The organism is Pseudomonas sp. S3_B08 (assembly GCF_054667725.1).
On sequence record NZ_CP162750.1, the window covers coordinates 4,257,844 to 4,315,514 of the forward strand.

Sequence of the window (57,671 nt, forward strand, 5' to 3'; positions counted from 1 at the left end):
CCTGCATGTAGCGGGCGAGGATCACCAGTTCGGCACCGGCATCTTCGATCACCTGCCAGACCTGACGCTCCTGCGCCGGCTTGTCGTTGGGGTCGAGAGGGAAATGGTAGTAGGGAATCTGGTGCCAGTCGGCCAACGGCTTGAGATCCGGATGGTTGGACACCACCGCCGCCACGTCCATCGACAACTGGCCGATGCGCTGGCGATAGAGCAAGTCGTTGAGGCAGTGATCGGCCTTGGAGACCATGATCACCACTTTCGGCCGGTAGTTCGGTGCGGTCAGCTCGAAGATCATGCCGAAGGCCTGACCGCGTTCGGCTAAGCCTGCGCGGAAGGATTGTTCGTCGAAGCCGTCGGGCTGACGGAATTCCACGCGAATGAAGAAACGCCCGGAGAGGCGGTCATCGAACGAATGGTGCTCGGTGACGTAGCAGCCCTGCTCGAACAGAAAACGCGTGACCGCGTCCACCGTGCCGAGGACGCTGGGGCAGTCGGCGGTCAGAATCCATGTGTCTGGGGCGCGGCTCATGGTGCGGTGACTCCTGTTCGTTGTGCGGGGTGTCAGGTTTTCCCTCACCCTAGCCCTCTCCCAGAGGGAGAGGGGACTGACCGAGGTGTTCTTTCGAGCTACGCCGACCTGAAATAGCGCGTCGAACTCAGGCTCGAAAAACACACAAATCTGCTCCCTTTCCCCCTCTCCCCCTCAGGGGGGAGAGGGCTGGGGTGAGGGGGTGGCTTTTGATCTTCAGGCCTGAACGCTCAGCCCGTACTCGGCCGAAGCATCCTGCAACCACAACCACCAGTAATCCGAGAAGCTGCGACGGATCAGCAATTCCCAGGTGTCTTCCGCCGTATGACGGATCATCAACTGCGACTTGGCGAACACCGTGCCCACCGCTTTGCCGACCGGGAAGCTGTTCGGGTGCACGTCGTAGCTGGTCGACTTCATCAGCACCTGACGCACGTTCGGGCCGCTTAATTCGAGAATCTGCTGGCCGCCGCTGACGTTCACGATAGCAATGTGCAGATCGCCCAGCGCTTCGCGCAGTTTCTGCTCGGCGGCGAACTCTTCACCGCTCGGCACGATCAGCAGCCATTCGTCCGGGCCCATCCATTGCAGGCTGGTTTCACCTTTGACGATCACGCTCAGGGCGCCGGGCAATTCAATGCCAAGCGCCTTGTGCACACCGGCAGCGAACGCGGCATCGTGACCATCACCACGAATAGTCAGGTGGCCGAGGAGTTTCTTTTCCCGCACGATCACGCCGGCGTTCTTGCGGCCCTTGCCGACCAGGCTGGCGAGGTCGGCATGGTGCAGCGACGACTCGGCCTTGGCGCCAGTGGTCGGGCGTTGTTGGTAAACATTGGCTGTGGTCATAAAGCACCTTCTGAATTCTGTTGGTTCCTGTGGTTGCTGTGCCGCCGCCTTCGCGAGCAGGCTCGCTCCCACAGGGGAACGCGATCGAATGTGGGAGCGAGCCTGCTCGCGAATAGCCGCCCGCCCACCGCTCCCGAGGTTGTCAGATGTTCTGGCGATCACCCTTCGGATCGAAGAACACCGAAGAAACGATTTCCGCCTCGATCACGCTGCCATCGGCCAGGGGTGCGAACACCCGCTCGCCCATGCGCTTGAGACCGCCCTTGACCACACCCATGGCAAACGAATAACCGAGGGAGTTGTGCGCGTAACTCGAGGTCACGTGGCCGACCATGGTCATCGGGATCGCCTGTTTGGTGTTGAACACCAGTTGTGCACCTTCCGGCAGCCATTTGGTCGGATCGATCGGCTTCAGGCCCACCAGTTGTTTGCGCTGATCCTTGACGCAATCTTCCCGGCTCATGCCGCGTTGGCCGATCCACGAGAACGGTTTGGTGCGACCGACACACCAGCCCATGTTGAGATCGTCCGGGGTCATCGAGCCGTCGGTGTCCTGGCCGACGATGATGAAACCCTTCTCGGCCCGCAGCACGTGCATGGTTTCCGTGCCGTACGGCGTCAGGTTGTACTGCTTGCCGGCCTCGACGATTTTCTCCAGCACGCCCATCGCATAGTCGGCCTGCACGTTGACTTCGTACGACAGCTCACCAGTGAACGAGATACGGAACACCCGCGCCGGCACATCGCCGACCAGACCTTCTTTCCAGGTCATGAACGGGAACGCTTCGTTGCTCAGATCAATGTCGGTCACGGCGCTGAGCAGCTTGCGGCTGTTCGGCCCGGACAGGGTCATGGTCGCCCAGTGATCGGTAACGGAGGTGAAGTACACCTTCATATCCGGCCATTCGGTCTGGTGGTACAGCTCCAGCCATTGCAGCACGCGAGCCGCGCCGCCAGTGGTGGTGGTCATGACGAAATGGTTGTCGGCCAGGCAAGCCGTCACACCGTCGTCGAAGACCATGCCGTCTTCTTTGCACATCAAACCATAGCGAGCCTTGCCCACGTCGAGCTTGGTCCAGGCGTTGGTGTACACGCGGTTGAGAAACTCGCGGGCATCCGGGCCTTGAATGTCGATCTTGCCGAGGGTCGAAGCATCGAGCAGGCCAACGCTGTCGCGCACGGCTTTGCATTCGCGCTTGACCGCCGCGTGCAGGTCTTCACCGTTTTTCGGGAAGTACCAGGGACGCTTCCACTGACCGACGTCTTCAAACTCAGCGCCGTTCTTCACATGCCAGGCATGCAGCGCGGTGTAGCGCACCGGTTCGAAGATGTGCCCGCAATGTCGACCGGCCACGGCGCCGAAGGTCACCGGCGTGTAGTTCGGACGGAACATGGTGGTGCCCATCTGCGGGATGGTCACGTTCAGCGAACGGGCGGCAATGGCCAGACCGTTGACGTTGCCGAGCTTGCCCTGATCGGTGCCGAAGCCCAGCGCGGTGTAGCGTTTGACGTGCTCGACCGACTCGAAACCTTCACGGGTCGCCAATTCGATACCACCGGCGGTGACGTCGTTCTGAAAGTCGACGAATTGCTTCGGTGCACGCGCCGAGTTCTTCTCGTGCGGCACCTGGAACAGCGCCAGGGTCGGCTCTTCGAGACGGCTCAGGGCTTTCGGCAACACGCCTTCGACGGTCTGGAAACCGGCTTCGGCAGCAGCGCGCACGCCACCTTCAAAACCGTCGGCCAGCGAATCGCCGAGCGCGTAGACGCCATTGATGCCACCGACGCACACGCGCTTCTGCGGTGCTTCGCCCGGTACGAAACCGAGAATGTCTTCGCGCCAGACCGGTTTGCCACCGAGGTGCGAAGCCAGGTGAACCACCGGGCTGTAACCACCGGAGCTGGCGACCAGATCGCAATCGAGCCATTCGCCCGGACTGGTCACGGCGTGGGCCTTTACGTCAATCGCGGCGACGCGGGCAGCGGTCACACGCTTGCTGCCACGCACTTCGATGACGGCGCTGCCGGTGAGGATGCGAATGCCTTTGGCGCGTGCTTCTTCGACCAATGCACCGCGCGGATTGCTGCGTGCATCAGCGATCGCCACCACTTGCAGACTGGCATCGAGCCAATCGAGAGCGACGCGATAGGCGTGATCGTTGTTGGTCGACAGCACCAGTTTTTTGCCCGGCGCTACGCCATAACGACGCACGTAAGTCGACACCGCGCCGGCAAGCATGTTGCCCGGCACGTCGTTGTTGCCGTACACCAGCGGACGCTCGTGGGCGCCAGTCGCCAGCACCACGCGCTTGGCGCGGACACGGTGGATGCGCTGACGCACCTGTCCGATCGGCGCGCGGTCACCGAGGTGATCGGTGAGGCGTTCGTGAATGGTCAGAAAGTTGTGGTCGTGGTAACCGTTGACCGTGGCGCGCGGCAACAACAGCACGTCCGGGGTGTTCTTCAATTCAGCGATGACACTGGCGACCCATTCAATCGCCGGTTTGCCGTCGAGGCTTTCGCGCGAGTCGAGCAGGCTGCCGCCGAACTCTTCCTGCTCATCGGCCAGAATCACGCGGGCACCGCTGCGCGCAGCGGCCAGGGCAGCGGCGAGACCGGCCGGGCCAGCGCCGACGATCAGCACGTCGCAGTGCTGGTTCATGTAGTCGTAGGTGTCCGGATCGTTCTCGGTCGGCGAACGGCCGAGGCCGGCAGCCTTGCGAATGTACTTCTCGTAAGTCATCCAGAACGATTGCGGGTACATGAAGGTTTTGTAGTAGAAACCCGGCGGCATCAGCTTGCCGCCGACCTTGCCGAGAATGCCCATCATGTCGTTGTTGACGCTCGGCCAGCCGTTGGTGCTGGTGGCGACCAGACCCTGATACAACGCCTGTTGCGTGGCGCGCACGTTGGGAATCTGCGTGGCTTCGGTAGCACCGATCTGCAGCACCGCGTTCGGCTCTTCGGAACCAGCCGCGAAGATGCCGCGAGGGCGCGAATACTTGAAGCTGCGGCCGATGATGTCGACGCCGTTGGCGATCAGGGCAGCGGCCAGCGAGTCGCCTTCATAGCCTTTGTAGGTCTGGCCGTTGAAGGTGAAGCTCAGCACTTTGTTGCGGTCGATCCGTCCACCGTTGGACAGGCGATTGGTCTGGCTCATACCTTCTCTCCCAGCGCCGTCGTGGCTGTTTTCGCAGTGCCAGCCTTGTCGGTGAATTGCGGCTTCTCGCCGATCTTGTAGCTCTCGAGAATCTCGTAGGTCACGGTATCGCGAGTGACGTTGAAGTACTGGCGGCAACCGGCAACGTGGTCCCACAACTCGTGGTGCAGACCGCGCGGGTTATCGCGGAAGAACATGTAGTCACCCCACTCCTCATCGGTGCAGGCGTTCGGATCCAGCGGACGCGGGATATGCGCCTGACCGGATGCGTGGAATTCCTCTTCAGAGCGCAGTTCGCCGCAGTGAGGACAGAAGATATGCAACATGGGGATTTCTCCTGTTAGTGGGCAACCGCAGCAGCGCCGTGTTCATCGATCAACGCACCGTTGTGGAAACGGTCGATGGAGAAAGGTGCAGCCAATGGGTGCATTTCACCCTTGGCCAGACTCGCGGCAAACACGTTGCCCGAGCCAGGTGTGGCTTTGAAACCGCCGGTGCCCCAACCGCAGTTGAAGAACATGTTCGGTACCGGCGTCTTGGAAATGATCGGGCAAGCGTCCGGAGTGGTGTCGACGATGCCGCCCCACTGGCGGTTCATCCGTACCCGCGAGAGCACCGGAAACATCTCGACGATGGCCTGAATGGTGTGTTCGATCACCGGGTACGAACCACGCTGGCCGTAGCCGTTGTAGCCGTCGATACCGGCGCCGATCACCAGGTCGCCCTTGTCGGACTGGCTGATGTAACCGTGTACGGCGTTGGACATGATCACGCTGTCGATAATCGGCTTGATCGGCTCGGACACCAGCGCTTGCAGCGGGTGGGATTCGATCGGCAGGCGGAAACCGGCAAGCTTGGCCATGTGCCCGGAGTTACCGGCCGTCACCACGCCGACGCGCTTGGCGCCGATGAAACCCTTGTTGGTTTCGACGCCGATGCACACGCCGTTTTCCTTGCGGAAGCCGGTCACTTCGGTCTGCTGGATCAGGTCCACGCCCAAGGCATCGGCGGCACGCGCGAAGCCCCAGGCCACGGCATCGTGTCGGGCGACGCCGCCGCGACGCTGCACGGTTGCGCCCATGATCGGGTAGCGGGTGTTTTTCGAGCAGTCCAGGTACGGAATCTCGTCCGCAACCTGCTTGGCGTCAAGCAATTCGCCGTCGACGCCGTTGAGGCGGTTGGCGCTGACCCGACGCTCGGAATCACGGATGTCCTGCAGGGTGTGGCACAGGTTGTAGACGCCGCGCTGGGAGAACATCACGTTGTAGTTGAGATCCTGCGACAGGCCTTCCCACAATTTCATCGCGTGTTCGTAGAGGTGCGCCGACTCGTCCCACAGGTAGTTGGAGCGCACGATGGTGGTGTTGCGCGCGGTGTTACCGCCGCCCAGCCAACCCTTCTCGACCACGGCGACATTGGTGATGCCGTGCTCCTTGGCCAGATAGTAGGCAGTCGCCAGGCCGTGCCCGCCGCCGCCGACGATGACCACGTCGTAGACTTTTTCGGGGTGGGCGTGCGCCACATGCGCTGCCAGTTTTCGTGGTGGCTGAGCGAGTGTTTGAACAGGCCGAAGCCGGAATAGCGTTGCATAGTCATTACTCCAAAACCGACTCAGCGATAAACCGGGAAGTCTGCGCACAGGGCCGAGACCTGCTGGGCGACATTGGCCTCGACATCGGCGTCGCCGAGGTTGTCGAGGATGTCGCAGATCCAGCCGGCGAGGGTTTCGCACTGGCTGACCTTGAAGCCGCGCGTGGTCACCGCCGGGGTGCCGATGCGCAGGCCCGAGGTCACGAACGGCGACTGCGGGTCGTTCGGCACGGCGTTCTTGTTCACGGTGATGTGGGCACGGCCCAGCGCGGCGTCGGCGTCCTTGCCGGTCAGGCCCTGACGGATCAGGCTGACCAGGAACAAATGGTTGTCGGTACCGCCGGAGACCACATCGTAGCCACGCTTGATGAACACGCTGGCCATCGCCTGGGCGTTGTCGATCACTTGTTGCTGATAAGCCTTGAAGCCAGGCTCCAGCGCTTCCTTGAAGCACACTGCTTTACCGGCAATGACGTGCATCAGCGGACCGCCCTGGGCGCCGGGGAAAACGGCCGCGTTGAGCTTCTTCTCGATCTCTTCGTTGGACTTGGCCAGGATCAGCCCGCCACGCGGACCGCGCAGGGTCTTGTGCGTGGTGGTGGTGACCACATCGGCGTACGGCAGCGGGTTCGGATACAGGCCAGCAGCGACCAGACCGGCGACGTGGGCCATGTCGACGAACAGCAGTGCACCAACCTTGTCGGCGATCTGACGGAAGCGCGGGAAGTCCAGAGTCTTCGAGTAAGCGGAGAAACCGGCAACGATCATTTTCGGTTTGCACTCGACCGCCAGACGCTCGACTTCGTCGTAGTCGATCAGTCCGGTGTCGGTGTTGATGCCGTACTGCACGGCGTTGTAGAGCTTGCCCGAGGACGACACTTTCGCGCCGTGGGTCAGGTGACCGCCGTGGGCCAGGCTCATGCCGAGGATAGTGTCACCCGGTTGGATCAGCGCCAGATACACGGCGCTGTTGGCCGAAGAACCGGAGTGCGGCTGGACGTTGGCGTAGTCGGCACCGAACAGTTGCTTGGCGCGTTCGATGGCCAGTGCTTCGACTTTGTCCACATGCTCGCAGCCACCGTAGTAGCGCTTGCCCGGATAGCCCTCGGCGTATTTGTTGGTGAGCCCGCTGCCTTGCGCCTGCATGACGCGCTTGCTGGTGTAGTTCTCCGACGCGATCAGCTCGATGTGATCTTCCTGACGTTGCTCCTCGGCATTCATCGCCGCCAGCAGTGCATCGTCGTAACCCTGGATCTGGTCTTGCTTGCTGAACATCGCGTCTCTCCCAGCGGCATCTGTGCGCCATTCGTCTCGGTAAGGCACTGGCAATGATGGCAGTGCCCTTTGATGCGATGGTATGACCGGCACAGACAGCTCAAATGCCTGCGCGCGCCACGCAAAGGTGCGTTTACGACATGGCTGGAAATGCTCTCTTCGAAACGCCGGAGATCCACTGTGGGAGCGAGCCTGCTCGCGAAGAGGCCGGCACATCCGACATAGAAGTTGACTGGCAGACCGCTTTCGCGAGCAGGCTCGCTCCCACAGGGATCAGGCGATGATTTGGCGGATGGCAAGCAGCAGGAGGAAATGCGCGGGATACAGCGCATAGGCCCAGCGCCGCATCGGTGGTGGCTGCAGATGTCGCCCATGTCGCAAAAAGAACATTCCCAGCATCGGCGCAAACAGACATGTCGCCAGGCCGAGAATCGCCACGCTGTTGCCGAAGCGCGCCGATTCGAGCAGCACCTGCCATTGGTTCGCCGCCAGACACACCAGCCCCGGCAACAGGCTGAACCAGGGTCGGCGGAACACCAGCAGCATCGCCAATGGCAACAATACGCCGAAGAAACCGAACATCAGTCGTTCTGAAAAAACCGCCGCAACCACCAGCGCGGCCAGTGCGAGCAATCGCGCCACCGAGGCTGAATCCTGCCAGCCACGCGCCACCAGCAGGCCCAGCGCCAGCGTCGGCATCACGTTGAACGTGTCAGGGTCGGGGATATAAAAGCGATAAGGGATTTCGCTGATGGCGCTGAACAGCACCAGCCAGCCCAGATAGCGCCATTCCATCTTGCGCGAACCGTCCCGGGCCAGATTCGCCGCCATCGCCAGGCAAAACCACGGAAATGCCAGGCGACCGGGCACATAAAGCCAGTCGGCGGAGAAGCCGACATATCGCAGGTGATCGAGCAACATGCTCAACAGCGCCAGCCACTTGAGCAGATCCAGGGCACCGTCGCGTTGGCTCAGGTGCATAATCGGCCCATAAACTGGTAATTTTCCCCACCCGACATCGCATGTGCTCCCCGGAAGATCTTCGGTAAAGTGCGCATCCTCATTGACCACGAGCCTTCACAAGAGTCTCGATTACGGAAGCCGGCCATGACCGACAAGAGCCAACAATTCGCCAGCGACAACTATTCCGGGATCTGCCCGGAAGCCTGGGCCGCCATGGAACAGGCCAACCACGGCCACCAGCGCGCCTACGGCGACGATGAATGGACCGCCCGCGCGGCCGATCATTTCCGCAAACTGTTCGAAACCGACTGCGAAGTGTTCTTCGCCTTCAACGGCACCGCCGCCAACTCGCTGGCCCTGTCGTCGCTGTGCCAGAGTTACCACAGCGTGATCTGCTCGGAAACCGCCCACGTCGAAACCGACGAATGCGGCGCTCCGGAATTCTTCTCCAACGGCTCGAAGCTGCTGATCGCCGGCACCGAAAACGGCAAGATCACCCCGCAATCGATCCGCGAAGTCGCACTCAAGCGCCAGGACATCCACTACCCGAAACCGCGCGTGGTGACCCTGACCCAGGCCACCGAAGTCGGCAGTGTCTACACCCCGGAAGAAGTCCGCGCCATCAGCGCAACCTGCAAAGAACTGGGCCTGCACCTGCACATGGACGGCGCGCGGTTCTCCAACGCCTGCGCATTCCTCGGCTGCTCGCCCGCCGACCTGACCTGGAAAGCCGGCGTCGACGTGCTGTGTTTCGGCGGCACCAAGAACGGCATGGCGGTGGGTGAAGCGATCCTGTTCTTCAACCACAAACTGGCCGAAGACTTCGACTACCGCTGCAAGCAGGCCGGGCAACTGGCGTCGAAGATGCGCTTTTTGTCGGCACCGTGGGTCGGCATTCTGGAAAACGACGCCTGGCTCAAATACGCACGCCACGCCAACCACTGCGCGCAACTGCTGGCAGAACTGGTCAGCGACATTCCCGGGGTCGAACTGATGTTCCCGGTGCAGGCCAACGGCGTGTTCCTGCAACTGTCCGAGCCGGCCATCGCTGCGTTGACTGCAAAGAACTGGCGCTTCTACACCTTCATCGGCAAGGGCGGCGCACGCTTCATGTGCTCCTGGGACACCGAAGAAGAACGCGTGCGCGAACTGGCGCGCGATATTCGCGAGGTCATGTCGGCCTGATTCCCCTCCCAAGTTGCATTCCCATGCTCAGCACGGGAATGCAACCCAGAGGCTGCGCGTCGCGGACCTGCATTTTCAGAATCGGCCTACACCAAGGCCTACAGAAAGCACAAAAATCCCGCCATAGACTGCTTGCTCCCGATTCAAGGAGCGCACGCGATGGCAATTCCCGGCTACATGACGATCACGGGCAAGACCCAAGGGCTGATTTCGGCAGGCTGCTCAACGCCTGATTCGGTGGGCAACAGATATCAGGCGGCACACACCGATGAAATCATGGTGCTGTCGTACAGCCACAACCTCGCCAACCTCGACAACTCTCACCGAGCCACCCACGCGCCGGTCATTGTCACCAAAGTCGTCGACAAATCTTCACCGCTGCTGGCCCAGGCACTGGCCAACCGTGAAGAGATCGACTGCAAGATCAACTTCTACCGAACTTCCCCTCAGGGTCAGCAGGAAAAATACTTTTCTGTCTCGATCGACGGTGCGGTGCTCACCGAACTGAACCTGGATATGCCCCACGTCATTCTGCACAACGACGCGGAACCTCAGGAGCAGGTCGCCATTCGTTATCGTGGCATCAGCTGGGTGCATCACCTCGCCGGGACCAGCGGCCATGCCTCGTGGGGCGAAGAAGGTTGAGCGATCGGCGCCATGGTCTCAGCGACGTTCGACACGTTGCCGGCAAGCTGCTCGCACAGGCACAGACAGTCGGCTCACGTCATCTGGCATTCGGCAATGCGCGCGTGCAGTTCAATCAGGAGGTCGCGCGCTTCGCCAAGGGCATTGTCGATGATGTCGCCAGCGGCCGCCTTTCAGCGGACATGGGCCTTGACGCCTTTGCACAGGAACAGCGTCATCTTCTGAACCAATCCAGAGTTCTGGTACGCGGCACCAAAGGTGCCGTTCCTGAAGCGGTGAAAAAACGCCCGTTATCGATGCTCAGGCAGCCTGCCTCGCGCTCCGATCCAGACAGGTTGCTGCGCGCGATTCATCAGCAGAACCTCAGGGTGGCGCGCGTTAATAACAGCAGCACCGCGCGCAGCCCTCACCCCGTCAACGACTTGAAGTTCTTCCCCAGCGAGCACTGGCCGCAAGATCGCCCGGCCCCATCGGAGCCGGGGTTTTACATCGTGCCGAAAAGCATTGTCGCCGAGAAGCTTGAGGCACAACTGCTCCCCTCCGCCAACCCGAATGTCATCGCCAGATTCAGAAGTTTGAATCCGACCCCGGACATGATTAAAGCCGGTTCGATGATCGTGCTGAGCGACCCTGACAATCAGCAATGCACATACGAGGAAGCATTGCTGATGCAGACCGCGCGTTTCGTCAGTGCGACGCTGGAACCGCTGACCGTGGAAGAAGCGGATTTCATGGCGCAGCACTATGGCGTAATCCAGACCGCACTCGCCTATGAATCAAAAGTGATCGGGGTCGTCACGGCCATGGCAGCCAATCATCTGGATGGCATAAAAAATGTTCTCGCAGATCTTGAGAAGTTGCATGTTCAAACGCTGGACGTAAAAGGCAGTCTGAACTCGAAGCCGTTCAAAAAACAACGTGCGCAGTTGCTGGAAAAACTGGACGTCCATCTCAACCGGTTCACGCGGCAAAGCATTGGTCTCCCGGATCACCCGAGCCTCAAGACCGCTCTCGGCATCGATCATCCTCACCTTGTGCACCGCTGGAGAAAGGCTGGCGGCATCGGCCAGAACCCAGGTTATGCCACACATATTCGGGCTATCAGCCAAGCGTCACAGTACGTCAAATATGGCGGCTGGATCGGCACAGCAGTAGGCGGTGGCGCCTCGGCCTTGAAGGTGCAGGATGTGTGCCTGCATGGGAATACCGAGGCGTGTGAAAAGGTGAAATTCACGGAAACCGGAAGCTTTATGGGTGGCATGGTTGGAGGAGCAATCAGCAGTCGCCTCTTGACTGCGCCACTAGCAGCGAAAATTTGTCTGGGAATAGGCGTTCCGACAGGAGGAGTTGGCACCTTGGTCTGCGGTGCAGTAGCGGTGGGCGTCGGATCTCTTGCAGCGGTAATAATAGGTGAAACATTGGGCGAAGATGCTGCTGAGATAATTTACCAAGATTCTCGATAAGTCGCCTGACCAAACATTTCCCGATATAAAACCAGCGAACACTCCAAGCAGAACCAAATAGCGTCTTTCTTTATGAAACCACGAACAAAAATATGCAAAACATGCAGTGCCAAAAATAAAAAGACGCTTTTCAAATGTCATGTTTGTGGCAGCAGGTTTGAAAAACGCCTGCCGCAGCCAAAAAAATGGTTTGCCCTTACACCGAGAAGGCGTGGACTTCTAATATGCGACCTGGCGACCCTATGCTTGTTTATCGTTGCTGCTCGCGCAATTTACAAACAGAGCATTCAGTTACCTTACAGAATTCAGAGAAAAACCCAGTGGTACGAATTCAACGGAATGGAAATAGCAGCCCCCTTGTCAGCAATGTTTATGCTTGCGGTTTTGATGACGACTTTTTCAATCATCATTGGAGACCAAGGCAAACATTTCAATTCAAAGCCATTTGATCGGATCTTAATTTTCAGCTTCATCTCAACTCCACTGCTTTATTTCAGCGCATCGTTTTTTGGACATCCCGTCCGGTAGATCTGGCACGCAGGACTAGGAAATTACACCGGCGGGACTTTGGGCGAGAAAGGCGGCGAACGGATCGCACAGAAAGTATACGAGGCTGTTAAATGACTCTTCGTACTTCAGAGAAAATATTCTTGTTGATTGGTATTGTAGACTTCGTCGGCATATTTACTTTGATAGGAGTGATGTTGTATGTCGCGAAAACAAAGACCGAAATCATATTGGACCATCTAACAAACAGTTCTATTTCGAGCAGACTGATAATGCTTTGGCACGGAGGTCCTTGGGGCAAAATCTACATGATGGGAGAAGTGTTCGACATCATGCGAAACCCTGAATTTTACATTCACACAGGAAAGCTTTGCGCGAAAGACTTCGAAAACTTCCCCAAAAAACTGAAAAAGAACCTGATTATTTTATACAAACTGGTTTTCATATTTTTTGCAATTATGATGTGCCTGGGAATAAGCTCATCCGTAGATCAAATTAACAATATCGTAAAAGATCCAATTGTGATCATGACACTGGTGAGTTTCACAGGTCTTTTAGTGGTAAATGGAATTTTACTTTATACCGCCAAGAGAAGACTGGAAACGATCCTAAATAGCCTGAAACGCAGTTCAATCACATCGTCTTTGCTCATGTTATGGCAAGCGGGCCTGGGGGGACGTAATTATATGTTGGGTGAAATTTTCGGCATCCTCAAAAAACCCGCACGGTACATTTCCCAAGGCAAAGTCAGCGCAAGAGACGTTAAGAATTTCCCGCCAAAACTCAAACGCGACCTGCTCAAACTGAATAAATACCAGCAAATATTTGGCTTTGCCTTTGTGGGCTTCGGCCTGCTCGCTTTGTTCGGGCTGATTTGAAATTGCACTTTCCCGGTCGATCTCCTCATTTAGGAGATCGACCCAAGTTCATGCCTATTTAAAACTCAATCCGCACATCCCCCTTCGGCACGCTGCAGCACGACAGGATAAACCCTTCCGCCTCGTCGTCCTCGGTAATCCCGCCGTTGTGCTCCATCTCCACTTCGCCGCCCAGTTTCATCACCTTGCACGTTCCGCAAATGCCCATGCCGCAGGCTTTCGGGATCATCAGGCCGAGTTTGGCGGCGGCTGCGTGGACGGTTTCGCCCGGGCCAACGCGAATGCTTTTGCCGGAGGCGGTGAATTCCACCTGATGCAGATCCGCGGCGTCGATTTCCGGCGCATCGGCGGCTTGTTCGGCCTGTTCCACCGCGTCGGCGCGGGCCTCGGGTGGCGTGGCGCCGAAGGATTCTTCGTGGTAGCGCGACATGTCGTAGCCGGCCGCTTCCAGCAAGCGTTTGACCGCAGTCATGTACGGCGTCGGGCCGCAGCAGAACACTTCGCGTTCGAGGAAGTCCGGAACCATCAGTTCGAGCATCTTGTGGTTCAGGTAACCGCGATAACCGGCCCATGGCTCACCGAGGCCGTGTTTTTCGCAGATCAGGTGCAGGCTGAAGTTGTCGATCCGCGACGCCATGTGCTCAAGCTCGCGGTGGTAAATGATGTCTTTCGGCGACCGCGCGCTGTGCACGAACGTCATGTCGACATTGGCGTTGGTGTCGTAGAACCAGCGCGCCATCGACATGCACGGGGTGATGCCGACGCCACCGCTCAGATACAGGACCTTCGGGCTTGGGAAGTCGATGGCGTTGAACAGCCCGACCGGGCCGTGCACCGCAAGCTCCTGACCTTCATGCAGGGTGTCGTGCAACCAGTTCGAGACCTTGCCACCTGGCACGCGCTTGATCGTCACCGAGAAGCTGTACGGCACCGACGGCGAGCTGGAGATGGTGTAGGAGCGCATGATCGGCTGGCCTTCGATTTCCAGCTCCAGGGTGACGAACTGCCCCGGCTTGAAGAAGAACAGGATCGGCTGGTCGGCCATAAAGCAGAAGGTGCGCACATCCCAGGTTTCCTGGATGACTTTGACGCAACGGACAATGTGTCGGCCATTGGCCCAGGTCTGGGTGGTGACCGGATTCAGGAAGCTGTTGGACATGCTGTTCTCCACGGCCGACTGCCGGCCTCTTGTCGGCGATTCTGCGTATAGCGCAGACCGTGCGTTTACCTATCCGCGACATTGACATACTTATCGCGACCAGCCCTTGAACACCGGGGCTTGCGCGTCGGGAACAGATTGCGCCATGTCGCGCATGGATAAGGTTCCCCCCAGCGCCGGCCCCACACTCGCCCCAACACAAGACGACTTCTTTACACCTTGCGTAGCAACCGTTTTGCAGCACACCTGATCAGCCACTTTCGCCGGCCACGCAGAGGGCCATGAGGATTACATCGATGGACGTCACCGCAAAAATCAGCCTGGGCGATCCGCTGGAACCCGCACGCAAGGCCACCGCGCAAATGCTTCAGGAGCGCGAGCGCACTTTTTCGCTGCCACAGCCGTTCTACAGCGACGAGCGCCTGTTCGATATCGATATGCAGGAGATCTTCCAGAAGGAATGGTTGATCGCTGGCATGACCTGCGAGATCCCGGCCAAGGGTAACTACCTGACCCTGCAGGTCGGCAAGAACCCGATCATCGTCATTCGCGGCGCCGAGGGCGTGGTGCACGCGTTCCACAACGTCTGCCGCCACCGTGGCTCGCGCCTGTGCACCAGTGAAAAAGGCAAGGTCGCCAAACTGGTCTGCCATTACCACCAGTGGACCTACGAACTGGACGGTCGCCTGCTGTTTGCCGGCACCGAGATGGGCGCCGACTTCGACATGAAGCAGTACGGCCTGAAACCGGTGAACGTGAAAACCGCTGGCGGCTACATTTTCATCAGCCTGGCGGAGAACCCGCCGGCCATCGATGACTTCCTGTCGACGCTCAACCATTACATGGAACCGTACGACATGGAGAACACCAAGGTGGCGATCACCACCACCTTGATGGAAAAGGCCAACTGGAAACTGGTGCTGGAAAACAACCGCGAGTGCTACCACTGCAACGCATCGCACCCGGAACTGTTGAAAACCCTGCTGGAATGGGACGACGTCACCGACCCGCGCGCCGATCAGGCGTTCAAGGATCACGTCGCCGCTTCCGCCGCTGCCTGGGAAGCGGAAAAGATCCCTTACGCTCACGCCAGTTTCGGCTTGCGCAACCGTATCGTGCGCATGCCGCTGCTCAAGGGCACCGTGTCGATGACCCTCGACGGCAAGCAGGGCTGCGCGAAACTGATGGGCCGCATCAAGAACCCGGACCTGGGCTCGATGCGCATCCTGCATCTGCCGCACTCGTGGAACCACTGCATGGGCGATCACATTATCGTCTTCACCGTGTGGCCGATCAGCGCCCAGGAAACCATGGTCACCACCAAGTGGCTGGTGCACAAGGACGCCGTGGAAGGTGTCGATTACGACGTCGAGCGCATGCGCCAGGTGTGGGATGCGACCAACGATCAGGACCGCCGTCTGGCTGAGGAAAACCAGCGCGGGATCAACTCCACCGCTTACCAGCCGGGGCCTTACTCCAAAACCTATGAATTCGGCGTGGTCAACTTCGTCGACTGGTACAGCGAGAGGATGTTGAACAACCTCGGGGCTGAGCCAGCGCCTTACCTCAAAGGCGTACCGGTTCAGGGCTGATCAAGAGCAAAAGATCGCAGCCTGCGGCAGCTCCTACAGGTGGAATGCATTCCCCTGTGGGAGCGAGCCTGCTCGCGAAGACGCCCTGACCCACGCTACATCTTCCAGCTGATCAATTTCCGATCAACCACCCCCGTCCCCATACCCACCAAGCCCTCCAGCCTTCCGCAAACAAGTTATCCACATACCCGCCCACAGCAAATGGGGGTAACTGTGGATGACTCAAAAAATATCCTGCTGATTTGCAAAGAAAAATCGTGACTTATGCTGAATCGCGGTTTCCCAAAACAATTGATCGTTTTTTGATCATGCCCGTACACAGCACGGGTTCAAAGGCCTGTAGCGGGTAGCGAACACGTTATCCACAGAAGCGCCAACAGAGATCGGGGACAACTTTCAATCTCCTGTGGAAAAACACCCATGACTGGGGAAAACCCCTTCGTCTTAACAGCTCTCGGCGCCCGGGGATCACATTTGATCAATAATTGATCAAGCCCATGAAAGCCAAGGTCCATATGGCCTACAGCTGGTAGCGAACATCTTATCCACAGAAGCGCCAACAGAGATTGGGGGCAACTTCTCGATTTATACCGAGGGAAAAGCCCGTTAAATCCGAGAGTTACGCTGATCGTTTTTTGATCTTATGGCTGGAAGGCTTGAATGGCGTGGGATGCGCGGAAGGGCGAACACGTTATCCACAGCTTCGCCAACAGGGATTGTGGGTAAACAGTAAAGATTGGCTGTGAATGAATACCAATGTGGGAGCGAGCCTGCTCGCGAATGCGTCGGGTCAGTCGATGCATGTGTCGGCTGACAGTGCGCTTTCGCGAGCAGGCTCGCTCCCACAGGAGTTATTCCATGCCTGGAAGAGGGTGACTAGCGGACAACGCCCTCTTCAATCAGCAGCTTCAGAATCGCCTCCGCCCCAGCCTGCGCGGTAACGCCCTTGAGCACCTGCCCACCGCCACCACTGGCTTTGGCCGTAGCGGCCTTCATCCGGTCGGCGCCGCTCTTGGCCTTGATCACCTTCAAGCGCTTGGGCCGTGGCTTGGCCGGTTGCAGCGTGGCAACGGCCAACAACTCATCTTCCACCGTTTCAACGTCGTCGGCGGCCAATTCGCCCCGTCGCGCCGGGCCGTACGCGCTCTGCCGAGGCTTCGGGGCGGCGTTATCCACAGTCGCCAGAAACGGCAGTTTCACCTTCAAGCGGCGTCGCTGCCCGCGCGGCAACGCTTGCAGAACCAGCGCCGAACCGTCATTGATTGATTCGACCTGCGCCAGGCCCACCACCAGCGGCCAGCCCAGGCCTTCGGCCAGGAGGAACGGCAACATCCCCGAACCTTCCCCGGTTTCCGCCTGGCTGCCGGTCAGCACCACTTGCGCCCCGGCGTCGCGCAGGTACGCGGTCAGCGCCGGCAAGGCATCGGCGCCGGCGGGTTGTTCCAGCACATGCAGTTGTTCCAGGCCCATGCCCAGATAGGCACGCAGGGCCGGTTCGGCAACATCACCGGCATGCAGCACTTGCAGGTTATCCCCAGCCAATTGCAGGCCCAGTTCCACCGCGCGCGCATCCTGATCGGCGCGCCGTGGCCGACCTGAGGTCGGGTGAGCGCCGATTGAAACCAGACTGATAACGTTCGTGTTCATAGGGTTTCCTTACGCCGCATCGCGCTTGGCTTCGTTGCGGTAAGCCGCGACCGCTTCGATCAACGCTTGCAGAATCTCTGCGCTTTCGCCGATCACCGAGAGGTCGGCACGCTTGATCATGTCGCAACCCGGATCAAGGTTGATTGCCACCACCTTGTCGCAGGCGCCAATGCCTTGCAGGTGCTGGATTGCGCCAGATATACCCACAGCCACATAGACCCGCGCAGTGACCCAGGTGCCGGACGCGCCGACCTGACGATCGCGCGCCATGAAGCCGTCGTCTACCGCAACCCGCGAAGCGCCTTCGGTGGCGCCGAGGGCCGCCGCTGTTTCGTGAAACAGCTGCCAATCCTTGACGCCGTTGCCGCCGGAGAAAATGAACTCCGCTTCGGCCATCGGAATCGCTGCCGGATCCACCGCCACGGCACCAAGATCTTCGATTCGCGACAAGCTGCGCGCGACGCTTGTGGATAACTCCACTGGCAACGCTTCGTGACGAGTTTCGCTGACCGGTTCTGCGCATTCGGCAGCGGCGAGAATCAACCGCGCCACCGGACGCGCCAGATCTTGCAATCCGGCCCCGGCGCGGCCGATGCACTCCTGATCCTTGACCTGCCAGACCCGCGTGGCCGGACGCTCGCCCAGTGCAGCAGCAAAGCGCCGGCCGAGTTCGCCGCCACCGCTGCGGCTGTCCGGCAGCAACCAGTGACGCGGGTTGAATTGGTTGTCCACAGCGCGCAACCCCTGCACCCGTTGTTCCGGTGCATAACCGCTGAATTCCTCGCCTTCGAGCAGCAGCAGGCGATCAACGCCCGCGGTTTCGAAAGCGCTTTCCTTGTGCTCGCCGAACACCACGGCGAGCACCGCACCATCGGTGCCGGCCAGTTGGTGAGCAAGGCCGAGCAGATCGCGGTCGTGGCTGCTCAGGCGACCACCGACCATATCCGGCACCACACTGATGTAGAACGCCGGGGCCGGTACCTGACGCAGCGGCAACTGCACTTCAACAGCAGCCGAGCGTTTGACCGCCCCACCCTGCTGCGCGCCGCTGCGGTCAATGCGTTTGATGCCGTTGGGGCCGATAAAACCCATGCCGTGCAGATTCTTGCGGATGACGCCATTGGGACCCATCCAGCTGTGTTGCGCCGGTTGCATCGCCGCGTGCAGCGGATGCAGGCGGTTGCGCGCAATCCATTCGGCGCGCGGGTCGCGGCGGATAATGTCGCTCATCAGTGCACCTCCGCAGGTTCACGTTTGGCCGGCGTGGCAGGCTTGCTTGGCGCGGCGTCTTCGAGCAGCGCGTCGGCCACCAGTTCGGCGATGTCCTTGATCAGCGGACGCGGTTCGACCACGCCTTCGAGCATCGCCGTGCACTGTGGACAACCCACCGCCACCAGTTCGGCGCCGGTTTCGCGGATGTCTTCCATGCGCATGTCGGGGATGCGCTGCTTGCCCGGAATGTCGGTGATCGGCGCGCCGCCACCGCCGCCGCAGCAGCGCGAGCGGAAACCTGACCGTTGCATCTCTTTGACTTCGATGCCGAGCGCGCGCAGCACTTCGCGCGGCGCTTCGTACTCGCCGTTGTAGCGGCCCAGGTAGCATGGATCGTGATAGGTCACGCTATTGCCTTTGTGCTGCCCGAGGTTGAGCGCGCCGGCCTGAATGATCTCGGCCATGTAGGTGCTGTGGTGCTGCACCAGATAGTTGCCGTCGAAGGCGCCGTACTCGTTTTTCAGCACATGGAAACTGTGCGGATCGCAGGTGACGATGCGGTTGAAACTGTATTTGGCCAATGTCTGGATATTGCGTTTGGCGAGCTGCTGGAACGTTGCTTCGTCGCCGAGACGCCGCGCCACATCTCCGCTGTCGCGCTCCTCAAGACCGAGTACAGCGAAGTCGACTTTCGCTGCCTTCAGCACTTTGACGAAGGCACGCAGGGTGCGCTGGTTGCGCATGTCGAAGGCGCCGTCGCCGACCCAGAACAGCACGTCGGTGGATTTCTTTTCGCTGAGCAGAGTGAGGTTCAGGTCCGCTGCCCAGTTCATCCGCCCGCCCGGGGCGAAACCGCCGGGGTTGTCGGTTGCAATAAGGTTCTCGAGAACTTCGGCACCCTTGTTCGGCGTCGCGCCTTTTTCCAGGGTCAGATGCCGGCGCATGTCGACGATCGCGTCGACGTGCTCGATCATCATCGGGCATTCCTCGACGCAGGCACGGCAGGTGGTGCACGACCACAGGGTTTCGGCATCGACCAGACCATTGACGATCGGTTGGTGCGGATTGCCGCCATGCTCGCCGATTGGTTTGCCCGGATACGGGCTGCCGGCGAACTTCGCGTCAGTGCCGCCGGCGAGGCCGACGACCATGTCCTGAATCAGTTTTTTCGGGTTCAGCGGCTGGCCGGCGGCGAAGGCCGGGCAAGCCGCTTCGCACTTGCCGCACTGCACGCAGGCGTCGAAACCGAGCAACTGGTTCCAAGTGAAATCCTTGGGTTTTTCCACGCCCAGCGGCGCATCGGAATTGTTTAGGTCCAGCGGTTTCAAACCGGTCGAGCGCCCGCCGCCAAACCGTTCCGGGCGACGGTGCCAGGCCAGGTGCAGAGCACCGGCAAAGGCGTGTTTCATCGGCCCGCCCCAGGTCATGCCGAAGAACAACTCCGACACGCCCCACAGCACGCCAACACCGAGGATGACTGCGAGCAGCCAGCCGCCGAAGTTTTCCGGCAGGATCCCGGCGACCGGCAGGGTCACCAGGAAAAACGACGCGGAGAAGGCCAGCAGGCTTTTCGGCAGGCGCATCCACGGGCCTTTCGACAGACGCGCAGGCGGATTGACCCGGCGCAGGTACATGAAGATCGCGCCGACGAACATCACCGCCGACATCAGCAGCAAGGCGTAGCCGAGGATGCGGTTATGCAGGCCAAAACCGTGCACCAGAATGGCCAGCACGATCGACGCCACCGCACCGCCCGCCGTGGCGACGTGGGTGTTGGCAATGTATTTGTCCCGCGCCACAACGTGGTGCAGGTCGACCATGTAGCGCTTGGGCATGGCCAGCAGACCGCCGAGCAGATCGACCTTCGCCGCCCGCCCCCGGCGCCACATGTTCATCCGCCGCAACGCGCCGAGGACAGCAAGGCCCAGGGCTGCGAACAACAGGATTGGAAGAAGGGTGTTCAACATAGGTGAAGCTCCCACCAGTGCAACCTGGAGAAACACGATCCGCTTTACTGTGGGAGCGAGCCTGCTCGCGAAAGCGGTGAGTCAGTCGACATCATCGTCAACTGACAGATTGCATTCGCGAGCAGGCTCGCTCCCACAGGGTTTGGTGCAAGCCGTCAGAAATCCTTGCACAACCGCAGTGCGTCGTAGATCGCGGCGTGTGTGTTGCGCTGCGCCACGCAGTCGCCGATGCGGAACAGCAAGTAGCCGTCGCCCGCTTCGCTCAGCGAAGGTTGCGGCTGGATCGCGAACAGCGCTTCGACGTCGATCTGGCCCTTGTTGCGCGAGCCGTCCTTGAGCGCGTAGTAGATTTCCTCGTCCGGGCGCACGCCGTTTTCGACGACCACCTGATCGACCACCCGCTCCTCTTTCGCGCCGGTGTATTCGTTCTCCAGCACCGCGATCAGCTTGTCGCCTTCGCGGTAGACCTTCTCCAGCATCATGTCGCCGGTCATGATCACTTCTTTCGGGTACATGCTGCGGTAGTAGGTCGGGAACGACGTGCCGCCGATGGCCACGCCCGGTTTGATGTCGTCGGTGACGATCTCGACCTGGCTGCCCTTGTCGGCGAGGAAGTCGGCCACCGACATGCCGGTGAACTCGCAGATGGTGTCGTAGACCAGCACGTTCTTGCCCGGCGCAACCTTGCCGTCGAGCACGTCCCAGCTGCTGACCACCAGCCCTTCGGCCGCGCCCCAGTGCTCGTTCTGCTCAAGGTACGGATGACCGCCAACCGCCAGCACCACCACGTCCGGACGCAGGTCCATGATGGTGTCGGCATCCGCCGCCGTGCCCAGGCGCAGATCGACTTTCAGCCGCGCCAGTTCCAGCTGGAACCAGCGAGTGATGCCGGCGATCTGGTCACGCTGCGGTGCTTTCGATGCGGTGGTGATCTGCCCGCCGATGAAGTCTTTTTTCTCGAACAGCGTGACGTCGTGGCCCCGCTCGGCAGCCACGCGTGCTGCTTCCATCCCGGCCGGGCCGGCACCGACGATCACCACTTTGCGTTTCGGCCCGGTGGATTTCTCGATGATGTGCGGCACGCCCATGTATTCACGGGAGGTCGCGGCGTTCTGGATGCACAGCACGTCCAGGCCCTGATACTGGCGGTCGATGCAATAGTTGGCGCCGACGCACTGCTTGATCTGGTCGATCTGGCCCATCTTGATCTTGGCGATCAGGTGCGGGTCGGCGATGTGCGCGCGGGTCATGCCGACCATGTCGACGTAACCGCCTTCAAGGATGCGCGTGGCCTGGTTCGGGTCCTTGATGTTCTGCGCGTGCAACACCGGCACCTTGACCACTTCCTTGATCCCGGCGGCCAGATGCAGGAACGGCTCCGGTGGATAACTCATGTTCGGAATCACGTTGGCCAGGGTGTTGTGCGTATCGCAACCCGAGCCGACCACGCCGATGAAATCGAGCATGCCGGTGTCGTCGTAATACTTGGCGATCTGCTTCATGTCCTCGTGGGACAAGCCGTCCGGGTGGAACTCGTCACCGCAGATGCGCATGCCCACGCAGAAGTCGTCACCGACCTCGGCGCGCACGGCTTTGAGCACTTCCAGGCCGAACTTCATCCGCCCTTCGAAGCTGCCGCCCCATTCATCGGTGCGCTTGTTGACGCGCGGGCTCCAGAACTGGTCGATCATGTGCTGGTGCACGGCCGACAGTTCGACGCCATCGAGGCCACCGGCCTTGGCCCGGCGCGCGGCCTGGGCGTAGTTGCCGATCACCCGCCAGATCTCTTCCGGCTCGATGGTTTTGCAAGTGGCGCGGTGCACCGGTTCACGGATGCCCGACGGCGACATCAGGGTCGGCCAGTTGAAGCCGTCCCAGCGCGAGCGCCGGCCCATGTGGGTAATCTGGATCATGATCTTGGCGCCATGCTTGTGCATGGCGTCGGCCAGATTCTGGAAGTGCGGAATGATCCGGTCGGTGGACAGATTGACCGAACTCCACCATTCCTGCGGGCTGTCGATCGCCACCACGGACGAACCGCCACAGATGGCCAGGCCGATGCCGCCCTTGGCTTTCTCTTCGTAATACTTGACGTAGCGGTCGGTGGTCATGCCACCGTCAGTCGCATAGACCTCGGCGTGCGCGGTGCTGAGCACGCGGTTGCGGATGGTCAGTTTGCCGATCTGGATCGGCTGGAACATTGCTTCGAAAGCCATGGCACGGTCCTCGGCTTACAACGGCTTGACGATAAACAAGCCGTCATCGTGGCCCTCTTCGGAGCCTCCGTAGACTTGTTCGGCCACAGTACGGATCTTGCTGCCACGGGCTTCGAGGATCTGATCCATGGCGCCGGCGAACCAGCCGGTGAACATGTAGTCGACCTTGCGCCCGACCTTGCCGTAGACATAGACAAACGCCGAGTGCTCGAGCTTGACGCTGGCGGTGCCTTTGTCGAGGTCGATGTCCTGGATCTTGAACAGACCCCAGCCGCGCTGCGACAGGCGTTTCATGTAGTGCTCGAACACCGCGACGCCTTCCAGGCCGTGGCATTCGGCTTCCTTTTCACACCAGTGCCAGGCGGATTTGTAGCCGGCCTTGTAGAGGATCTCGGCGTAGGCTTCAGCGCCGAGCACTTCCTCGATGCCCATGTGGTTGTTGACGAAAAAGTGACGCGGCACATAGAGCATTGGCAGGGCGTCGGAGGTCCAGACACCGGTCTCGCTGTCGACTTCGATAGGCAATTGCGGGGCGATCTTGGCCATGGAAACTTAACTCCAGAAAAATGATGGTTCAGTGTTGGCCGCGGCCCTCACCCCAGCCCTCTCCCGCAGGAGAGGGGGCAGATCGGCGGCGGTCTTGAGAAAGCGTTACTCGCCCCAGACGTCTTTGAGGACGTTGACCCAGTTCTCGCCCATGATCTTGCGCACCACGCGCTCGGAATGGCCGCGCTTGAGCAGGGTTTCGGTGAGGTTGGGGAATTCGCCGACGGTACGGATGCCCAGCGGGTTGATGATCTTGCCGAAGCTGGTCAGGCGGCGGGCGTAGCCCTTGTCGTGGGTCAGGTATTCGAAGAAATCCTGACCGTGGCCCTGAGTGAAATCGGTGCCGATACCGATGGCGTCTTCGCCGACGATGTTCATGGTGTATTCGATGGCTTCGGCGTAATCGTCGATGGTCGAATCAATGCCCTTGGCGAGGAACGGCGCGAACATGGTCACGCCGACGAAACCGCCGTGGTCGGCAATGAACTTCAACTCTGCGTCGGACTTGTTGCGCGGATGTTCTTTGAGACCCGACGGCAGGCAGTGCGAGTAGCAGACCGGTTTTTTCGATTCGAGAATGACTTCTTCGGAGGTCTTGGAACCGACGTGGGACAGGTCGCACATGACGCCGACGCGGTTCATCTCGGCAACGATTTCGCGACCGAAACCTGACAGACCGCCGTCACGCTCGTAGCAACCGGTGCCGACCAGATTCTGGGTGTTGTAGCACATCTGCACGATACCGACGCCGAGCTGCTTGAACACCTCGACATAGCCGATCTGGTCTTCGAACGCGTGGGCATTCTGGAAGCCGAAGAGGATGCCGGTCTTGCCTTGTTCCTTGGCGCGACGGATGTCGGCGGTGGTGCGCACAGGCATCACCAGGTCGCTGTTTTCGCGGATCAGTTTCTGGCTGGCAGCGATGTTGTTCACGGTCGCCTGAAAGCCTTCCCACACCGACACAGTGCAGTTGGCCGCCGTCAGACCGCCCTTGCGCATGTCTTCGAACAGCTCGCGGTTCCATTTGGCAATGATCAGACCGTCGATAACGATGCTGTCGGCGTGTAATTCGGCTGGGCTCATCAGGCGTCCCCTTATTGGCAATTCATGCGCCGAATCGTCTGCCGGCGCTTTGGGGCCAGCATATGCCTCGGTGCCGGGGCGACCGGGTGCAAAAACGACAGGGGAATTGCCGAAAGCGTCAATCCGCGACAAAGGGTCGTCAGCCGTCCTCATCGGCTGGCTGTTCAAGCCCGCGCGCTTGCGCCAGAATCTGCCGCAGCCTGCACCTACCAACGGATTAGAGCGACCCCAATGAAATCAATAATCCTCGCCCTGGCACTGATTGCGACCGGCGCCCACGCCGCCGAAGAATCCGAGAACAACCCGTGCGACGCGGTGGAAAACGACATCCAGACCCTGGAATGCTCCGCCTACAGCCGCAGCACCGCCGAAGACCTGCTCAAAGACAACTACGCCAGCCTCAACGAGCGCATGCAGGCCGCCTACGGCAAGAACCCGACGCAACTGGCCGACATCACCGCCAAACTGAAAACCGCCCAGCAGCAGTGGTTGAAGACGCGGGATGCGGATTGCGCGGTGGAAGCGTTCCCGTCCACGGCGGGAAGCAAGGCGTTCACCATTGCGCAGAATGACTGTGTCGCGCGGATGAGTGATGAACGGTCGGAGTTTTTGGAGTCGATTGGGCAGGAGTGAGTGTTTTGAGCTGTAAGCTGAACCTCTTAAGCCAGTCTAAGGATTCCCATGAACATCTGCGGCATTGAAATCAAAGGCAGCGAAGCGATCATCGCCGTGGCGGCGCTCGATGGTTCGACGTTGAGCCACGTCCCTCTCGCCACGAAGAAGATTGCTCTGGATGACGACGACGAGGCGGCGAACGTGCGGCGGTTCGCGGCGCAGGTGGCATCGTTTGTGCGGGAGAACTCGGTGGACCGGATTGCGATCAAGAAGCGCAGCAAAAAGGGCGAGTTTGCCGGTGGGCCGACGACGTTCAAGATCGAGGGCGTGTTTCAACTGCTCGATGGTTGTGAGGTAACGCTGCTGTCGCCGCAGACGATCAATGCCCAGGCCAAGAAGCACAATTTCGAACTGCCCGGGACGTTGAACAAATATCAGCATGAGGCTTATAAAGCGGCGTGCTCGGCGTTGGTGAAGAAATAAGCCGATTCCCGAAATCACCTTGGAACCTGTGGGAGCGGGCTTGCCCGCGATGGCGGTGTGTCCGGCAATAACAATGTTGGATGTGCTGGCCTCATCGCGGGCAAGCCCGCTCCCACAGGGTTCTAGGGTGGTGCTGAAACCATTCATGCCTGCGCGGTACGCCGGTCTTCCCGGGGGCAGCGGGCGAAACGTGCGCGATAGCTGCGGGTGAAATACGACGGCGATTCAAACCCGCAGGCAATGCTCACTTCGAGCACGCTCATGTCGGTCTGGCGCAGCAACTGCCGGGCCTTTTCCAGCCTTAACCGCAGATAGAAATTGCTCGGCGTATCGTTCAGGTGCAGCCGGAACAACCTCTCCAGTTGCCGCCGGGTCACCTTGATCGACTCCGCCAGTTGCAGCGTGGTCAGCGGTGGTTCGCTGTGCTGTTCCATCTCGCCGATCACCTGCACCAGTTTCTTGTTGCTGATGCCGTAACGCGTGGCGACTTCCATGCGCTGGTGATCCTTGCGCGGGCGTATGCGCCCGAGCACAAACTGCTCGCTGACCTGAATCGCCAGTTGCGGGCCGTGGGCCTGGGCGATCAGGTCGAGCATCAGATCAATCGAGGCCGTACCTCCCGCCGAGGTGATCCGCCGCCGGTCGATCTCGAACAGCTCCTGGGTGACGCTGAGCTGTGGATAAGATTCCTTGAAGGCATCGATCGCCTCCCAGTGCAGGGTCAGGCGATGGCCGTCGAGCAGGCCTGCTTCGGCAAGGACGAAGCTGCCGGTGTCGATCGCACCGAGGGTTACGCCGTCGTTGTCCAGCCTGCGCAACCAGTGCTCCAGCGTCGGCGTGATGAACTTCAGCGGTTCGAAGCCGGCCACCACCAGCAAGGTCGCGCCTTTCTTCAGCGGCTCCAGCGCTGCATCGGCGTTTACCGACATGCCGTTGCTCGCCAATACCGCGCCGCCATCGGCGCTGAGCACATGCCAGCGGTACAACTCGCCGCGAAAACGGTTGGCCACGCGCAACGGTTCGATCGCGGAAATAAAGCCGATGGCGGAGAACCCCGGCATCAGCAAAAAGTAGAAATCCTGGGACATGGGCGCACTCGGTTGGCGGGTCGCGTGGCTCGTTGATACGCCGATTATCGGCGGCGTTCAAGCGTGCAGGTCGCTACAGTGCAAATGCCAGTCGCCGCAGTGCGCTTTCACGGGTGCATAGCTGCGTAACTTGGCCTCACCGGCGCGCAGATGCCGGGAACGACAATAATCGAACTGCCGAGGAACCCGACATGAAACGACTGATCAGCAGCTGCGTTCTTGCACTCAGCGGTACCGCTTTTTTCAGCACCGGCGTAATGGCGGCCGAACCGGCCTCCTGCAAGAACGTACGCATGGGCGTGGTCAACTGGACTGACGTGATCGCCACCAGTGCCATGACCCAGGTCCTGCTCGACGGCCTCGGCTACAGCACCAAACAGACCAGCGCCTCCCAGCAGATTATCTTTGCCGGGATTCGCGATCAGCGCCTGGACCTGTTCCTCGGCTACTGGAACCCGCTGATGACGCAAACCATCACGCCGTTCGTCGAGGCCAATCAGGTGAAAGTGCTCGAAGCACCGAGCCTGAAAGATGCCCGCGCCACTCTCGCCGTACCGACCTATCTGGCTGACAAGGGCCTGAAAACCTTCGCCGACATCGCCAAATTCGAGAAGGAATTGGGCGGCAAGATCTACGGCATCGAGCCAGGCTCGGGCGCCAACACGCAGATCAAAGCGATGATCGCCAAAAACCAGTTTGGCCTGGGCAAATTCCAGCTCGTCGAATCGAGCGAGGCCGGCATGCTCGCCGCCGTCGATCGCGCCGTGCGCCGCAAGGAAGCCGTGGTGTTCTTCGGCTGGGCGCCGCACCCGATGAACGTCAACATTCAGATGACCTATCTGACCGGCAGCGAAGACGCCCTCGGCCCGAACGAAGGCATGGCCACGGTTTGGACGGTCACCGCGCCGAAATACGCCGAGCAATGCCCGAACATCGGCCGCCTGCTGGCCAACCTGACTTTCACCGCCGAAGCCGAGAGCCGGATGATGCAGCCGCTGCTCGATCACAAGGATGCCTTCGAGTCGGCGAAGCAGTGGCTCAAGGATCACCCCGAAGACAAACAGCGCTGGCTTGAAGGTGTGACGACTTTCGATGGCAAACCGGCCGCTGAAAATCTGCAACTGACCAGCAAATAACCCCTCGATTGAAGAGCCCCTCACCCTGACCCTCTCCCCAAGGGAGAGGGGAATTTGACGACGCTTCGCAGCCCCGCAACGGGCTGCGGACAGACCCATCACGCCTGAAGGAAACGCACCATGAACCACGACGTCATCATCACCTGCGCACTTACCGGTGCTGGCGACACGACCGCCAAAAGTCCACACGTGCCGATCACCCCGAAACAGATCGCCGCTGCAGCGGTGGAAGCGGCCAAGGCTGGCGCCACCGTGGTGCACTGCCATGTGCGCGATCCGCAGACCGGCAAGTTCAGCCGTGACGTGGCGCTGTACCGCGAAGTGATGGAGCGCATCCGCGAGGCGGACGTCGACATCATCGTCAACCTGACCGCCGGGATGGGCGGCGACCTGGAAATCGGACCTGGCGAGAAGCCGATGGAGTTCGGCCCGAACACCGATCTGGTCGGTCCGCTGACCCGTCTCGCCCACGTTGAACAGTTGCTGCCGGAAATCTGCACCCTCGATTGCGGCACGCTGAACTTCGGCGACGGCGACACCATTTACGTATCCACTCCGGCGCAACTGCGCGCCGGCGCCAAGCGCATCACCGAACTGGGGGTGAAGGCCGAACTGGAGATTTTCGACACCGGGCATCTGTGGTTCGCCAAGCAGATGATCAAGGAAGGCTTGCTCGACAACCCGCTGTTCCAGCTGTGCCTGGGCATCCCGTGGGGCGCACCGGCCGACACCACCACGATGAAAGCCATGGTCGACAACCTGCCCGCCGACGCGGTGTGGGCCGGCTTCGGCATCGGCCGCATGCAGATGCCGATGGCGGCGCAAGCGGTGCTGCTCGGCGGCAACGTGCGGGTCGGCCTGGAAGACAACCTGTGGCTGGACAAAGGTGTGCTGGCGACCAATGGCCAATTGGTTGAACGCGCCACGGAAATCCTCAGCCGCCTCGGCGCCCGCGTGCTCACACCGGCAGAAGGTCGCAAAAAAATGGGCCTGACCCAGCGCGGCTGATCCATCACCCATTTCACCTGTAGGAGCTGCCGAAGGCTGCGATCTTTTGACTTTGATTTTTGAGAAGCAAGATCAAAAGATCGCAGCCTTCGGCAGCTCCTACAGGGCTCTTCGAACTCTTCAGGACATCACCATGCGCTTTATCACCGAAATCAAAACCTTCGCCGCTCTCGGTAGCGGTGTCATCGGCAGTGGTTGGGTCGCCCGCGCCCTCGCCCACGGCCTCGATGTAGTGGCCTGGGATCCGGCGCCCGGCGCTGAGGCGGCATTGCGCCAACGCGTGGCCAATGCCTGGGGCGCGCTGGAGAAGAACGGCCTGGCGCCGGGTGCTTCGCAGGATCGTCTACGTTTTGTCGCGACCATCGAGGAATGCGTGCGTGACGCCGACTTCATCCAGGAAAGCGCCCCGGAGCGGCTGGAACTGAAGCTCGATCTGCACAGCAAAATCAGCGCCGCGGCCAAGCCCGATGCGCTGATCGGCTCCAGCACTTCAGGCCTGTTGCCCAGCGAGTTCTACGAGAGTTCGACGCACCCTGAACGCTGCGTGGTCGGGCATCCGTTCAACCCGGTTTATCTGTTGCCACTGGTCGAAGTCGTCGGCGGCAAAAATACCGCGCCGGAAGCGGTGCAAGCGGCGATGCAAGTCTACGAATCCCTCGGCATGCGCCCGTTGCATGTGCGCAAGGAAGTGCCGGGTTTCATCGCCGATCGCTTGCTTGAAGCGCTGTGGCGTGAGGCGTTGCACCTGGTCAACGACGGTGTCGCGACGACCGGCGAGATCGACGATGCAATCCGTTTTGGCGCTGGTCTGCGCTGGTCGTTCATGGGCACGTTCTTGACCTACACCCTGGCCGGCGGCGATGCCGGCATGCGCCACTTCATGTCGCAATTCGGTCCGGCGTTGCAGTTGCCGTGGACGTATCTGCCGGCACCGGAGCTGACCGACAAGCTGATCGATGACGTGGTCGATGGCACCACTGATCAGCTCGGTCGGCACAGCATTTCGGCGCTGGAGCGCTATCGTGATGATTGTTTGCTGGCGGTGCTTGAAGCGGTGAAGACCACCAAAGAGAAGCACGGAATGAGTTTCAGCGAATAGACCTTGCAAAGCGCTTCCGGCCCCTTCGCGAGCAGGCTCGCTCCCACAGGTAAACGCATTTCAATGTGGGAGCGAGCCTGCTCGCGAAGACGGCAGTCCAGTCATCATCAATGTTGGAACCGAAACCATGCCCCACCTCACCACCTACCAAACCACCATCATCCCCGACTGGGTCGACTACAACGGCCACCTGCGTGACGCCTTCTACCTGCTGATCTTCAGCTACGCCACCGATGCGCTGATGGACCGCCTCGGCATGGACAGCAGCAACCGCGAGGCCAGCGGCCATTCGCTGTTCACTCTCGAACTGCACCTCAATTATCTGCACGAAGTGAAACTCGACACCGAGGTCGAAGTGCGCACGCAAATCATCGGCCACGACAGCAAGCGCCTGCACCTCTACCACAGCCTGCACAAAATCGGCGATGAGCAAGAGTTGGCCGGCAACGAACAGATGCTTTTGCACGTCGACCTCGCCGGCCCGCGCTCGGCGCCGTTCAGCCCCGATACGTTGCATCGCCTGCAAGCCATCGTCGCCGATCAGACCGACCTGCCCGCTCCCGCTTACATCGGCCGCGTGATCGCGCTGCCACCCGCTCGGTAAATCTCCCCCATCGCCAAGGAGCCGCCATGAACACCGCCGTCGCTGTTGCCGATTTTCGTACTTATCCGTTGATCAGCGCGCTCGGTGGCGTGCAGGGTCTGGCGGATCGCGTTGTCATCGAATGGGCTGACGGTCGTGTCAGTCCGTTTCACCACGTATGGCTGCGCGACAATTGCCCATGTGATCAATGCGTCTACAGCGTCACTCGCGAACAGGTCTTCGAGAGCGTCGATGCCGCCGAGGATTTGCAACCGCTGGCCACGCGCATCGACACCGATGGCAGCCTGCGCATCGACTGGCAGGATGGTCACCTGAGCCGCTTCGATCCGGGCTGGCTGCGCGCTCACGCCTATGATGAAGAATCCCGCGCCGAACGCCTGGCCGGCAGACCGCAGCCCCGTTTGTGGCACAGCGATCTGCAGTTGCCGGTATTCGACTACACCGCGCTGATGAACGACAACGCCGCGCTGCTGCAATGGTTGCTCGCCGTGCGCGACATCGGCCTGACCCAAGTGCGCGGCGTGCCCACCGAGCCGGGCTCGCTGAAGCTCATCGCGCAGCGGATTTCCTTCATCCGCGAAAGCAACTTCGGCGTGCTGTTCAATGTGCAATCCAAAGCCGACGCCGACAGCAACGCCTACACCGCCTTCAACCTGCCATTGCACACGGATCTGCCGACTCGCGAGCTGCAACCGGGGCTGCAATTTCTGCATTGCCTGGTGAATGATGCCGAGGGTGGCGAAAGTATTTTCGTCGATGGTTTTGCGATCGCCGACGCCTTGCGTCTGGAGGATCCGCAGCTGTTTGAGGCCCTGTGTGAAATACCCGTGGAGTTCCGCAACAAGGACCGGCACAGCGACTATCGCTGCCTGGCACCGGTCATTGCTTTGGATGCGCTGGGCCGGGTGGCGGAGATTCGCATGGCCAACTTTCTGCGCGGGGCGTTCGATACGTCGGTGGCACAGATGCCGCTGCTGTATCGAGCCTATCGGCGCTTTATTGCGATGACCCGCGAGCCGCGATTCCGGCTGATGCAGCGGCTCAAGCCGGGCGAGTTGTGGTGCTTTGACAACCGCCGCACGCTGCATGCGCGCAATGCCTTTGATCCAGCCACCGGGGCGCGACATTTTCAGGGCTGCTATGTCGACCGGGATGAGTTGTTGTCGCGGATTCTGGTGTTGCAACGTTGAACCGCGTCATCGTTCTTCGCGAGCAGGCTCGCTCCCACAGGGGTACGCATTCCAAAGTGGGAGCGAGCCTGCTCGCGAAAGCGCCAGCGGGAACAACAAATCTCTGGCTGATTCACAGGCAAAAAAAACTCCGATCAAGCCGTGACAGGATCGGAGCTGAGGAGGGTACTGTTGAGGAGCTGCCAGGCGAGGGTGACCAAACCTTCGTGAAGCGAGCTGAGGCCAGTGTGCCTAGTCGACAATCCAGTCGGTTAGCCGAAAACGACCTGTTCATAGTCGTCCCGGCCACCGCGACAAAACGCCCTTGCCGCGTCCGGTCGGGGCCACCAGAATCGAGCCAAGACCTCCGTTGCCACAGAAGGATTTGCGTAATGATGTACGCCGATTTGATTGACCAGGAAGATCTGTTGGGCCAGCTCAAGGCCTTGGGTATTCAGGTGCCGAGCGGTACCACCGCCGAGCAGGCCTGCGAGTGCGCGGTGCGTGGCCTGGATAATGTTCGTGCATTCGAACTGCGCAAGATGGTCAAGGACATGTACACCAGCGGCGCCAGCATTCAGCCGGCGGTGCGTCAGGCGATCGACAAGCAGTTGTTGCCGGCCCTTGCGGATTACCAGCAGTCCCACAGCGCCTGAGAAACCCCTTCGCGAGCAGGCTCGCTCCCACCTGATCGTTCCCACGCTCTGCGTGGGAACGATCAGACTCGGTCTACAGCCTTACGCTGGCAAACGTCGACTCATTCCGTGCCTGACTCAGCGCTGACATCGGCCCCGACAGCGGCGACATCACGATGGCCTGCGGCAGCGGCAGCATCGCTACCTGCTGGGTGGTGTTGGAGCCGACGCGCTCGTCACGTGGCGGAATGCCGAAGTACTCGCGATAGCACTTGGAGAAGTGCGGCGTGGAGACGAAACCACACACCGACGCCACTTCGATGATCGACATCGGCGTCTGCTTGAGCAGTTGTCGGGCGCGGATCAGGCGCAGCTTCAGGTAGTAGCGCGACGGCGAGCAGTGCAGGTATTTCTGGAACAACCGCTCAAGCTGTCGACGCGACACCGCGACATACACTGCCAGCTCATCAAGGTCGATCGGCTCTTCCAGATTGGCTTCCATCAACGCGACGATTTCCTGCAGCTTCGGCTGGTTGGTGCCGAGCATGTGCTTGAGCGGCACACGCTGGTGATCCTGTTCGTTGCGGATGCGCTCGTAGACGAACATTTCCGAGATCGCTGCCGACAGTTCGCGACCGTGATCGCGGCTGATCAGGTGCAGCATCATGTCCAGCGGCGCGGTACCGCCGGAACTGGTGAAGCGGTTACGGTCGAGGGTGAACAGCCGTGTGCTCATGGCCACGCGCGGGAAAGCTTCCTGCATCGCCGCCAGACATTCCCAGTGCACGCTGCAATCGAAGCCGTCGAGCAGACCGGCACAGGCCAGCGCCCAACTGCCGGTGCACACCGCGCCCAGGCGCTTGGACTGGCGCGCCTGGCTTTGCAGCCACGAGACGTGTTCACGGGTTACGGTACGTTGAATGCCGATGCCGCCGCAGACGATCACCGTGTCCAGGGGCGGGGCTTTGTGCATGGAGGCGTCGGGAGTGATCTGCAGACCGTCACTGGCCCAGACCTGGCCGCCATCGACGGTGAGGGTGCTCCAGCGATACAGCTCGCGACCGGACAACTGGTTGGCCATGCGCAGCGGCTCAACGGCGGACGCCAGGGAAATCAGCGTGAAATTGTCCAGCAGCAGAAAGCCGATGGATTGAGGCGCACGGTTCTGGGGTTGGGCCCCGGAGTTGAACGACGTCATCGCGGTATCTCCTCACACAAAGCGGGTGGCGGCCTCAGGCGGAGGCTCTTGTTATTGCCCGCGTCTCACAGAGAAAGCAGGCTTTGTTATGACAGAGCAATTGCCGTGCCTGAAATTGGACGGCCATTCAATAACTCCTGAAAACGACCTCGCGACGCGTCTATACGAGACCTCGGAACACGCCATTTCGAAGTGCCATCAGATGCCGCGAGAGCCCTGCCGCGCAGCCCGTGAGCAGATCGGTAGCACTTGTGGGAACTGGCCTGCAGAGGATTTGCACAGAGTGTCACCGCAAGCACGGACGACGGACGGTCAGGTAACGACTGACAAGTCACGACTGACAATGACGCTTGTCTGATTGCGACGCGCCAAAAGGTGGCGCGGCTGGATTGGGGTGTTCTTTTGTTGAGCAGTTTTGACTGGTCTGGCGCCTTCGCGAGCAGGCTCGCTCCCACATTGGAATCTGGGGTCCACAAATATTGTGTTCACTGGAGATCTATTGTGGGAGCGAGCCTGCTCGCGAAGCATTCACCCCGGTGTGGCTGGCTCAGCACTCAACAGCACTGACCGCCAAGCCACCGCGCGAAGTTTCCTTATATTTGTCATGCATATCGGCGCCGGTATCACGCATGGTGCGGATCACCCGGTCCAGCGAGATGAAGTGCTGACCGTCGCCACGCAGAGCCATTTGCGCCGCGTTGATGGCTTTCACTGCCGCGATTGCATTGCGCTCGATGCACGGCACCTGCACCAGGCCACCGACCGGATCGCAGGTCAGGCCCAGATTGTGCTCCAGGCCGATTTCCGCCGCGTTGCACAATTGCTCGGGCGTGGCGCCGAGAATCTCCGCCAGCCCTGCCGCCGCCATCGCGCAAGCCGAACCGACCTCGCCCTGGCAACCGACCTCGGCCCCAGAGATCGACGCATTCTTCTTGCACAAAATGCCGACTGCCGCCGCGCCGAGGAAATAGTCGACGACGTTGGCGTCGGTGACCGCTTCGCTGAATTTCATGAAGTAGTGCAGCACCGCCGGGATGATCCCCGCCGCGCCGTTGGTCGGTGCAGTGACCATACGCCCGCCAGCGGCATTCTCTTCATTGACGGCCAGGGCGAACAGGTTGACCCACTCCATGGCGCTCAGGGTCGAGCCGATGACGTTCGGTTTGTTCAGCTCTTGCAGGCTGCGGTGCAACTTCGCCGCACGCCGCCGCACGTTCAAGCCGCCGGGCAGAATGCCTTCGTGCTTGAGGCCCTGCTCGACGCAATCCTGCATCGCCCGCCACAGTTTCATCAGCCCGGCGCGGATCTCTTCTTCGCTGCGCCAGACCTTTTCATTGGCCATCATCAGCTCGGCGACGCGCAGGTTGTGTTTTTTGCACAACTGCAGCAGCTCGACCGCACTGGAGAAATCGTAGGGCAATTCGGTGCGATCCAGATCGACCACACCGCTGGCCGCTTGCGCCTCATCAACGACGAAGCCGCCGCCGACTGAATAGTAGGTGTCACGATGCAGCTCACCGAATTCGCCTTCGGCCACCAGGGTCATGGCGTTGGGATGGAATGGCAGGTTTTCGTCGATCAGGCGCATGTCCCGCGCCCAGATAAACGGCACAGCCAGACGGCCATCCAATAAAAGCGTATGAGTTTCGCGCAGCGCCTGAATGCGCGGGCCGATCTGCGCCGGGTCGATTGCGTCCGGCCACTCGCCCATCAGGCCCATGATCACCGCGTTGTCGCTGCCGTGGCCGATGCCGGTGGCCGACAGCGATCCGAACAACTGCACCTCGATGCGCCGCACCTGCTCCAGTTGATGCTTGCCGCGCAGCGACTCGACAAACAGTGCGGCGGCGCGCATCGGCCCGACGGTGTGGGAACTGGAAGGGCCGATGCCGATTTTGAACAGGTCGAAAACGCTGATAGCCATTGCTGCGAAGCTCCTGAGAATACCGGTCCGGGCTGCAAAAGCGCCCGCTGGCGGAGCTGCTACGCTCAAGCTGCGATCCGCCGAATGCCGGCATCATCGGGCTTTTGTCGGCGCGCACGGCGTCTGACACCGACGCAGTCATGTCCAGCAGCGTCGTCACGTTTTCGCCCCGCAAATACGCCGTTTTTATGCAGTCGAGCAGGTCATCGGGGGCGGAAAAAAGCTGTAAGCGACGTCACCGACACTGGAAGCGACCATCCCTGTACTGGATACGACCCTCCCTGTAGGCGTCAGATTTTCACTGGTACATGATCGGGATGACTCGATTGCAAGGCGCTGCGGTAGAGCTGTCTCAAAAACGCCACCAACCGCAACCCATAAGTGCGGTGGTCCACAGTCGGAACACTGCCAAAAAAAACACCAAGGAGTCCATCCATGAAAGGTTCCCCGTCGTTGTTGTTGGCCGCCCTGCTGAGTCTGCCGTTACTGGCGCAAGCCGCAGAACCGGCACAGTGCAGCCTCGTTAACTTCTCCGATGTCGGCTGGACCGACATCACCGCAACCACCGCCACCACTTCCGTTGTTCTCAACGCCCTCGGCTACAAGACCAAAACCACCATGATCTCCGTGCCCGTGACCTACAAGTCGCTGGCCGACGGCAAGAACATGGACGTGTTTCTCGGTAACTGGATGCCGACCATGGAGAACGACATCAAGCCGTATCGCGATGCCGGCACCGTCGACACCGTGCGCACCAACCTCAAGGGTGCCAAATACACCCTCGCCGTGCCGCAAGCCCTGTATGACAAAGGCCTGCATGACTTCGCCGACATCGCCAAATTCAAGAAAGAACTCGACGGCAAGATCTACGGCATCGAGCCGGGCAACGACGGCAATCGGCTGATCCAGAGCATGATCGACAAGGATGCCTTCGGCCTGAAAACCGCTGGCTTCAAGATCGTCGAATCCTCCGAGGCCGGCATGCTCTCGCAAGTCGACCGGGCGCAGAAGCGCGACACCGCCGTGGTCTTCCTCGGCTGGGCACCGCACCCGATGAACAAGCGCTTCAAGATTCAATACCTGACCGGCGGCGACGACTTCTTCGGCCCCGATTTCGGCGCAGCCACCGTGGCGACCAACACCCGCAAGGGTTACGCCGAAGAATGCAGCAACGTCGGTCAGCTGTTGAAAAACCTGGAGTTCACCGTCGACATGGAAAGTGAACTGATGGGCAACATCCTCGACGACAAGATGAAGCCTGACGCGGCCGCCAAGGCCTGGCTGAAAAAGAATCCACAGGTGCTCGAAACCTGGCTCGCTGGCGTGACCACCATTGACGGTAAACCAGGCCTGGAGGCCGTGAAAGCCAAGCTCGCGCCTTGATTTGAAAGGCACCGCTTATGCCGGGCAGGCGTGCCTGCCCGGGCTGTTAATTTCCTTGCATGCGGACGTTCACTACCATGCTGATTGATCAGAAAATACCTTTAGGCCAGTACATCGCGGGCTTCGTCGAATGGTTGACGCAACACGGCGCCAACACCTTCGACGCAATCGCCGTGACACTGGAAACGATGATCCACGGCGTGACGTTTGCGCTGACCTGGTTCAACCCACTGGTGCTGATTGGCCTGATTGCCATCATTGCCCATCTGATTCAACGCAAGTGGGGCCTGACCGCCTTCGTGGTCGCCTCGTTCCTGCTGATCCTCAACCTGGGGTACTGGCAGGAAACCATGGAAACCCTCGCCCAGGTGCTGTTCGCCACCCTGGTCTGCGTGTTGATCGGCGTGCCGCTGGGCATCGTCGCCGCGCACAAACCGATGTTCTACACCATGATGCGGCCGGTGCTCGATCTGATGCAGACCGTGCCGACCTTCGTTTACCTCATTCCTACCCTGACCCTCTTCGGGCTGGGTGTGGTACCGGGCCTGATCTCCACGGTGGTCTTCGCCATCGCGGCGCCGATCCGCCTGACCTACCTGGGCATCCGTGATGTCCCGCAAGAACTGATGGACGCCGGCAAGGCCTTCGGCTGCTCGCGTCGCCAATTGCTCTCAAGGATCGAACTGCCGCACGCCATGCCGAGCATCGCGGCGGGCATCACCCAGTGCATCATGCTGTCGCTGTCGATGGTGGTGATCGCGGCACTGGTCGGCGCCGACGGACTCGGCAAACCGGTGGTCAACGCACTGAACACTGCTGATATTGCGCTGGGCTTCGAAGCAGGCCTGGCAATCGTACTGCTGGCGATCATGCTCGACCGTATCTGCAAACAACCCGACGCCAAAGTAGGGGGTGACGCATGAGCATAATTCGCTTCGAAGACGTCGACGTAATCTTCTCCAAGGACCCGCGCGAGGCACTCAAGCTGCTCGATCAGGGCATGACCCGCAACGAGATCCTGAAGAAGACCGGGCAGATCGTCGGCGTGGAAAAAGCCACGCTGGACATCAACAAAGGCGAGATCTGCGTGCTGATGGGCCTGTCCGGCTCGGGCAAATCGAGCCTGCTGCGCTGCATCAACGGCCTCAACACCGTGAGCCGCGGCAAGCTGTTCGTCGAGCATGAAAACCGCCAGATCGACATCGCGTCCTGCACGCCCGCCGAGCTGAAAATGATGCGCACCAAGCGCATTGCGATGGTGTTCCAGAAGTTTGCCCTGATGCCCTGGCTGACGGTGCGCGAGAACATCAGTTTCGGCCTGGAGATGCAGGGCCGACCGGAGAAGGAACGCAAGAAACTGGTCGACGAGAAACTCGAACTGGTCGGCCTGACCCAATGGCGCAACAAGAAGCCTGATGAGCTATCCGGCGGCATGCAGCAGCGCGTCGGCCTCGCCCGCGCGCTGGCGATGGACGCCGACATTCTGCTGATGGACGAACCGTTCTCGGCCCTCGACCCGTTGATCCGCCAGGGTCTGCAGGATGAACTGCTGGAACTGCAACGCAAGCTGAGCAAGACCATCGTGTTTGTGAGCCACGACCTCGATGAAGCACTCAAATTGGGTAGCCGCATCGCGATCATGAAGGACGGTCGGATCATCCAGTACAGCGTGCCGGAGGAAATCGTCCTCAACCCGGCGGACGACTATGTGCGCACCTTCGTCGCCCACACCAATCCGCTCAACGTGCTCTGCGGCCGCAGCCTGATGCGCACGCTGGACAAGTGCAAACGCATCAACGGCTCGGTGTGCCTCGATCCGGGCGGCGACTCGTGGCTGGACCTGGCCGAAGGCAACACCATCAAAGGCGCGCGGCAGAACGGCTCGGTGCTGAACCTGCAGAACTGGGCACCGGGGCAAGCGGTGGAAGGCCTGGAGCGCAAACCGACGCTGGTGGACTCGAACATCGGCATGCGTGACGCGCTGCAGATCCGTTATCAGACCGGCAACAAGCTGGTGCTGCACGATAACAATCATGTGGTGGGGATTCTCGGCGACAGCGAGTTGTATCACGCGTTGCTGGGCAAGAATCTGGGGTAACCCCCGCAGACACAAAAACGCCGCGAGACTTTCGCGGCGTTTTTGTTCGTACAGATATTCAACTGCAAACAGAGAACCTGTGGCGAGGGGATTTATCCCCGATGGGGGGCGAAGCGGCCCCAAGTCGTCAATCGCGGTAATTGAGTAAAACCGCGTTTGACGGTTTCAGGGCTGCTTCGCAGCCCAACGGGGATAAATCCCCTCGCCACAATGGTTCAGCGGTGCAGCTGACTGCACCGCTGAATCTCAAGGTTTAGCTATACACCCGGCCAAGAAGCTGCCGATGGCTTTCAAACTGATCGAGCACATCCCGCGTAATCTGCTCCGGGGTGAAGCCCATCAAGTCATAATCCTGACTGCCATTGTGCAGATACACCTCAGCGCGGTAATAACGCTGACGCGCTTCATCGGACTGCGCCGATTCGGTCGGGGTCGCCAGATAACCATCCAGGCTCACTTCGTAAACGAAAGGGTTGCCCTCTTCCATCTCGACCCGCACGCCCATGCAACGCTTGGCCTTGCCCAGCAGCGTCTGCACTTCAATGCCCTGATTGCGCAATTGCGCTGCTGCATCTTCCAGCGCCGGGGTGACGTGCTTGTCCATGAAGCGCTGCACCACCGATTGGCTCGGCTGCAGATCCAGTTGCGTCAGGCGCTCACTGAAACCACGGCGTCCGCGCTCGGCCAGTTGTGCTTGCTCCTGTTCGATCTGCACGTCCTGGCGCATCGCCTTGTGCAGGCCGAACATGAAGCAGATCAGCACCACCGAGAACGGCAGGCCGGCCAGCACCACCATGGTCTGCATGGCTTCGAAGTTGCCAGCGAACAGCAGGCCGATGGTCACCAGGGTGATCACCACCGACCAGAAGATCCGCAGCCAGTGCGGCGCGTCTTCGTCGACGTTGCCGCCCTTGCAGGAAAGATTCGCCATCATCACCGCGCCGGAGTCGGCCGGGGTCAGGAACAGCACGAAGCCGACAAAGATCGACACACCAATCACGACTTTCGACGCCGGATAATGCTCAAGCAACTGATAGATCGCCATCGACGGCTGTTCCAGCGCCGTCTTGCCCAGCTCCACCGCGCCCTGATTCATCACCAGATCCAGCGCCGAGTTGCCGAAGATCGACAGCCACGCCAAGGTGAAGCCCAGCGGAATCAGCAGCACGCCAGCGACCAGTTCACGCACGCTGCGGCCACGGGAGATCCGCGCGATGAACATGCCCACGAATGGCGCCCAGGAAATCCACCAGGCCCAATAGAACAGGGTCCACAGGCCAAGCCAGCGGTCGGACTTGGCGCTGTCGCCTTCATAGACGTACAGGTCGAAGGTCTTCAGCACCACGCCGTTGAGATAGTCGCCAATGTTCTGCACGAAGCCGTTGAGCAGGTGCAGGGTCGGGCCGAACAGCAGGACGAAAATCAGCAGGCCGCTGAACAGCACGATGTTCAGGTTGGACAGACGACGGATGCCGTTTTCCACACCCGACACGGCAGCGATGGTCGCTACTGTGCTCATGACGATGATGACGATCAGCAGGTTGGTGTTGCTGTGCTCCATGCCGAACAGGTTTTCCAGCCCGGACGACACTTGCAGCGAGCCAATCCCCAGATTGGTCACCAGACCCAGCAGGGTCACGAACATGCCGAAGCCATCCACCGCGTGCCCGGCGGCGCCTTTGACCCAACGCTCGCCGACCAGCGGATACAGTGCCGAACGCAACGCCAGCGGCTGGTTATGCCGATAGGCGAAATACGCCACGGCCAGGCCGACCAGTGCGTAGATCGCCCAGCCGTGCAGGCCCCAGTGCAGGAAAGTCAGTTGCACCGCCTGCCGCGCCGCCATATTCGTCGCCGAGGTGCCTTCCGGCGGATTGAAGTAGTGATCCAGCGGCTCGGACGCGCCGAAGTACAACAGCGAAATGCCGATACCCGACGAGAACAGCATCCCCGCCCACGCGCCGTAACTGAAATCCGGGGTGTCGTCCTTGCTGCCCAGTTTGAGTTTGCCGTACGAGGAAAACGCCAGACCGACCACGAACACCAGGTAGGCGGCGATCACCACCATGTAGTACCAGCCGAAGCTGCGCGACAACCAGGCCTGGGCCATGCCCAACATTCTGCCGGCCTCTTGCGGGGCGATGATCAGAATGGCGGTCAACAACAGAATCAGCGCGGTCGAGGTGTAGAACACCCAACCGTTGACCGTCACCTTCTCGGGCGGGGTCTTTATTAGCGAGGCAGAACTCATGGCACAAATGCTCCAGGCAGTGCGAGAGAAGAACACAAGGCATCACGGAACCCGACCAATCGGTTAGTTGGCAGCCGACCGGCGGGTGATATAAAGACACTCCGAAAAAAGCCCGAACCTGCCGAAATGGCGTTGCGTATTCGCTTTCGTGGCCAGAGGCGACGGACGTTCATCCGAAACCTGGCCCCGAGCGTCTTGCCCTTTCAACACGTCCATCGAATCGCGAACCGCGCCATGCCCCACGCAGGTTTCGAGCCGTTTCAGGTGTCGGTTTTTATCGTCATTACACGTAGGAATTTTCTGTAGGCAGCGACGAATTGTCGCAGATCTTATTCTTTGTTGATTGAACGTTCAATCAAAACAAAATAGACTGGCCCTCAATCCGATCGGCGTCATTCGCCTCTCGGAAGGCCTAAGGAGATGTGCAAGATGCCCAAGGTCGGTATGCAACCCATCCGCCGCCAACAATTGATCGAAGCCACTTTGCAAGCGGTCGATCAGGTCGGAATGGGGGACGCCAGCATTGCGCTGATCGCCCGTTTGGCCGGTGTCTCGAATGGCATCATCAGTCATTACTTTCAGGACAAGAACGGCCTGATCGCCGCCACGATGCGGTACCTGATGACCGCCCTCAGCGAGAGCGTCACCGCGCGCCGTCAGGCGCTGGCAGATGACAACCCACGGGCGCATCTGCAGGTGATCATCGAAGGCAACTTCGACGCCAGCCAGGTCAATGGCCCGGCAATGAAAACCTGGCTGGCCTTCTGGGCCACCAGCATGCACCAGCCGTCTTTGCACAGGTTGCAGCGGATCAACGATCACCGTCTGTATTCCAACCTGTGCTGCCAGTTCCGCCGTGTGCTGCCGCTCGAAGATGCACGCAGCGCCGCCCGGGGTCTGGCAGCGTTGATTGACGGCTTGTGGTTGCGCGGCGCGCTGTCGGGAGACGCTTTCGACACCGCGCAGGCGCAACAGATCGCTTACGAATACATGGATTTCCAATTGGCCAAGAAGGTGAGCTAGAGCACACAGAAAATGCTCGGCCCCTGAACTCCACCGCAGCGTCATCGCGGTGGTCAACGCCAACCACCAATGCACTTGCGAGGACACTATGGCCCGTTTCGAACTGCAAAAACTCTACATCGATGGCGCGTACACCGACGCCGGCAGCGACGCCACCTTCGAAGCCATCAACCCGGCGAACGGTGAAGTCCTCGCACTGGTGCAACGTGCGACCAAAGACGACGTCGAGCGCGCCGTGGTCAGCGCCGAAAAGGGCCAGAAAATCTGGGCCGCGATGACCGCCATGGAGCGTTCGCGCATCCTGCGTCGCGCCGTCGACATCCTGCGCGAGCGCAACGATGAGCTGGCTGCGCTGGAAACCCTGGACACCGGCAAATCCTTCTCCGAAACCAAGTACGTCGACATCGTCACCGGCGCTGACGTGCTGGAATACTACGCAGGCCTGGTGCCCGCCATAGAAGGCGAGCAGATTCCGCTGCGTGACACCTCTTTCGTTTACACCCGTCGCGAGCCGCTGGGCGTGGTCGCCGGTATCGGCGCGTGGAACTACCCGATCCAGATCGCGCTGTGGAAATCCGCTCCAGCCCTGGCGGCCGGTAACGCGATGATCTTCAAGCCAAGCGAAGTCACCTCGCTGACCACCCTGAAACTGGCTGAGATCTACACCGAAGCCGGCGTGCCGAACGGCGTGTTCAACGTGCTGACCGGCAGCGGCCGCGAAGTCGGCACCTGGCTGACCGAGCACCCGCGCATCGAGAAAATCTCCTTCACCGGCGGCACCGACACTGGCAAGAAAGTCATGGCCAGCGCTTCGGCTTCGTCGCTCAAAGACGTGACCATGGAACTGGGCGGCAAGTCGCCGCTGATCATCTGCGACGACGCCGACCTCGATCGCGCCGCCGACACGGCGATGATGGCCAACTTCTACAGCTCCGGTCAGGTCTGCACCAACGGCACTCGCGTATTCGTACCGGCGCATCTGAAAGCCGCGTTCGAGGCCAAGATCGTTGAGCGCGTTGCGCGCATCCGCGTCGGCAACCCGGAAGACGAAAACACCAATTTCGGCCCGCTGGTCAGCTTCGCCCACATGGAAAGCGTGCTGGCCTACATCGAAAAAGGTAAGGAACAAGGTGCCCGCGTCCTGTGCGGCGGTGGTCGCCTGACCGACGGCGAATTCGCCAAAGGCGCATTCGTTGCGCCAACCGTGTTCACCGACTGCACCGACGACATGACCATCGTGCGCGAAGAAATCTTCGGCCCGGTGATGGCGATCCTCTCCTACGAAACCGAAGAAGAAGTGATCCGCCGCGCCAACGACACCGACTTCGGCCTGGCCGCCGGTATCGTCACCAAAGACCTGAACCGCGCGCACCGCGTGATCCATCAACTGGAAGCCGGTATCTGCTGGATCAATGCCTGGGGCGAGTCCGACGCAAAAATGCCGGTCGGCGGCTACAAGCAGTCGGGTGTGGGCCGTGAGAACGGGATCAGCTCGCTGAACAACTTCACGCGCATCAAATCGGTACAGGTCGAGCTGGGCGATTACGTTTCGGTGTTCTAAGACCCGAGATTTGCATTGCTCGCGAAGGCCTCTTCGCGGGCAAGCCCGCTCCCACAGGTTTGGAGTCGTCCACCCAATTTGTGGCAGCCCCCAATCCCTGTGGGAGCTGGCTTGCCAGCGATTCGAGTGCACAGCACTCGCCAAGGTCCGACCTGACCACTATCAAAGAGGGTGCATTCAATGTCCCAAGAATTCGATTACATCATCATCGGTGCCGGCTCGGCCGGTAACACTCTGGCCACCCGCCTGACCGAAGACGAAGGCGTCACCGTTCTGCTGCTCGAAGCCGGGGGGCCGGACTACCGCCTCGACTTCCGTACCCAGATGCCCGCCGCGCTGGCGTTCCCGCTGCAGGGTCGTCGCTACAACTGGGCCTACGAAACCGATCCAGAGCCACACATGGACGGTCGCCGGATGGAATGCGGTCGCGGCAAGGGCCTTGGCGGCTCTTCGCTGATCAACGGCATGTGCTACATCCGTGGCAACGCGATGGACTACGACGGCTGGGCGAAACTGCCGGGCCTGGAAGACTGGTCGTACCTCGATTGCCTGCCGTATTTCCGCAAAGCCGAAACCCGCGACATCGGCCCGAACGATTACCACGGTGGCGACGGCCCGGTCAGCGTGACCACGCCGAAAGCCGGCAACAACCCGCTGTTCCACGCCATGGTTGAAGCCGGCGTGCAGGCCGGTTACCCGCGTACCGAAGACCTCAACGGTTACCAGCAGGAAGGCTTCGGCCCGATGGACCGCACCGTGACGCCGAACGGCCGCCGTGCTTCCACCGCGCGTGGCTACCTCGACATCGCCAAAAAACGCTCGACCCTGACGATCGTCACCCACGCCCTGACCGACAAGATTCTGTTCGAAGGCAAGCGCGCGGTCGGCGTGCGTTACCTGATCGGCGACGCTGAAGAACGTGTTGAAGCCAAGGCGCGCAAGGAAGTCCTGCTGTGCTCCGGCGCCATCGCTTCGCCGCAAATTTTGCAGCGCTCCGGTGTCGGCCCGGCGAAACTGCTGGAAAGCCTCGACATCCCGGTGGTCCACGATCTGCCGGGCGTCGGTGAAAACCTGCAGGATCACCTTGAGCTGTACCTGCAATACGCCTGCACCCAACCGGTTTCGCTGTACCCGTCGCTGCTTTGGTACAACCAGCCGGCGATCGGTGCCGAGTGGCTGTTCAACGGCACCGGCATCGGCGCCAGCAACCAGTTCGAGGCCGGCGGTTTCATTCGTTCGCGTCCGGAATTCGAATGGCCGAACATCCAGTACCACTTCCTGCCGGTGGCGATTAACTACAACGGCAGCAACGGCGTGAAAGAACATGGTTTCCAGGCGCACATGGGTTCCATGCGCTCGCCGAGCCGTGGCCGCATCCAGGTCAAATCCAAGGATCCGCGTCAGCACCCGAGCATCCTCTTCAACTACATGGCCACCGAGCAGGACTGGCAGGAATTCCGCGACGGTATTCGCTTGACCCGCGAAATCATGCAGCAACCGGCTCTCGACGCGTTCCGTGGTCGCGAAATCAGCCCGGGCATCGAAGTGCAAACCGATGAGCAGCTCGACAAGTTCATCCGCGAGCACGCCGAAACCGCGTTCCACCCGTCCTGCTCGTGCAAGATGGGCACCGACGAGATGGCCGTGGTCGATGGCGAAGGTCGTGTGCACGGCATGCAGAGCCTGCGCGTGGTCGATGCCTCGATCATGCCGATCATCACCACCGGCAACCTCAACGCGCCGACGATCATGATGGCCGAGAAAATCGCCGACAAGATCCGTGGCCGCAAGCCGCTGCCGCGCAGCACCGCTGCTTATTACGTCGCGAACGGCGCGCCGGTCAAAGGCAAGCCGATGCGGGATATCACCCCGGTTACGCAGTAAGTCGTAGTACCGAGGCGCCGCCTTCGCGAGCAGGCTCGCTCCCACACTGGATCTGTGGCATTCACAAATCCCCTGTGGGAGCGAGCCTGCTCGCGAAGAGGCCCTCACAGCAACACACACTTCCCCGCTGCACAGTAAATCCCCCTACACCCCCTCTTCACTTGATCCTACCCCCACGCAGGCCTACTCTAGACCTCGCACAACCGTTTCACCCCTCCCCGCTGTCGCCATGCCGCTACTCCATTACAAGGAGGTTCCCGAATGTTCGATTTCCACCCCCAGCTCAAGCAGCGCTTTGCTGCCTTGCGCACGGGCGCTGAATTTTTTTCCCTGCGATATGTGCGCGAGTCCGGGCAGTATCTATCGGTGCGCAAGAACGTCGCCGAACCGCCGAGTTTGAGCCGCGATGAAGGGGTGATGCTCACCGTCCGGGTCAATGGCGTCGAAGCCTATGCGGCGACCAATGACCTCTCGCAACAAGGCCTGCAAGCCGCTCTCGAGCGCGCTGAGCAACAGGCCCGCCGGCTCAAGCCGCACGCCTTGCTCGATCTGCGCGAGCAGCCGCTTTCCAGCGATCGCGCTGATTATTTTTCACCCAATCTCGAACAGCCCTTCCCGTCCCTGAGCGAATGCTTCGATCTGCTCGGCGCGGAATCCGCCTCGGTGCCCAAGGATGAGCGCCTGGTCAATTGGCAGGTGAGCATCGGCATCACTAACGTCGAGCAGATCTACCTGAGCAGCGCCGGCGCCGAATTGCGTCAGGCCCAGCGCTTTGTCTATCCGAGCCTCGACGTCACCGCCTACGACGGCAACGACAGCCAGACCCGCAGCCTCGGCCGCGAGAACTTCGGCCAGCAGGGTGGCGCCGATGTCATCAGCCGCTGCGGTCTGGTCGGTGCCGGTCCGCAAGTCGCCGACCAGGCCCTGCAACTGCTGCTCGCGCCGAACACCCCGCAAGGCCGGCGCGACCTGCTGCTGATGCCTGATCAGATGATGCTGCAGATCCACGAGTCCATCGGTCACCCGCTGGAGCTCGACCGCATCCTCGGCGATGAGCGCAATTACGCCGGCACCAGTTTCGTCAAGACCAGCGATTTCGGCAGCCTGCAATACGGCTCGAATTTGCTCAACGTGACTTTCGACCCCGGCATCCCGGAAGAACTCGCCAGCTACGGCCATGACGACGACGGCACCGCGGCGAGCAAACAATTCCTGATTCGCGACGGCCTGTTGCTGCGGCCACTAGGCGGAGCGCTGTCGCAATATCGCGCCGGCCTCGATGGCGTTGCCAACAGCCGCGCCTGCGGTTGGAACCGGCCGCCGATCGACCGCATGGCCAACCTCAACATCGAGCCGGGTGATCAAACGCTGGAGCAGATGATCGGCGGTATCGAGCACGGCATTCTGATGAGCACCAACCGTTCGTGGTCGATCGACGATGCGCGCAACAAATTCCAGTTCGGCTGCGAATGGGGCCAGTTGATCGAGCATGGTGAACTGAAAGGCGTGGTAAAAAACCCCAACTACCGGGCGATTTCCGCGCACTTCTGGAAGAGCCTGCGCGCCGTCGGCGATGCCAGCACCGTCAAGGTGCTGGGCACGCCGAACTGCGGCAAGGGCGAACCGAACCAGGTGATTCGCGTCGGCCATGCTTCGCCGGCCTGCGTATTCAGCAACATTGATGTGTTTGGGGGAGACGCCTGATGAGCATTTCGAAGCGTCAGTCCGACGCCTTCAAGGTCATGGTCAACTGGCTGCGCGACAGCGTGCGCGAGCCGGAACAGTTCACGCTCAGCTACGCCGCCGAAGCCTCGGCGTTCGTGCGCTTCAATCACGCCAAGGTGCGCCAGGCCGGGCAAGTGCAGCAGGCCAACGTCGGCCTGAAACTGATCAACGACGGTCGCCACGCCGACCTGCAGATCACCTTGTCCGGGGATCAGGAAGCCGATCTGCAACGGCTCGCCGAAGGCCTGCAACAATTGCGCGAAACCTTGCCGCTGCTGCCGCAGGACCCGTACTTGCTGCTCAATCACAACAGCTGGCAGAGCACGCACGTACAAGCGCATCCGCTGCCGGACACCGAAGATGTCGTCGGGCAAATCTGCGCCGCCGCTGAAGGTCTCGATCTGGTCGGTTTTTATGCTGCCGGTCCGATCAGCCGTGGCTTTGCCAGCTCCGCTGGCGCGTTCGGCTGGCATGAAGCCAACAGCTTCAATTTCGACTTCAGCCTGTTCCACGAAAACGGTGAAGCGGTGAAGGCCAGCTACGCCGGGCATGACTGGAGCGACGAAGGGTTTGCCCGCCGTTTCGCCCAGGCACGCGAACAGCTTGAGTTTCTCGGCCGACCGTTACGCACCCTGGCACCGGGGCAGTACCGCGCCTATCTGGCACCGGCGGCACTGGAAGAAATCATGGGCATGCTCAGTTGGGGCGGGTTCTCGGCGCAATCGATCGCCAGCAAGAGCAGCCCGTTGCAGAAGCTCTACGTCGGCGATCAGGCGTTCAGCCCGTTGCTGTCGCTGGACGAAAAAGTCAGCGAGTCCCTGAGCCCGGCGTTTTCCGCCGAGGGTTATCCGCGCAGCGATCTGCGTCTGATCATCGAGGGCAAGGCCGGCGATCAACTGGTGGGCTCGCGCAGCGCCGCCGAATATGGTCTGGCGGCGAACGGTGCGGGCGGCGGCGAGATGCCCAGTGCGTTGAACATGGCCGCCGGTGATCTGTCGCAGCAAGAGATCCTCAAGCAGTTGGGCACCGGGCTGTATATCAGCAACCTGTGGTATCTGAACTACTCGGATCAACCGGCGGCGCGCATGACCGGCATGACCCGCTTCGCGACCTTCTGGGTCGAGAACGGCGAAATCCAGGCGCCGGTCAGCACCATGCGCTTCGACGATAGCGCCTACAACCTGCTCGGTTCGCAGTTGGAGGCACTGACCACCGAGCGTGAGCTGCTGCTGTCGGCGAGTACGTACAGCCAGCGCAATACCTCGTCATCGCTGTTGCCCGGGGCGCTGGTCAGCCGACTCACGCTGACGCTGTAAATGCAAAACCTGTGGGAGCGAGCCTGCTCGCGAAAGCGGTAGATCAATCGACATCAATGTTGAATGAAATGGCCTCTTCGCGAGCAGGCTCGCTCCCACACTGACCGCGCTCGACTCTGAATATGCACTGACACAAGAGGTTCCATGCCCAACCGCCCGCCTCTCGACGCCATCACCGCCCGCTGGTTGCCGTGGGTCGTCGCCATTGCGTTCTTCATGCAGTCCCTCGACGGGACCATCCTCAATACCGCGCTGCCGGCCATGGCCAGCGATCTGGCCGAAGACCCGTTGCGCATGCAGGGCGTGATCATCGCCTACATGCTTACCGTGGCCCTGCTGATCCCGGCCTCTGGCTGGATCGCCGACCGCTTCGGCACCAAGAAAATCTTCTTCGGCGCGATTCTGCTGTTCAGCTTGGGCTCGTTGCTATGCGCGTTATCCAGCAGCCTGAGCATGCTCATCGGTGCGCGGGTGATTCAGGGCCTCGGCGGTGCGCTGATGTTGCCGGTCGGGCGGCTGGTGGTGCTGCGTGCGTACCCGCGCTCGGAACTGGTGCGAATCATGGGTTTCATCACCATTCCCGGCCTGCTCGGCCCGCTGATCGGCCCGACCATGGGCGGCTGGATGGTGGAATACGTGACGTGGCACTGGATCTTCCTGATCAATCTGCCGGTCGGGGTGATCGGCTGTTATGCGGTGTGGAAGTTCATTCCCGACCTGCGCGGCACGGAGCGCACCCGCTTCGACAGCCTCGGTTTTCTGCTGTTCGGCGCGGCGATGATCCTCATCACCATCGCCATGGAAGGTCTTGGCGAACTGCACCTGCCGCACCTGCGGGTGATGCTGCTGCTGTTCGCCGGCATGGCCTGTCTGGCGGCGTACTGGCTGCGCGCCGGGCATATCGAGAATCCGCTGTTTGCGCCTTCGCTGTTCAAGACCCGCACGTTCGCCGTGGGCATTCTCGGCAACCTGTTCGCGCGACTGGGCAGCGGTGCTCTGCCATTTCTGGTTCCGCTGCTGTTGCAAGTGGCGTTGGGCTATTCGCCGTCGCAAGCCGGGATGAGCATGTTGCCGCTGGCCGCTGCGGCGATGGTCGCCAAGTGGGTCGCGCGGCCGCTGATCGAACGCCTCGGCTATCGCATCGTGCTCACCGGCAACACCCTGGCGTTGGGGATCATGCTGGCGAGCATGGGTCTGGTCAGCGAACACACGCCGTACTGGCTGCTGCTATGCCTGCTGGCGGTGCTGGGGGCAATCAACTCGCTGCAATTCACCGCGATGAATACGGTGACGCTGATCGACCTCGACGATGCCAGCGCCAGTAGCGGCAACAGTTTGCTGTCGGTGGTCGCGCAATTGTCGCTGAGCCTCGGCGTGGCCTGCGCCGGCGCGCTGCTCGGCGGCTTCACTGCGAAGGTCGGCAACGATGGCGTGGAAACCGTACTCGGTGCGTTCCAACTGACCTTCGTCACGGTCGGCGTGATGGCGATGCTGGCGGCGACGATCTTCTCGCAACTGTCGAAGGAAGACGGGCGCCGGGCGAAACGTCCACAAGAACACATCGAACACTGATTCTGCTGAAGGAGTTCTTTGACTTCTGTGGCGAGGGGATTTATTCCCGCTGGGTTGCGCAGCAGCCCCAAAAAGGTTGGATGCGGTCAGCCTGATGAATCGAGGTGGCAGGTATTGGGGGTGCTGCGCACCCCATCGGGGATAAATCCCCTCGCCACAGATAAATCCCCTCGCCACAGTTAATCCCTGCCTCGGGTTCAATCGCTGTTCGTCCAGAACTGTCGAGGAAACCGGCACGGGGCTGCTACACTGCGCGACATTTTGTTTTGCAGGCCAGTCCCGTGACCACCATCGCCACCGCTTTTAATACTCTGCCGCTGTCCGCCGCCATGCTGGCTAACCTCGAATCACTCGGTTATGCCCAGATGACGCCGATCCAGGCGCAGAGCTTGCCGGTGATCCTCAAGGGGATGGACCTGATCGCCCAGGCCAAGACCGGCAGCGGCAAGACCGCCGCGTTCGGCATCGGCCTGCTCAACCCGATCAACCCGCGCTACTTCGGTTGCCAGGCACTGGTGATCTGCCCGACGCGTGAGCTGGCCGACCAGGTGGCCAAGGAAATCCGTCGTCTGGCCCGTGCCGAAGACAACATCAAGGTCCTGACCCTGTGCGGCGGCGTGTCGTTCGGCCCGCAGATCGCTTCGCTGGAGCACGGCGCGCACATCATCGTCGGCACCCCGGGGCGCATTCAGCAGCATTTGCGCAAGGGTTCGCTGGTGCTCGATGGCCTGAACACGCTGATCCTCGACGAAGCCGACCGCATGCTCGACATGGGCTTCTACGACGCGATCGAAGACATCATCATCAAGACCCCGGAGCGCCGGCAGACTCTGCTGTTCTCCGCGACCTACCCGGTGGGCATCAAGCAACTGGCCTCGAAATTCATGCGCGATCCGCAGACCGTCAAGGCTGAAGCCTTCCACGACGACACGCAGATCGAGCAGCGCTTCTACGAGATCTCGCCGGAAGAGCGCATGAGCGCGGTGACCAAAGTCCTGCACCACTTCCGTCCGGCGTCCTGCGTGGCGTTCTGCTTCACCAAGCAGCAAGTGCAGGAAACCGTCGATCACCTGACCGCCAAAGGCATTTCCGCTGTTGGCCTGCACGGCGATCTGGAACAGCGTGACCGCGATCAGGTGCTGGCAATGTTCGCCAACCGCAGCACCTCGGTGCTGGTTGCCACCGACGTCGCGGCCCGTGGTCTGGATATCGATGCGCTGGACATGGTGATCAACGTCGAGCTGGCGCGCGATTCGGAAATCCACATCCACCGCGTTGGCCGTACCGGTCGTGCCGGCGAGAAAGGCATCGCCATCAGTCTGGTCGCGCCGTCCGAAGCGCATCGTGCGCAAGCCATCGAAAAACTGCAGAAAGCGCCCCTGAACTGGGATCAGATCGACAACCTCAAGTCCCAGGGCCTGGCGCCGCTGCAACCGCCGATGACCACCCTGTGCATCGGCGCTGGCCGCAAAGACAAAGTGCGCCCGGGCGACATTCTTGGCGCACTGACCGGCGAAGCGGGCATTCCCGGCGCGCAGGTTGGCAAAATCGCCATCTTCGATTTCCAGGCCTATGTCGCTGTCGAGCGCACCGTGGCCATGCAGGCCTTGCAGCGCCTGAACGACGGCAAGATCAAGGGCCGCTCGTTGCGCGTACGCATTCTGTAAGCGATCTTCCATCCATAGGAGATCCCCTGTGGGAGCGAGCCTGCTCGCGAATGCAATCTGTCAGTCGACATCATTGTTGAATGACACAACGCTTTCGCGAGCAGGCTCGCTCCCACAGTTTGTTTTGTAGCGACCCACCAAGAGGACACCGTTTTGCGCTCTACCGAAGTCGTGATCATTGGCGCTGGCGCGGCCGGCTTGATGTGTGCCCTGACCGCCGCCGGACGCGGGCGTCAGGTGTTGCTGCTCGACCACGCGAACAAGGCCGGCAAGAAAATCCTCATGTCCGGCGGCGGTCGCTGCAATTTCACCAACATGTACACCGAACCGAGCAATTTCCTCTCGCAGAATCCGCATTTCTGCAAATCGGCGCTGGCGCGTTACACCCAGTGGGATTTCATCGGTCTGGTGGGCAAGCACGGTGTGCCGTACCACGAGAAGAAACTCGGCCAACTGTTTTGCGATAACAAGTCCAGCGACATCCTCGGCATGCTCCTTGATGAATGCGATCAGGCCGGCGTCGAGCTGCACCTGGACACCTCGATCCAGACCATCGAAAAAACCGCCAGTGGTTATCTGCTCGACACCACCCTCGGCCAAGTCCAGTGCCAATCGCTGGTGATCGCCACCGGCGGCCTGTCGATTCCGACCCTGGGCGCTACCGGTTTCGGTTACCAGGTCGCCAAACAGTTCGGCCATGAACTGCTGCCGACCCGCGCCGGGCTGGTGCCGTTCACCATCACCGACCAGCTCAAGGAGTTGTGCACAGAGCTGTCCGGCACCTCGGTGGATTGTCTGGTCAGCTGCAATGACCAGAGCTTTCGCGAGAACATCCTGTTCACCCATCGTGGCCTCAGTGGCCCGGCGATCTTGCAGATCAGTTCGTTCTGGGAGCCCGGCGACACGGTGGAGATCAACCTGCTGCCGGATCACGACGCGGCGAGCTGGTTGCAACAGCAAGTCGCCGAGCGTCCGAACAGCGAGTTGAAAACTTTGCTTGGCGAGATCTTCACCAAGAAGATGGCCAATCTGCTGGCGGACAACTGGTTTGTCTCCAAACCGATGAAGCAGTACACCCACGCCGAACTGGCGGAGATTGCCGAGAAGCTCGGCAGCTGGAAGGTTGTGCCGGCGGGGACTGAAGGCTATCGCACGGCTGAGGTGACCCTGGGCGGCGTCGACACCCGCGAGGTGTCGTCGAAGACCATGGAGTCGCTGAAAAGCCCGGGCCTGTACTTTATTGGGGAAGTGCTCGACGTCACTGGGCATCTGGGCGGCTTCAATTTCCAGTGGGCCTGGGCCTCCGGTTACGCCGCCGCGCAGTACGCTTAACTCAAGGCCAAATACAAAACCCTGTGGGAGCGAGCCTGCTCGCGAATGCGGTGTACCAGTCGACATCAATGTTGAATGACACTCCGCTTTCGCGAGCAGGCTCGCTCCCACAATGGTTTGTGGTGTAAGTAAAAGGAACACTTTTTGCTGTCAGATGTGCTCGGCGCCATTGCGTCGGCGTCATTACTGGCTCAATTTAGCGGCATCGCCTCGGAAGGCCTTCGCACTTCATGTCCTCGACCTCGTTTCGTCAGTCTTTGCGGCGCCTGTGGGCGCTGGATAAATTCAGCTACAGCGTGCGGGTATTCATCGCCCTGACCGGCAGCATGGCGCTGTGCTGGTATCAGGATGAAATGGGCCTGCTGATCCCGTTGTTCCTCGGCATCATCGCCAGCGCCCTGGCCGAGACCGACGACAGTTGGCAGGGTCGTCTCAACGCCCTCGCGGTGACACTGGTGTGTTTCAGCATCGCCGCGCTGTCGGTGGAATTGCTGTTTCCCTACCCGATCATTTTCGCCGTGGCCCTGGCGCTGGCCAGTTTCGGCCTGACCATGCTCGGTGCGCTGGGCGAGCGTTACGGCGCGATCGCTTCGGCGACGCTGATTCTGTCGGTGTACACGATGATCGGCGTTGATCAGCGCGGCGGCGCGGTCACTGATTTCTGGCACGAACCGATGCTGCTGGTCGCTGGCGCGGCGTGGTACGGCCTGCTCTCGGTGCTGTGGCAGGCGCTGTTTTCCAATCAACCGGTGCAGCAGAGTCTGGCGCGGCTGTTCCGCGAGCTGGGCCTTTATCTGAAGCTGAAATCTTCGCTGTTCGAGCCGATCCGGCAGATGGACGTCGAAGCCCGCCGCCTCGAACTGGCGCAGCAGAATGGCCGGGTGGTCGCCGCCCTGAACACGGCCAAGGAAATCATCCTGCATCGGGTCGGCAACGGTCGACCCGGCTCGAAAGTCAGCCGTTATCTGAAGCTGTATTTCCTCGCGCAGGACATTCACGAACGCGCCAGCTCTTCGCACTATCCTTACAACGCGCTGGCCGAAGCGTTCTTCCACAGCGACGTGCTGTTCCGCTGCCAGCGCCTGCTGCGCCAGCAAGGCAAGGCCTGCCGGGCCTTGGCCGAATCGATCCAGATGCGCCAGCCATTCATCTACGACGCCAGTTTCGCCGAAGCCCTGAACGACCTGCATGCCTCCCTCGAACATTTACGCATCCAGAGCAATCCGGCATGGCGCGGCCTGCTGCGCTCGCTGCGCGCCTTGGCGGCCAACCTCGGCACCCTCGACCGACTGCTCAGCGATGCCAGCAACCCCGATGCCCTGGCGGACGCCACCGACAGCAGCCTGCTCGACCGCTCACCGCGTAATCTCAAGGACGTGTGGATTCGCCTGCGTACGCAACTGACGCCGACCTCGCTGCTGTTCCGCCATGCCCTGCGCCTACCGCTGGCACTGAGCATCGGCTACGGCATGGTGCACCTGATCCACCCGTCGCAAGGCTACTGGATCATCCTCACCACGCTGTTCGTCTGCCAGCCGAACTACGGCGCGACCCGGCGCAAACTCGGCCAGCGGATCATCGGCACGGCCATTGGCCTGACGGTGGCCTGGGCGCTGTTCGATCTGTTCCCCAACCCGGTGGTGCAATCGTGCTTCGCCATCGCTGCCGGTGTGGTGTTCTTTACCAACCGCACCACCCGCTACACCCTGGCAACGGCGGCGATCACGATCATGGTGCTGTTCTGCTTCAATCAGGTCGGCGATGGCTACGGGCTGTTCCTGCCACGGCTGTTCGATACCCTGCTGGGCAGCCTGATCGCAGGTCTGGCGGTGTTCCTGTTCCTGCCGGACTGGCAGGGTCGGCGCCTGAACAAAGTGCTGGCCAACACCCTGACCTGCAACAGCATCTACCTGCGCCAGATCATGCAGCAATACGCCGCCGGCAAAAGCGATGACCTCGCTTATCGCCTGGCCCGACGCAACGCCCATAACGCTGACGCGGCGCTGTCGACGACACTGGCGAACATGCTCATGGAGCCGGGGCATTTCCGTAAGGAGGCGGATGTCGGCTTCCGTTTCCTAGTGCTGTCGCACACGTTGCTCAGCTATTTGTCAGGGCTCGGCGCGCACCGTGAAACACAGTTGCCAGCGGAGGTGCGGGAGCATCTGATCGAAGGCGCCGGGGTGAAACTGGCGACCAGCATCGACGAAATCGCTCATGGTTTGGCGAGCAAGCAGCCGATTGCGATTCAGAGTGATGACGAGGAAGCGCTGGCCAATGAGCTGGAACAGATGCCGGATGAAATCGATGAAGGGCAACGGTTGGTGCAGACGCAGCTGGCGCTGATTTGCCGGCAGTTGGGGCCGCTTCGGACGTTGGCGGCGCATTTGATCAAGGACACTGCCGAAATCAGCGGCGCCTGAGACGACGCGTTCGCGAGCAGGCTCGCTCCCACAGGGTATGCATTTCAAATTGTGGGAGCGAGCCTGCTCGCGAAGAGGTCATCAGCCACAAAGAAATTGCCGGATCACCCTTCACATTCCATGCCGCCGCAATAACTTCTCATAAGTCCCGTCAGCCTTCATCGCCTCGATCGCTCGATCAAACCCGGCGACGATCTGCTCATGCTGCGGGTTCTTCAGGCTGACCAGAATATGCAGGCTATTCTCACTCAACGGCTTGGGTAAAAACTCCACCGAATTGCGTACCTTGGCCGATTCCCGTGCCAGGTAATACTTGGCCACGTACTCATCCTCCAGGGTCAGCTTGACCCGGTCCGCCGCGAGCATGCGCACGCCCATGGCGAAGTTGTGCACAGGGACTTTCTGCATCGCCGTATCGGCATCGAAAGGTGCGGAATAGGCGTACCCGCGCACCACGGCAATCGGGTAAGTGTGCAGTTGCTCGAGGTTGCTGTAGTCGATGGGTGCGTCTTTGCGCTTGAGGAAGCGGATGCGGTTGATCAGGTACTCACCGGAAAACTGACCGATCTGCGTGCGTTCGTCGTTGTACCAAGCGTTGACCAGTACGTCGTAACGCCCCTCGCCAATCCCCAGCAATGCTCGCGCCCACGGCACTTGTTCGTAACCGCTGGCATAACCGGCGCGAGCCAGTGCGGTGCTGACAATGTCGGTGGCCAGTCCACCGTTGACCAGTGCATCGTCGGTAAACGGCGGCCAATTATCGAACGCCAGCCGCAGCTTCTGCGCCGCAGCATCCTGGCCCAGCACCAGCAGTCCGATCAAAGCAACGGCTTGAAGCAATCGCAGCATGCTTGAACATCCTCAGCGGGCAACCGCCCGACGTGGTTTCACGTCAAAACCAAAGGCCCCTTACCGGCAAAACCCAAGCATTGAACATTAGCTCATGGGAACCAGTGCGCAGTGCTCTTGAGCAGATTACACAAAGTCTCGGCGGGCGCGAGAAAGGAATGGTGGCATTTTGACCTTTATCACAGACTGTTGCGCCATACAGACATATGGCGCAGCTGCGCTTAGTATCGGGCGACATGGTCAAGGAATCGAAAAATGACAATCGAGTGGATCTGCAAACATCATCGCGATCTGGGCAAAGAGCAGTTGTACGCCTCGTTGAAGCTGCGCTCTGATGTATTCGTGGTCGAACAGAAATGCGCCTACCCGGATCTCGACGGCCAGGATCTGGAGGGCGATACCCATCACCTGATGGGTTGGGAGGATGATCAGTTGATGGCTTACCTGCGCCTGCTGGATCCGGAATCCCAGGGCGGCGACGTGGTGATTGGCCGCGTGGTGACCGCGCCCGCCGGCCGTGGCAAAGGGTTGGGCCACGCGATGATGGAACAGGCGCTGAAGCAGGCCGAAAAGCACTGGCCGCAGGTACCGATCTATCTGTCGGCGCAGGCACACTTGCAGGGGTATTACGGCAGGTACGGGTTTGTCGTGGTGGGTGAGGAATATCTCGAGGATGACATTCCACATATCGGCATGCGTCGTTCTTGAGGGCCTCATCGCTGGCAAGCCAGCTCCCACAGGTTCATCACTCGTTCACGAAAACCGTGTTCGCTGGAGATCCCTGTGGGAGCTGGCTTGCCAGCGATTGCGTCAGTTCAGGCGCCGCAGGAATCAGGGGTATTCCAGCACCGCTTTTATCTGCCGCAAATTGCGCTCGATCCATCCGCGATCAATCGCTCCCCACTCACGAATCCGATAGCGCCCGGCATGATTGCGTGCGCCCTCTTCCTGTTCGAACTCGCAGATGATGTCCAGATCGGCCAGCGCGGCAATCGTGTCCTGCGCCGTGCGTCGCGGCATGCCGGTGACTTCGGTCAGCGTCGGCACACTCGGCGCCAGGCCGCTATCGATGAGATAAGCCACGTACAAACGGCGATAGAAACTGCTTTTGGTCTTGCTTACGTCCATCTAAACACTCCCACCGTTAAAAGATCGCAGCCTT

General features: G+C 60.6%; 46 protein-coding genes and 1 pseudogene (1 of these 47 running past the window's edge). 26 read left to right on the forward strand and 21 right to left on the reverse strand.

Going from position 1 to position 57,671, the window contains the following annotated elements; all coding sequences use genetic code 11:
- The 7 genes and pseudogenes from purU to AB4N73_RS19365 all read right to left on the reverse strand — a co-directional run.
- Window positions 1–529 carry the 5' portion of a formyltetrahydrofolate deformylase gene (gene purU / locus AB4N73_RS19335; protein ID WP_217829528.1) on the reverse strand. 329 nt of this gene lie to the left of the window's left edge, so 529 of the gene's 858 nt are visible here — the first part of the coding sequence; it begins with the start codon at window positions 527–529; the stop codon falls past the left edge of the window.
- A 216-nt stretch (window positions 530–745) separates the two neighbouring features.
- Complete coding sequence (locus AB4N73_RS19340; RefSeq protein ID WP_323619772.1) at window positions 746–1,378, reverse strand: sarcosine oxidase subunit gamma; 633 nt, start codon at window positions 1,376–1,378, stop codon at window positions 746–748.
- A 142-nt stretch (window positions 1,379–1,520) separates the two neighbouring features.
- Complete coding sequence (locus AB4N73_RS19345) at window positions 1,521–4,538, reverse strand: sarcosine oxidase subunit alpha (RefSeq protein ID WP_460142431.1); 3,018 nt, start codon at window positions 4,536–4,538, stop codon at window positions 1,521–1,523.
- A complete protein-coding gene (locus tag AB4N73_RS19350) occupies window positions 4,535–4,864 on the reverse strand; it encodes a sarcosine oxidase subunit delta (RefSeq protein ID WP_016772830.1) in 330 nt (109 codons plus the stop codon). Before AB4N73_RS19350 ends, AB4N73_RS19345 begins: the two co-directional genes overlap by 4 nt.
- 14 nt (window positions 4,865–4,878) lie before the next feature.
- Window positions 4,879–6,128 (reverse strand): annotated as a pseudogene (locus AB4N73_RS19355) (sarcosine oxidase subunit beta family protein).
- Window positions 6,129–6,149: 21 nt separating this feature from the next.
- A complete protein-coding gene (gene glyA, locus AB4N73_RS19360) occupies window positions 6,150–7,403 on the reverse strand; it encodes a serine hydroxymethyltransferase (RefSeq protein WP_024014589.1) in 1,254 nt (417 codons plus the stop codon).
- A 273-nt stretch (window positions 7,404–7,676) separates the two neighbouring features.
- Window positions 7,677–8,384, reverse strand: a complete 708-nt coding sequence (locus AB4N73_RS19365; protein WP_460142432.1) for a TraX family protein — start codon at window positions 8,382–8,384, stop codon at window positions 7,677–7,679.
- Between the two features lie 126 nt (window positions 8,385–8,510).
- Here AB4N73_RS19365 and AB4N73_RS19370 point away from each other — a divergent pair, with 126 nt between their 5' ends.
- The 3 genes from AB4N73_RS19370 to AB4N73_RS19380 all read left to right on the forward strand — a co-directional run bounded on the left by AB4N73_RS19370 (window position 8,511) and on the right by AB4N73_RS19380 (window position 11,659).
- On the forward strand, window positions 8,511–9,551 hold the full coding sequence (locus AB4N73_RS19370) for a threonine aldolase family protein (protein WP_016772826.1): 1,041 nt from the start codon (window positions 8,511–8,513) through the stop codon (window positions 9,549–9,551).
- 159 nt (window positions 9,552–9,710) lie between these two features.
- A complete protein-coding gene (locus AB4N73_RS19375) occupies window positions 9,711–10,196 on the forward strand; it encodes an Hcp family type VI secretion system effector (RefSeq protein WP_056786550.1) in 486 nt (161 codons plus the stop codon).
- Window positions 10,193–11,659 (forward strand): hypothetical protein, encoded by a 1,467-nt coding sequence (locus tag AB4N73_RS19380; RefSeq protein WP_460142433.1) that lies wholly within the window; start codon window positions 10,193–10,195, stop codon window positions 11,657–11,659. The genes AB4N73_RS19375 and AB4N73_RS19380 overlap by 4 nt, the downstream gene beginning before the upstream one ends.
- Before the next feature lie 305 nt (window positions 11,660–11,964).
- On the opposite strand, the gene AB4N73_RS19385 is transcribed toward AB4N73_RS19380, so the two are convergent.
- The gene (locus tag AB4N73_RS19385) at window positions 11,965–12,132 is read right to left on the reverse strand and encodes a hypothetical protein (protein WP_460142434.1); all 168 of its coding nucleotides are present in this window, start codon (window positions 12,130–12,132) and stop codon (window positions 11,965–11,967) included.
- A 147-nt stretch (window positions 12,133–12,279) separates the two neighbouring features.
- Here AB4N73_RS19385 and AB4N73_RS19390 point away from each other — a divergent pair, with 147 nt between their 5' ends.
- The gene (locus AB4N73_RS19390) at window positions 12,280–13,044 is read left to right on the forward strand and encodes a hypothetical protein (protein WP_460142435.1); all 765 of its coding nucleotides are present in this window, start codon (window positions 12,280–12,282) and stop codon (window positions 13,042–13,044) included.
- Window positions 13,045–13,102: 58 nt separating this feature from the next.
- Here AB4N73_RS19390 and gbcB read toward each other — a convergent pair whose 3' ends face one another.
- A complete protein-coding gene (gene gbcB, locus AB4N73_RS19395; protein WP_016772824.1) occupies window positions 13,103–14,203 on the reverse strand; it encodes a glycine-betaine demethylase subunit GbcB in 1,101 nt (366 codons plus the stop codon).
- 296 nt (window positions 14,204–14,499) lie between these two features.
- On the opposite strand from gbcB, the gene gbcA reads away from it, so the two are divergent.
- Window positions 14,500–15,795, forward strand: coding sequence for a glycine-betaine demethylase subunit GbcA (gene gbcA / locus AB4N73_RS19400; RefSeq protein WP_016772823.1), 1,296 nt, complete (start codon window positions 14,500–14,502; stop codon window positions 15,793–15,795).
- Window positions 15,796–16,671: 876 nt separating this feature from the next.
- On the opposite strand, the gene etfB is transcribed toward gbcA, so the two are convergent.
- From etfB to AB4N73_RS19430, 6 genes are all read right to left on the reverse strand, one after another.
- Window positions 16,672–17,442 carry an electron transfer flavoprotein subunit beta gene (gene etfB, locus AB4N73_RS19405; RefSeq protein WP_252879019.1) on the reverse strand — a complete coding sequence of 257 codons (771 nt, stop codon included), beginning with the start codon at window positions 17,440–17,442 and terminating at the stop codon, window positions 16,672–16,674.
- 9 nt (window positions 17,443–17,451) lie between these two features.
- Entirely contained in the window at window positions 17,452–18,672 is a 1,221-nt protein-coding gene (gene etfA / locus AB4N73_RS19410) for an electron transfer flavoprotein subunit alpha (RefSeq protein WP_236167682.1), read from the reverse strand.
- On the reverse strand, window positions 18,672–20,621 hold the full coding sequence (dgcB, locus tag AB4N73_RS19415; RefSeq protein ID WP_460142436.1) for a dimethylglycine demethylation protein DgcB: 1,950 nt from the start codon (window positions 20,619–20,621) through the stop codon (window positions 18,672–18,674). Before dgcB ends, etfA begins: the two co-directional genes overlap by 1 nt.
- A 155-nt stretch (window positions 20,622–20,776) precedes the next feature.
- Window positions 20,777–22,837, reverse strand: a complete 2,061-nt coding sequence (gene dgcA / locus AB4N73_RS19420; protein WP_252877027.1) for a dimethylglycine demethylation protein DgcA — start codon at window positions 22,835–22,837, stop codon at window positions 20,777–20,779.
- A 15-nt stretch (window positions 22,838–22,852) separates the two neighbouring features.
- Window positions 22,853–23,383, reverse strand: a complete 531-nt coding sequence (locus tag AB4N73_RS19425) for a 4-vinyl reductase (protein WP_039757633.1) — start codon at window positions 23,381–23,383, stop codon at window positions 22,853–22,855.
- 105 nt (window positions 23,384–23,488) lie between these two features.
- On the reverse strand, window positions 23,489–24,466 hold the full coding sequence (locus tag AB4N73_RS19430; protein WP_007962626.1) for a dipeptidase: 978 nt from the start codon (window positions 24,464–24,466) through the stop codon (window positions 23,489–23,491).
- A 231-nt stretch (window positions 24,467–24,697) separates the two neighbouring features.
- On the opposite strand from AB4N73_RS19430, the gene AB4N73_RS19435 reads away from it, so the two are divergent.
- Together AB4N73_RS19435 and AB4N73_RS19440 are read left to right on the forward strand one after the other, a co-directional pair.
- Window positions 24,698–25,099 carry a lysozyme inhibitor LprI family protein gene (locus AB4N73_RS19435; protein WP_236167684.1) on the forward strand — a complete coding sequence of 134 codons (402 nt, stop codon included), beginning with the start codon at window positions 24,698–24,700 and terminating at the stop codon, window positions 25,097–25,099.
- A 48-nt stretch (window positions 25,100–25,147) separates the two neighbouring features.
- Entirely contained in the window at window positions 25,148–25,564 is a 417-nt protein-coding gene (locus tag AB4N73_RS19440) for a DUF3010 family protein (protein WP_016772815.1), read from the forward strand.
- Between the two features lie 143 nt (window positions 25,565–25,707).
- Here AB4N73_RS19440 and AB4N73_RS19445 read toward each other — a convergent pair whose 3' ends face one another.
- Window positions 25,708–26,652, reverse strand: coding sequence for a GlxA family transcriptional regulator (locus tag AB4N73_RS19445; RefSeq protein WP_041476759.1), 945 nt, complete (start codon window positions 26,650–26,652; stop codon window positions 25,708–25,710).
- A 191-nt stretch (window positions 26,653–26,843) separates the two neighbouring features.
- On the opposite strand from AB4N73_RS19445, the gene AB4N73_RS19450 reads away from it, so the two are divergent.
- From AB4N73_RS19450 to AB4N73_RS19475, 6 genes are all read left to right on the forward strand, one after another.
- A complete protein-coding gene (locus AB4N73_RS19450) occupies window positions 26,844–27,788 on the forward strand; it encodes a choline ABC transporter substrate-binding protein (RefSeq protein ID WP_236167685.1) in 945 nt (314 codons plus the stop codon).
- 120 nt (window positions 27,789–27,908) lie between these two features.
- Window positions 27,909–28,796 (forward strand): beta-keto acid cleavage family enzyme, encoded by an 888-nt coding sequence (locus tag AB4N73_RS19455; RefSeq protein WP_056786525.1) that lies wholly within the window; start codon window positions 27,909–27,911, stop codon window positions 28,794–28,796.
- 133 nt (window positions 28,797–28,929) lie between these two features.
- Complete coding sequence (locus AB4N73_RS19460; protein WP_150636865.1) at window positions 28,930–29,895, forward strand: L-carnitine dehydrogenase; 966 nt, start codon at window positions 28,930–28,932, stop codon at window positions 29,893–29,895.
- Between the two features lie 127 nt (window positions 29,896–30,022).
- On the forward strand, window positions 30,023–30,499 hold the full coding sequence (locus tag AB4N73_RS19465; protein ID WP_125916607.1) for a thioesterase family protein: 477 nt from the start codon (window positions 30,023–30,025) through the stop codon (window positions 30,497–30,499).
- A 26-nt stretch (window positions 30,500–30,525) separates the two neighbouring features.
- The gene (locus tag AB4N73_RS19470; protein WP_460142437.1) at window positions 30,526–31,689 is read left to right on the forward strand and encodes a gamma-butyrobetaine dioxygenase; all 1,164 of its coding nucleotides are present in this window, start codon (window positions 30,526–30,528) and stop codon (window positions 31,687–31,689) included.
- A 371-nt stretch (window positions 31,690–32,060) separates the two neighbouring features.
- Complete coding sequence (locus tag AB4N73_RS19475; RefSeq protein WP_008083190.1) at window positions 32,061–32,324, forward strand: hypothetical protein; 264 nt, start codon at window positions 32,061–32,063, stop codon at window positions 32,322–32,324.
- Between the two features lie 73 nt (window positions 32,325–32,397).
- Here the strand turns inward: AB4N73_RS19475 and gbdR are convergent, their stop codons facing one another.
- Both gbdR and AB4N73_RS19485 read right to left on the reverse strand, forming a co-directional pair.
- Window positions 32,398–33,501: a choline metabolism transcriptional regulator GbdR gene (gene gbdR / locus AB4N73_RS19480; RefSeq protein ID WP_007949927.1), complete on the reverse strand. Its 1,104-nt coding sequence runs from the start codon at window positions 33,499–33,501 to the stop codon at window positions 32,398–32,400.
- 547 nt (window positions 33,502–34,048) lie between these two features.
- Entirely contained in the window at window positions 34,049–35,425 is a 1,377-nt protein-coding gene (locus tag AB4N73_RS19485; protein WP_460094559.1) for an L-serine ammonia-lyase, read from the reverse strand.
- Between the two features lie 435 nt (window positions 35,426–35,860).
- Here AB4N73_RS19485 and AB4N73_RS19490 point away from each other — a divergent pair, with 435 nt between their 5' ends.
- The 3 genes from AB4N73_RS19490 (at window position 35,861) to choV (ending at window position 38,906) form a co-directional block, all read left to right on the forward strand.
- Window positions 35,861–36,808: a choline ABC transporter substrate-binding protein gene (locus AB4N73_RS19490; protein ID WP_095181365.1), complete on the forward strand. Its 948-nt coding sequence runs from the start codon at window positions 35,861–35,863 to the stop codon at window positions 36,806–36,808.
- Window positions 36,809–36,885: 77 nt separating this feature from the next.
- Entirely contained in the window at window positions 36,886–37,731 is an 846-nt protein-coding gene (choW, locus tag AB4N73_RS19495; protein ID WP_016772805.1) for a choline ABC transporter permease subunit, read from the forward strand.
- The gene (gene choV, locus AB4N73_RS19500) at window positions 37,728–38,906 is read left to right on the forward strand and encodes a choline ABC transporter ATP-binding protein (protein ID WP_016772804.1); all 1,179 of its coding nucleotides are present in this window, start codon (window positions 37,728–37,730) and stop codon (window positions 38,904–38,906) included. Before choW ends, choV begins: the two co-directional genes overlap by 4 nt.
- A gap of 253 nt (window positions 38,907–39,159) precedes the next feature.
- Here the strand turns inward: choV and AB4N73_RS19505 are convergent, their stop codons facing one another.
- On the reverse strand, window positions 39,160–41,100 hold the full coding sequence (locus tag AB4N73_RS19505) for a BCCT family transporter (protein ID WP_223630511.1): 1,941 nt from the start codon (window positions 41,098–41,100) through the stop codon (window positions 39,160–39,162).
- Between the two features lie 486 nt (window positions 41,101–41,586).
- Here AB4N73_RS19505 and betI point away from each other — a divergent pair, with 486 nt between their 5' ends.
- From betI to yccS, 9 genes are all read left to right on the forward strand, one after another.
- Window positions 41,587–42,180: a transcriptional regulator BetI gene (gene betI, locus AB4N73_RS19510; RefSeq protein ID WP_041476768.1), complete on the forward strand. Its 594-nt coding sequence runs from the start codon at window positions 41,587–41,589 to the stop codon at window positions 42,178–42,180.
- Window positions 42,181–42,268: 88 nt separating this feature from the next.
- Window positions 42,269–43,741, forward strand: coding sequence for a betaine-aldehyde dehydrogenase (gene betB, locus AB4N73_RS19515; RefSeq protein WP_039757620.1), 1,473 nt, complete (start codon window positions 42,269–42,271; stop codon window positions 43,739–43,741).
- 180 nt (window positions 43,742–43,921) lie between these two features.
- On the forward strand, window positions 43,922–45,625 hold the full coding sequence (gene betA / locus AB4N73_RS19520; RefSeq protein WP_252868399.1) for a choline dehydrogenase: 1,704 nt from the start codon (window positions 43,922–43,924) through the stop codon (window positions 45,623–45,625).
- A gap of 261 nt (window positions 45,626–45,886) precedes the next feature.
- The gene (locus AB4N73_RS19525; protein ID WP_252884949.1) at window positions 45,887–47,329 is read left to right on the forward strand and encodes a TldD/PmbA family protein; all 1,443 of its coding nucleotides are present in this window, start codon (window positions 45,887–45,889) and stop codon (window positions 47,327–47,329) included.
- Window positions 47,329–48,666: a TldD/PmbA family protein gene (locus tag AB4N73_RS19530; protein WP_056786510.1), complete on the forward strand. Its 1,338-nt coding sequence runs from the start codon at window positions 47,329–47,331 to the stop codon at window positions 48,664–48,666. The genes AB4N73_RS19525 and AB4N73_RS19530 overlap by 1 nt, the downstream gene beginning before the upstream one ends.
- A gap of 144 nt (window positions 48,667–48,810) precedes the next feature.
- Window positions 48,811–50,238 carry a multidrug transporter subunit MdtD gene (gene mdtD / locus AB4N73_RS19535; protein ID WP_353189024.1) on the forward strand — a complete coding sequence of 476 codons (1,428 nt, stop codon included), beginning with the start codon at window positions 48,811–48,813 and terminating at the stop codon, window positions 50,236–50,238.
- Window positions 50,239–50,567: 329 nt separating this feature from the next.
- Entirely contained in the window at window positions 50,568–51,905 is a 1,338-nt protein-coding gene (gene dbpA, locus AB4N73_RS19540; protein WP_460143598.1) for an ATP-dependent RNA helicase DbpA, read from the forward strand.
- Between the two features lie 153 nt (window positions 51,906–52,058).
- Window positions 52,059–53,237: a BaiN/RdsA family NAD(P)/FAD-dependent oxidoreductase gene (locus tag AB4N73_RS19545; protein WP_460142438.1), complete on the forward strand. Its 1,179-nt coding sequence runs from the start codon at window positions 52,059–52,061 to the stop codon at window positions 53,235–53,237.
- A 230-nt stretch (window positions 53,238–53,467) separates the two neighbouring features.
- Window positions 53,468–55,660 carry a YccS family putative transporter gene (yccS, locus tag AB4N73_RS19550; RefSeq protein WP_095181360.1) on the forward strand — a complete coding sequence of 731 codons (2,193 nt, stop codon included), beginning with the start codon at window positions 53,468–53,470 and terminating at the stop codon, window positions 55,658–55,660.
- 111 nt (window positions 55,661–55,771) lie between these two features.
- On the opposite strand, the gene AB4N73_RS19555 is transcribed toward yccS, so the two are convergent.
- Entirely contained in the window at window positions 55,772–56,509 is a 738-nt protein-coding gene (locus AB4N73_RS19555) for a substrate-binding periplasmic protein (RefSeq protein WP_041476775.1), read from the reverse strand.
- A gap of 255 nt (window positions 56,510–56,764) precedes the next feature.
- Between AB4N73_RS19555 and AB4N73_RS19560 the strand changes: the two genes are divergently transcribed.
- On the forward strand, window positions 56,765–57,217 hold the full coding sequence (locus AB4N73_RS19560) for a GNAT family N-acetyltransferase (protein ID WP_150743452.1): 453 nt from the start codon (window positions 56,765–56,767) through the stop codon (window positions 57,215–57,217).
- Between the two features lie 123 nt (window positions 57,218–57,340).
- Here AB4N73_RS19560 and AB4N73_RS19565 read toward each other — a convergent pair whose 3' ends face one another.
- Complete coding sequence (locus AB4N73_RS19565; protein WP_016772794.1) at window positions 57,341–57,637, reverse strand: winged helix-turn-helix domain-containing protein; 297 nt, start codon at window positions 57,635–57,637, stop codon at window positions 57,341–57,343.
- Window positions 57,638–57,671 lie beyond the last annotated feature (34 nt).

Excerpts from the sequence above, each read along its gene's own strand:
- AB4N73_RS19340 (WP_323619772.1), bottom strand. The coding sequence starts at position 1,378 with ATGACCACAGCCAATGTTTACCAACAACGCCCGACCACTGGCGCCAAG.
- AB4N73_RS19345 (WP_460142431.1), bottom strand. The coding sequence starts at position 4,538 with ATGAGCCAGACCAATCGCCTGTCCAACGGTGGACGGATCGACCGCAAC.
- AB4N73_RS19350 (WP_016772830.1), bottom strand. The coding sequence starts at position 4,864 with ATGTTGCATATCTTCTGTCCTCACTGCGGCGAACTGCGCTCTGAAGAG.
- glyA (WP_024014589.1), bottom strand. The coding sequence starts at position 7,403 with ATGTTCAGCAAGCAAGACCAGATCCAGGGTTACGACGATGCACTGCTG.
- AB4N73_RS19365 (WP_460142432.1), bottom strand. The coding sequence starts at position 8,384 with ATGCACCTGAGCCAACGCGACGGTGCCCTGGATCTGCTCAAGTGGCTG.
- AB4N73_RS19370 (WP_016772826.1), top strand. The coding sequence starts at position 8,511 with ATGACCGACAAGAGCCAACAATTCGCCAGCGACAACTATTCCGGGATC.
- AB4N73_RS19375 (WP_056786550.1), top strand. The coding sequence starts at position 9,711 with ATGGCAATTCCCGGCTACATGACGATCACGGGCAAGACCCAAGGGCTG.
- AB4N73_RS19385 (WP_460142434.1), bottom strand. The coding sequence starts at position 12,132 with ATGAAGCTGAAAATTAAGATCCGATCAAATGGCTTTGAATTGAAATGT.
- AB4N73_RS19390 (WP_460142435.1), top strand. The coding sequence starts at position 12,280 with ATGACTCTTCGTACTTCAGAGAAAATATTCTTGTTGATTGGTATTGTA.
- gbcB (WP_016772824.1), bottom strand. The coding sequence starts at position 14,203 with ATGTCCAACAGCTTCCTGAATCCGGTCACCACCCAGACCTGGGCCAAT.
- gbcA (WP_016772823.1), top strand. The coding sequence starts at position 14,500 with ATGGACGTCACCGCAAAAATCAGCCTGGGCGATCCGCTGGAACCCGCA.
- etfB (WP_252879019.1), bottom strand. The coding sequence starts at position 17,442 with ATGAACACGAACGTTATCAGTCTGGTTTCAATCGGCGCTCACCCGACC.
- etfA (WP_236167682.1), bottom strand. The coding sequence starts at position 18,672 with ATGAGCGACATTATCCGCCGCGACCCGCGCGCCGAATGGATTGCGCGC.
- dgcB (WP_460142436.1), bottom strand. The coding sequence starts at position 20,621 with ATGTTGAACACCCTTCTTCCAATCCTGTTGTTCGCAGCCCTGGGCCTT.
- dgcA (WP_252877027.1), bottom strand. The coding sequence starts at position 22,837 with ATGGCTTTCGAAGCAATGTTCCAGCCGATCCAGATCGGCAAACTGACC.
- AB4N73_RS19425 (WP_039757633.1), bottom strand. The coding sequence starts at position 23,383 with ATGGCCAAGATCGCCCCGCAATTGCCTATCGAAGTCGACAGCGAGACC.
- AB4N73_RS19430 (WP_007962626.1), bottom strand. The coding sequence starts at position 24,466 with ATGAGCCCAGCCGAATTACACGCCGACAGCATCGTTATCGACGGTCTG.
- AB4N73_RS19435 (WP_236167684.1), top strand. The coding sequence starts at position 24,698 with ATGAAATCAATAATCCTCGCCCTGGCACTGATTGCGACCGGCGCCCAC.
- AB4N73_RS19440 (WP_016772815.1), top strand. The coding sequence starts at position 25,148 with ATGAACATCTGCGGCATTGAAATCAAAGGCAGCGAAGCGATCATCGCC.
- AB4N73_RS19445 (WP_041476759.1), bottom strand. The coding sequence starts at position 26,652 with ATGTCCCAGGATTTCTACTTTTTGCTGATGCCGGGGTTCTCCGCCATC.
- AB4N73_RS19450 (WP_236167685.1), top strand. The coding sequence starts at position 26,844 with ATGAAACGACTGATCAGCAGCTGCGTTCTTGCACTCAGCGGTACCGCT.
- AB4N73_RS19455 (WP_056786525.1), top strand. The coding sequence starts at position 27,909 with ATGAACCACGACGTCATCATCACCTGCGCACTTACCGGTGCTGGCGAC.
- AB4N73_RS19460 (WP_150636865.1), top strand. The coding sequence starts at position 28,930 with ATGCGCTTTATCACCGAAATCAAAACCTTCGCCGCTCTCGGTAGCGGT.
- AB4N73_RS19465 (WP_125916607.1), top strand. The coding sequence starts at position 30,023 with ATGCCCCACCTCACCACCTACCAAACCACCATCATCCCCGACTGGGTC.
- AB4N73_RS19470 (WP_460142437.1), top strand. The coding sequence starts at position 30,526 with ATGAACACCGCCGTCGCTGTTGCCGATTTTCGTACTTATCCGTTGATC.
- AB4N73_RS19475 (WP_008083190.1), top strand. The coding sequence starts at position 32,061 with ATGATGTACGCCGATTTGATTGACCAGGAAGATCTGTTGGGCCAGCTC.
- gbdR (WP_007949927.1), bottom strand. The coding sequence starts at position 33,501 with ATGACGTCGTTCAACTCCGGGGCCCAACCCCAGAACCGTGCGCCTCAA.
- AB4N73_RS19485 (WP_460094559.1), bottom strand. The coding sequence starts at position 35,425 with ATGGCTATCAGCGTTTTCGACCTGTTCAAAATCGGCATCGGCCCTTCC.
- AB4N73_RS19490 (WP_095181365.1), top strand. The coding sequence starts at position 35,861 with ATGAAAGGTTCCCCGTCGTTGTTGTTGGCCGCCCTGCTGAGTCTGCCG.
- choW (WP_016772805.1), top strand. The coding sequence starts at position 36,886 with ATGCTGATTGATCAGAAAATACCTTTAGGCCAGTACATCGCGGGCTTC.
- choV (WP_016772804.1), top strand. The coding sequence starts at position 37,728 with ATGAGCATAATTCGCTTCGAAGACGTCGACGTAATCTTCTCCAAGGAC.
- betI (WP_041476768.1), top strand. The coding sequence starts at position 41,587 with ATGCCCAAGGTCGGTATGCAACCCATCCGCCGCCAACAATTGATCGAA.
- betB (WP_039757620.1), top strand. The coding sequence starts at position 42,269 with ATGGCCCGTTTCGAACTGCAAAAACTCTACATCGATGGCGCGTACACC.
- betA (WP_252868399.1), top strand. The coding sequence starts at position 43,922 with ATGTCCCAAGAATTCGATTACATCATCATCGGTGCCGGCTCGGCCGGT.
- AB4N73_RS19525 (WP_252884949.1), top strand. The coding sequence starts at position 45,887 with ATGTTCGATTTCCACCCCCAGCTCAAGCAGCGCTTTGCTGCCTTGCGC.
- AB4N73_RS19530 (WP_056786510.1), top strand. The coding sequence starts at position 47,329 with ATGAGCATTTCGAAGCGTCAGTCCGACGCCTTCAAGGTCATGGTCAAC.
- mdtD (WP_353189024.1), top strand. The coding sequence starts at position 48,811 with ATGCCCAACCGCCCGCCTCTCGACGCCATCACCGCCCGCTGGTTGCCG.
- dbpA (WP_460143598.1), top strand. The coding sequence starts at position 50,568 with ATGCTGGCTAACCTCGAATCACTCGGTTATGCCCAGATGACGCCGATC.
- yccS (WP_095181360.1), top strand. The coding sequence starts at position 53,468 with ATGTCCTCGACCTCGTTTCGTCAGTCTTTGCGGCGCCTGTGGGCGCTG.
- AB4N73_RS19555 (WP_041476775.1), bottom strand. The coding sequence starts at position 56,509 with ATGCTGCGATTGCTTCAAGCCGTTGCTTTGATCGGACTGCTGGTGCTG.
- AB4N73_RS19560 (WP_150743452.1), top strand. The coding sequence starts at position 56,765 with ATGACAATCGAGTGGATCTGCAAACATCATCGCGATCTGGGCAAAGAG.
- AB4N73_RS19565 (WP_016772794.1), bottom strand. The coding sequence starts at position 57,637 with ATGGACGTAAGCAAGACCAAAAGCAGTTTCTATCGCCGTTTGTACGTG.